57 protein-coding genes, 2 tRNA genes and 1 other RNA gene (2 of these 60 only partly in view) are annotated in these 55,291 nt (G+C 70.4%); 40 read left to right on the top strand and 20 right to left on the bottom strand.

All coding sequences use genetic code 11. The features are described from left to right. The 4 genes in view from miaB to dapF are tightly spaced (at most 34 nt apart) and all read left to right on the top strand, a layout consistent with a single transcriptional unit that may run on beyond the window. Nucleotides 1–1,051, top strand: the 3' portion of a protein-coding gene (gene miaB, locus BV453_RS15545; protein WP_060921069.1) for a tRNA (N6-isopentenyl adenosine(37)-C2)-methylthiotransferase MiaB. The gene continues 494 nt to the left of window position 1, outside the view; 1,051 of the gene's 1,545 nt are visible here — the last part of the coding sequence; its start codon lies beyond the left edge, outside the window; its stop codon occupies nt 1,049–1,051. Then, a complete protein-coding gene (miaA, locus tag BV453_RS15540; protein ID WP_249521997.1) occupies nt 1,048–1,959 on the top strand; it encodes a tRNA (adenosine(37)-N6)-dimethylallyltransferase MiaA in 912 nt (303 codons plus the stop codon). The genes miaB and miaA overlap by 4 nt, the downstream gene beginning before the upstream one ends. Before the next feature lie 34 nt (nt 1,960–1,993). Next, nucleotides 1,994–2,542, top strand: a complete 549-nt coding sequence (locus BV453_RS15535) for a dihydrofolate reductase family protein (RefSeq protein WP_249521996.1) — start codon at nt 1,994–1,996, stop codon at nt 2,540–2,542. 9 nt (nt 2,543–2,551) lie between these two features. Next, nucleotides 2,552–3,424, top strand: coding sequence for a diaminopimelate epimerase (gene dapF / locus BV453_RS15530; protein WP_085607334.1), 873 nt, complete (start codon nt 2,552–2,554; stop codon nt 3,422–3,424). Between the two features lie 18 nt (nt 3,425–3,442). Here the strand turns inward: dapF and BV453_RS15525 are convergent, their stop codons facing one another. Continuing rightward, nucleotides 3,443–4,084: a class I SAM-dependent methyltransferase gene (locus BV453_RS15525; protein ID WP_025103235.1), complete on the bottom strand. Its 642-nt coding sequence runs from the start codon at nt 4,082–4,084 to the stop codon at nt 3,443–3,445. 66 nt (nt 4,085–4,150) lie between these two features. Between BV453_RS15525 and hflX the strand changes: the two genes are divergently transcribed. Beyond that, the gene (gene hflX, locus BV453_RS15520; RefSeq protein WP_126893028.1) at nt 4,151–5,662 is read left to right on the top strand and encodes a GTPase HflX; all 1,512 of its coding nucleotides are present in this window, start codon (nt 4,151–4,153) and stop codon (nt 5,660–5,662) included. A 10-nt stretch (nt 5,663–5,672) separates the two neighbouring features. On the opposite strand, the gene BV453_RS15515 is transcribed toward hflX, so the two are convergent. Then, nucleotides 5,673–6,338 carry an SIMPL domain-containing protein gene (locus BV453_RS15515; protein WP_249521995.1) on the bottom strand — a complete coding sequence of 222 codons (666 nt, stop codon included), beginning with the start codon at nt 6,336–6,338 and terminating at the stop codon, nt 5,673–5,675. Between the two features lie 142 nt (nt 6,339–6,480). On the opposite strand from BV453_RS15515, the gene ssrA reads away from it, so the two are divergent. Together ssrA and BV453_RS15505 are read left to right on the top strand one after the other, a co-directional pair. Next, nucleotides 6,481–6,850: a transfer-messenger RNA gene (gene ssrA, locus BV453_RS15510) on the top strand. Nucleotides 6,851–6,979: 129 nt separating this feature from the next. Continuing rightward, complete coding sequence (locus BV453_RS15505; protein WP_249521994.1) at nt 6,980–7,486, top strand: hypothetical protein; 507 nt, start codon at nt 6,980–6,982, stop codon at nt 7,484–7,486. Between the two features lie 26 nt (nt 7,487–7,512). Here BV453_RS15505 and BV453_RS15500 read toward each other — a convergent pair whose 3' ends face one another. Continuing rightward, on the bottom strand, nt 7,513–7,857 hold the full coding sequence (locus tag BV453_RS15500; protein ID WP_249521993.1) for a hypothetical protein: 345 nt from the start codon (nt 7,855–7,857) through the stop codon (nt 7,513–7,515). Nucleotides 7,858–8,070: 213 nt separating this feature from the next. On the opposite strand from BV453_RS15500, the gene BV453_RS15495 reads away from it, so the two are divergent. Together BV453_RS15495 and BV453_RS15490 are read left to right on the top strand one after the other, a co-directional pair. Then, complete coding sequence (locus BV453_RS15495; RefSeq protein WP_062634870.1) at nt 8,071–8,298, top strand: DUF2188 domain-containing protein; 228 nt, start codon at nt 8,071–8,073, stop codon at nt 8,296–8,298. A gap of 67 nt (nt 8,299–8,365) precedes the next feature. Beyond that, complete coding sequence (locus BV453_RS15490; RefSeq protein ID WP_249522087.1) at nt 8,366–8,680, top strand: hypothetical protein; 315 nt, start codon at nt 8,366–8,368, stop codon at nt 8,678–8,680. Nucleotides 8,681–8,736: 56 nt separating this feature from the next. On the opposite strand, the gene BV453_RS15485 is transcribed toward BV453_RS15490, so the two are convergent. The 3 genes from BV453_RS15485 to BV453_RS15475 all read right to left on the bottom strand — a co-directional run bounded on the left by BV453_RS15485 (nt 8,737) and on the right by BV453_RS15475 (nt 10,370). Then, nucleotides 8,737–8,913, bottom strand: a complete 177-nt coding sequence (locus BV453_RS15485; protein ID WP_172400131.1) for a hypothetical protein — start codon at nt 8,911–8,913, stop codon at nt 8,737–8,739. A gap of 94 nt (nt 8,914–9,007) precedes the next feature. After that, the gene (locus BV453_RS15480) at nt 9,008–9,556 is read right to left on the bottom strand and encodes a hypothetical protein (protein ID WP_249521992.1); all 549 of its coding nucleotides are present in this window, start codon (nt 9,554–9,556) and stop codon (nt 9,008–9,010) included. 16 nt (nt 9,557–9,572) lie between these two features. Beyond that, the gene (locus tag BV453_RS15475) at nt 9,573–10,370 is read right to left on the bottom strand and encodes an inositol monophosphatase family protein (RefSeq protein WP_249521991.1); all 798 of its coding nucleotides are present in this window, start codon (nt 10,368–10,370) and stop codon (nt 9,573–9,575) included. 155 nt (nt 10,371–10,525) lie between these two features. Between BV453_RS15475 and BV453_RS15470 the strand changes: the two genes are divergently transcribed. Then, nucleotides 10,526–10,598, top strand: a tRNA-Lys gene (locus BV453_RS15470). 197 nt (nt 10,599–10,795) lie between these two features. Here the strand turns inward: BV453_RS15470 and BV453_RS15465 are convergent. The 8 genes from BV453_RS15465 to BV453_RS15430 all read right to left on the bottom strand — a co-directional run bounded on the left by BV453_RS15465 (nt 10,796) and on the right by BV453_RS15430 (nt 15,682). After that, on the bottom strand, nt 10,796–11,071 hold the full coding sequence (locus BV453_RS15465; protein ID WP_025103251.1) for a hypothetical protein: 276 nt from the start codon (nt 11,069–11,071) through the stop codon (nt 10,796–10,798). A 29-nt stretch (nt 11,072–11,100) separates the two neighbouring features. Beyond that, a complete protein-coding gene (locus tag BV453_RS15460) occupies nt 11,101–11,370 on the bottom strand; it encodes a hypothetical protein (protein ID WP_126893022.1) in 270 nt (89 codons plus the stop codon). A gap of 64 nt (nt 11,371–11,434) precedes the next feature. Next, nucleotides 11,435–11,776 carry a hypothetical protein gene (locus BV453_RS15455; RefSeq protein ID WP_025103253.1) on the bottom strand — a complete coding sequence of 114 codons (342 nt, stop codon included), beginning with the start codon at nt 11,774–11,776 and terminating at the stop codon, nt 11,435–11,437. Nucleotides 11,777–11,921: 145 nt separating this feature from the next. Further along, nucleotides 11,922–12,614 (bottom strand): SOS response-associated peptidase, encoded by a 693-nt coding sequence (locus BV453_RS15450; protein WP_085607360.1) that lies wholly within the window; start codon nt 12,612–12,614, stop codon nt 11,922–11,924. Between the two features lie 78 nt (nt 12,615–12,692). Next, nucleotides 12,693–13,175 (bottom strand): YbaK/EbsC family protein, encoded by a 483-nt coding sequence (locus tag BV453_RS15445; RefSeq protein WP_025103255.1) that lies wholly within the window; start codon nt 13,173–13,175, stop codon nt 12,693–12,695. Between the two features lie 22 nt (nt 13,176–13,197). Then, a complete protein-coding gene (locus tag BV453_RS15440; protein ID WP_025103256.1) occupies nt 13,198–14,436 on the bottom strand; it encodes an MFS transporter in 1,239 nt (412 codons plus the stop codon). Next, nucleotides 14,433–14,870, bottom strand: coding sequence for a MarR family winged helix-turn-helix transcriptional regulator (locus tag BV453_RS15435; protein ID WP_062634854.1), 438 nt, complete (start codon nt 14,868–14,870; stop codon nt 14,433–14,435). Before BV453_RS15435 ends, BV453_RS15440 begins: the two co-directional genes overlap by 4 nt. Before the next feature lie 35 nt (nt 14,871–14,905). Beyond that, a complete protein-coding gene (locus BV453_RS15430) occupies nt 14,906–15,682 on the bottom strand; it encodes an IclR family transcriptional regulator (RefSeq protein ID WP_249522086.1) in 777 nt (258 codons plus the stop codon). 115 nt (nt 15,683–15,797) lie between these two features. On the opposite strand from BV453_RS15430, the gene BV453_RS15425 reads away from it, so the two are divergent. From BV453_RS15425 to BV453_RS15415, 3 genes are read left to right on the top strand one after another with little or no spacing between them, the layout of a single operon-like run. After that, nucleotides 15,798–16,571: a CoA transferase subunit A gene (locus BV453_RS15425; protein WP_249521990.1), complete on the top strand. Its 774-nt coding sequence runs from the start codon at nt 15,798–15,800 to the stop codon at nt 16,569–16,571. Between the two features lies 1 nt (nt 16,572). Then, nucleotides 16,573–17,241: a CoA transferase subunit B gene (locus BV453_RS15420; RefSeq protein WP_249521989.1), complete on the top strand. Its 669-nt coding sequence runs from the start codon at nt 16,573–16,575 to the stop codon at nt 17,239–17,241. After that, the gene (locus BV453_RS15415) at nt 17,234–18,418 is read left to right on the top strand and encodes an acetyl-CoA C-acetyltransferase (RefSeq protein WP_025103261.1); all 1,185 of its coding nucleotides are present in this window, start codon (nt 17,234–17,236) and stop codon (nt 18,416–18,418) included. Before BV453_RS15420 ends, BV453_RS15415 begins: the two co-directional genes overlap by 8 nt. Before the next feature lie 21 nt (nt 18,419–18,439). Here the strand turns inward: BV453_RS15415 and BV453_RS15410 are convergent, their stop codons facing one another. Next, nucleotides 18,440–18,739, bottom strand: coding sequence for a hypothetical protein (locus BV453_RS15410; protein ID WP_025103262.1), 300 nt, complete (start codon nt 18,737–18,739; stop codon nt 18,440–18,442). Between the two features lie 207 nt (nt 18,740–18,946). Between BV453_RS15410 and BV453_RS15405 the strand changes: the two genes are divergently transcribed. The 8 genes from BV453_RS15405 (at nt 18,947) to BV453_RS15370 (ending at nt 29,083) form a co-directional block, all read left to right on the top strand. Next, nucleotides 18,947–20,203: an MFS transporter gene (locus tag BV453_RS15405; protein WP_249521988.1), complete on the top strand. Its 1,257-nt coding sequence runs from the start codon at nt 18,947–18,949 to the stop codon at nt 20,201–20,203. Between the two features lie 65 nt (nt 20,204–20,268). Beyond that, nucleotides 20,269–21,675 (top strand): trehalose-6-phosphate synthase, encoded by a 1,407-nt coding sequence (locus BV453_RS15400; RefSeq protein WP_249521987.1) that lies wholly within the window; start codon nt 20,269–20,271, stop codon nt 21,673–21,675. Between the two features lie 43 nt (nt 21,676–21,718). Continuing rightward, complete coding sequence (otsB, locus tag BV453_RS15395) at nt 21,719–22,516, top strand: trehalose-phosphatase (protein ID WP_025103265.1); 798 nt, start codon at nt 21,719–21,721, stop codon at nt 22,514–22,516. 9 nt (nt 22,517–22,525) lie between these two features. Beyond that, on the top strand, nt 22,526–24,244 hold the full coding sequence (gene ilvD, locus BV453_RS15390) for a dihydroxy-acid dehydratase (protein WP_060920981.1): 1,719 nt from the start codon (nt 22,526–22,528) through the stop codon (nt 24,242–24,244). 70 nt (nt 24,245–24,314) lie between these two features. Then, nucleotides 24,315–26,114: an acetolactate synthase large subunit gene (locus BV453_RS15385; protein ID WP_249521986.1), complete on the top strand. Its 1,800-nt coding sequence runs from the start codon at nt 24,315–24,317 to the stop codon at nt 26,112–26,114. A gap of 3 nt (nt 26,115–26,117) precedes the next feature. Next, nucleotides 26,118–26,627: an acetolactate synthase small subunit gene (gene ilvN, locus BV453_RS15380; RefSeq protein ID WP_025103268.1), complete on the top strand. Its 510-nt coding sequence runs from the start codon at nt 26,118–26,120 to the stop codon at nt 26,625–26,627. A gap of 59 nt (nt 26,628–26,686) precedes the next feature. After that, on the top strand, nt 26,687–27,715 hold the full coding sequence (gene ilvC / locus BV453_RS15375) for a ketol-acid reductoisomerase (RefSeq protein WP_025103269.1): 1,029 nt from the start codon (nt 26,687–26,689) through the stop codon (nt 27,713–27,715). A gap of 102 nt (nt 27,716–27,817) precedes the next feature. Further along, a complete protein-coding gene (locus BV453_RS15370; protein WP_249521984.1) occupies nt 27,818–29,083 on the top strand; it encodes an alpha-L-fucosidase in 1,266 nt (421 codons plus the stop codon). Between the two features lie 19 nt (nt 29,084–29,102). On the opposite strand, the gene BV453_RS15365 is transcribed toward BV453_RS15370, so the two are convergent. Next, nucleotides 29,103–30,254, bottom strand: a complete 1,152-nt coding sequence (locus BV453_RS15365; RefSeq protein WP_249521983.1) for an ROK family transcriptional regulator — start codon at nt 30,252–30,254, stop codon at nt 29,103–29,105. A 199-nt stretch (nt 30,255–30,453) separates the two neighbouring features. Between BV453_RS15365 and BV453_RS15360 the strand changes: the two genes are divergently transcribed. The 6 genes from BV453_RS15360 (at nt 30,454) to BV453_RS15335 (ending at nt 37,496) form a co-directional block, all read left to right on the top strand. Further along, the gene (locus BV453_RS15360; RefSeq protein ID WP_025103272.1) at nt 30,454–31,713 is read left to right on the top strand and encodes an ABC transporter substrate-binding protein; all 1,260 of its coding nucleotides are present in this window, start codon (nt 30,454–30,456) and stop codon (nt 31,711–31,713) included. A 43-nt stretch (nt 31,714–31,756) separates the two neighbouring features. Further along, nucleotides 31,757–32,662, top strand: coding sequence for a carbohydrate ABC transporter permease (locus BV453_RS15355; protein WP_025103273.1), 906 nt, complete (start codon nt 31,757–31,759; stop codon nt 32,660–32,662). Then, nucleotides 32,652–33,566 (top strand): carbohydrate ABC transporter permease, encoded by a 915-nt coding sequence (locus BV453_RS15350; protein ID WP_025103274.1) that lies wholly within the window; start codon nt 32,652–32,654, stop codon nt 33,564–33,566. The genes BV453_RS15355 and BV453_RS15350 overlap by 11 nt, the downstream gene beginning before the upstream one ends. Then, nucleotides 33,563–34,537 carry an ROK family protein gene (locus BV453_RS15345; protein WP_249521982.1) on the top strand — a complete coding sequence of 325 codons (975 nt, stop codon included), beginning with the start codon at nt 33,563–33,565 and terminating at the stop codon, nt 34,535–34,537. Before BV453_RS15350 ends, BV453_RS15345 begins: the two co-directional genes overlap by 4 nt. Nucleotides 34,538–34,602: 65 nt before the next feature. Then, complete coding sequence (locus tag BV453_RS15340; RefSeq protein WP_283399100.1) at nt 34,603–36,150, top strand: M81 family metallopeptidase; 1,548 nt, start codon at nt 34,603–34,605, stop codon at nt 36,148–36,150. After that, nucleotides 36,147–37,496, top strand: a complete 1,350-nt coding sequence (locus tag BV453_RS15335; protein ID WP_249521979.1) for an alpha-L-fucosidase — start codon at nt 36,147–36,149, stop codon at nt 37,494–37,496. The genes BV453_RS15340 and BV453_RS15335 overlap by 4 nt, the downstream gene beginning before the upstream one ends. A 58-nt stretch (nt 37,497–37,554) precedes the next feature. Here BV453_RS15335 and BV453_RS15330 read toward each other — a convergent pair whose 3' ends face one another. Continuing rightward, a complete protein-coding gene (locus BV453_RS15330; RefSeq protein ID WP_085607374.1) occupies nt 37,555–40,389 on the bottom strand; it encodes an FAD-binding and (Fe-S)-binding domain-containing protein in 2,835 nt (944 codons plus the stop codon). A gap of 74 nt (nt 40,390–40,463) precedes the next feature. Here BV453_RS15330 and BV453_RS15325 point away from each other — a divergent pair, with 74 nt between their 5' ends. Continuing rightward, entirely contained in the window at nt 40,464–41,126 is a 663-nt protein-coding gene (locus BV453_RS15325; RefSeq protein ID WP_062634822.1) for a GntR family transcriptional regulator, read from the top strand. 2 nt (nt 41,127–41,128) lie between these two features. Here the strand turns inward: BV453_RS15325 and BV453_RS15320 are convergent, their stop codons facing one another. Then, nucleotides 41,129–42,079, bottom strand: a complete 951-nt coding sequence (locus tag BV453_RS15320; protein WP_249521978.1) for a hypothetical protein — start codon at nt 42,077–42,079, stop codon at nt 41,129–41,131. Between the two features lie 83 nt (nt 42,080–42,162). On the opposite strand from BV453_RS15320, the gene BV453_RS15315 reads away from it, so the two are divergent. From BV453_RS15315 to serA, 3 genes are all read left to right on the top strand, one after another. Beyond that, on the top strand, nt 42,163–42,633 hold the full coding sequence (locus BV453_RS15315) for a hypothetical protein (protein ID WP_249521977.1): 471 nt from the start codon (nt 42,163–42,165) through the stop codon (nt 42,631–42,633). Beyond that, complete coding sequence (locus BV453_RS15310; RefSeq protein ID WP_085606921.1) at nt 42,630–42,965, top strand: hypothetical protein; 336 nt, start codon at nt 42,630–42,632, stop codon at nt 42,963–42,965. The genes BV453_RS15315 and BV453_RS15310 overlap by 4 nt, the downstream gene beginning before the upstream one ends. Before the next feature lie 131 nt (nt 42,966–43,096). Further along, nucleotides 43,097–44,701, top strand: a complete 1,605-nt coding sequence (serA, locus tag BV453_RS15305) for a phosphoglycerate dehydrogenase (protein WP_025103283.1) — start codon at nt 43,097–43,099, stop codon at nt 44,699–44,701. A gap of 73 nt (nt 44,702–44,774) precedes the next feature. Here serA and BV453_RS15300 read toward each other — a convergent pair whose 3' ends face one another. Next, a complete protein-coding gene (locus tag BV453_RS15300) occupies nt 44,775–45,317 on the bottom strand; it encodes a TetR/AcrR family transcriptional regulator (RefSeq protein WP_025103284.1) in 543 nt (180 codons plus the stop codon). 96 nt (nt 45,318–45,413) lie between these two features. On the opposite strand from BV453_RS15300, the gene BV453_RS15295 reads away from it, so the two are divergent. From BV453_RS15295 to BV453_RS15255, 9 genes are all read left to right on the top strand, one after another. Next, entirely contained in the window at nt 45,414–46,949 is a 1,536-nt protein-coding gene (locus BV453_RS15295; RefSeq protein ID WP_085606925.1) for an MFS transporter, read from the top strand. 82 nt (nt 46,950–47,031) lie between these two features. After that, on the top strand, nt 47,032–48,075 hold the full coding sequence (locus BV453_RS15290; RefSeq protein ID WP_249521976.1) for a 3-isopropylmalate dehydrogenase: 1,044 nt from the start codon (nt 47,032–47,034) through the stop codon (nt 48,073–48,075). 62 nt (nt 48,076–48,137) lie between these two features. Then, a complete protein-coding gene (locus BV453_RS15285; RefSeq protein ID WP_062634807.1) occupies nt 48,138–49,238 on the top strand; it encodes a branched-chain amino acid aminotransferase in 1,101 nt (366 codons plus the stop codon). A gap of 190 nt (nt 49,239–49,428) precedes the next feature. Continuing rightward, a complete protein-coding gene (locus tag BV453_RS15280; RefSeq protein WP_249521975.1) occupies nt 49,429–50,409 on the top strand; it encodes a hypothetical protein in 981 nt (326 codons plus the stop codon). Nucleotides 50,410–50,523: 114 nt separating this feature from the next. Further along, nucleotides 50,524–51,303, top strand: a complete 780-nt coding sequence (locus BV453_RS15275) for a fumarylacetoacetate hydrolase family protein (protein WP_249521974.1) — start codon at nt 50,524–50,526, stop codon at nt 51,301–51,303. Beyond that, on the top strand, nt 51,300–52,559 hold the full coding sequence (locus BV453_RS15270) for an MFS transporter (protein WP_249521973.1): 1,260 nt from the start codon (nt 51,300–51,302) through the stop codon (nt 52,557–52,559). Before BV453_RS15275 ends, BV453_RS15270 begins: the two co-directional genes overlap by 4 nt. Beyond that, nucleotides 52,556–53,320: a class I SAM-dependent methyltransferase gene (locus BV453_RS15265; protein WP_249521972.1), complete on the top strand. Its 765-nt coding sequence runs from the start codon at nt 52,556–52,558 to the stop codon at nt 53,318–53,320. Before BV453_RS15270 ends, BV453_RS15265 begins: the two co-directional genes overlap by 4 nt. A 29-nt stretch (nt 53,321–53,349) precedes the next feature. Then, the gene (gene gltX, locus BV453_RS15260) at nt 53,350–54,855 is read left to right on the top strand and encodes a glutamate--tRNA ligase (RefSeq protein WP_249521971.1); all 1,506 of its coding nucleotides are present in this window, start codon (nt 53,350–53,352) and stop codon (nt 54,853–54,855) included. A gap of 100 nt (nt 54,856–54,955) precedes the next feature. After that, nucleotides 54,956–55,027 (top strand) — tRNA-Gln (locus BV453_RS15255). Nucleotides 55,028–55,088: 61 nt separating this feature from the next. Here the strand turns inward: BV453_RS15255 and BV453_RS15250 are convergent. Then, a protein-coding gene (locus BV453_RS15250; protein ID WP_051582188.1) for a class II glutamine amidotransferase crosses the window boundary here: on the bottom strand, nt 55,089–55,291 show its 3' portion. Its footprint extends 649 nt past the window's final position; the window shows 203 of its 852 coding nt (coding positions 650–852); its start codon lies off the right edge, out of view; the stop codon is at nt 55,089–55,091.

Here is a 55,291-nt window from a genome sequence, read left to right as displayed (position 1 = left end):
CTCCGCACACAGCGGCTGGGTGTCGATCTCCGTCGGCTGCAACAACACCTGCACCTTCTGCATCGTCCCGAGCCTCCGGGGCAAGGAGAAGGACCGTCGCCCGGGCGACATCCTCAACGAGATCCGTCTGCTGGTGGAGGACGGCGCCATCGAGGTGACGCTCCTCGGGCAGAACGTGAACTCCTACGGGGTGGAGTTCGGGGATCGTCAGGCGTTCGGAAAGCTCCTCCGCGCCGCCGGCGAGATCGAGGGGCTCGAGCGCATCCGCTTCACGAGCCCGCATCCCGCCGCCTTCACGGACGACGTGATCGACGCGATGGCGGAGACGCCCGCCGTCATGCCGCAGCTCCACATGCCGCTGCAGTCGGGGAGCGACCGGATCCTCAAGGCGATGCGTCGCTCCTACCGCAGCGAGCGGTTCCTGGGCATCCTGGACCGCGTCCGCGAGCGCATCCCGCACGCGGCCATCACGACCGACATCATCGTCGGCTTCCCCGGCGAGACCGAGGAGGACTTCGAGGACACGATGCGCGTCGTCGAGCAGTCGCGCTTCTCCGGAGCCTTCACCTTCCAGTACTCGATCCGCGAAGGCACCCCTGCGGCCACGATGCCGGACCAGGTGCCCAAGGACGTCGTGCAGGCTCGCTACGACCGGCTGATCGCGCTCCAGGAGCGCATCTCGCTCGAGGAGAACCAGAAGCAGGTCGGCCGGGAGGTCGAGGTTCTCGTGTCCACGGGCGAAGGCAAGAAGGACACCGAGACGCGTCGCCTGACCGGGCGGGCGCAGGACAACCGGCTCGTGCACTTCGAGGTCACTCCCGGGTCCGAGCTGCCGCGCCCCGGTGATGTCGTCACGGTGACGGTGACGCACGCCGCGCCGTTCCACCTCCTCGCCGACGACCCGACCGGTGCCCCGCTCCGCATCCGCCGGACGCGTGGCGGGGACGCCTGGGATCGGGGACAGGCCGAGTCGTGCGCCGTGCCGGCACCGAGCGACGGCGCTCCGCGCGCCGTCTCCCTCGGCCTGCCGACCCTCCGCGTCGGAGTGTGACCGCGCCTCGGCTCTGGGCCGTCGTCGGCGCGACCGGCACGGGGAAGAGCGATCTGGCGCTCGATCTCGCCGAGGAGCTCCGGCGGCGCGGCAACCCGGCGGAGATCGTCAACGCCGACGCCATGCAGCTCTACCGCGGCATGGACATCGGCACCGCGAAGCTGTCGGTCGCCGAACGTCGCGGCATTCCGCACCACCTCTTCGACGCGCGAGAGGTGACGCAGGACGCTGCCGTGGCCTGGTATCAGCCGCTCGCACGAGAGGCGGTGCAGCAGATCCACGCGGCGGGAGGAGACGCGATCCTCGTCGGTGGATCGGGCCTCTACGTGTCGAGCGTCGTCTACGAGTTCCACTTCCCGCCCCGGGACCCCGCCATCCGCGAGCGTCTCGAACAGGAACTCGATCGCGAGGGCGTCGGGTCCCTGCTCCAGCGGTTGCGCGAGCGCGATCCGGAGGCCGCGGCCCGAGTGGACCCGCGCAACGGGAGACGCGTGATCCGCGCGCTCGAGATCATCGAGCAGGGGAGCGCGACGCATGGTGCCGTCCTCCCCGAGACGCCGACGCTCTGGTATCCGCACACGCGTCTGATCGGGCTGCACGTGGATCGGGGCGAACTCGTCGCCCGCCTCGATGCGCGCGTGCGTCGGATGTGGGAGCACGGCCTGGTGGCCGAGGTCGCCGGGCTGCGGGACCGCGGTCTGGAGCGGGGGACGACAGCCCCGCGGGCGATCGGATACGCGCAGGCGCTCGCACAGCTGGACGGACGCTCCACCGCCGAGGAGGCGATCGCCGAGACGCAGGCGCTCACGCGGCGCTACGCACGTCGGCAGGTGTCGTGGTTCAAGCGCTACCCGGAGCTGGAGTGGGTGACGCCACCCGTGGCCGTCGCCGACCTGCTGCGGGACTGACCGCGATGTCGGTGGCTCGTGCGAGCATGCGCGTATGGCCACTCACTACTTCACCGCGTCCAGCCTGGACGGCTTCATCGCCACTGCCGAGCACTCCCTGGACTGGCTGCTGAGCCAGGACATCGACCTGGAGGGTCCGATGGCGTACCCCGCTTTTGAGAAGAGCATCGGTGCGCTGGTGATGGGGGCATCCACGTTCGAGTGGGTCATGCGCCATGAGGAGGGCCGCTGGACGTACACGCAGCCCACGTGGGTGCTGTCGCATCGTGACCTTGCGGTGCCGGCCGGGGCCGATGTCCGGGTGACGAGTGCCGACATCCGCGACGTGCACAGCGCGATGCTCGACGCCGCGGGTGGCAAGGATCTTTGGGTGGTCGGCGGGGGAGACCTCGCCGGGCAGTTCGCCGACGCGGGGCTGCTGGACGAGGTCTGGGTGCAGTACGCACCGGTGACCCTCGGGAGCGGCGCCCCGCTGTTGCCGCGGCGGCTCGATCTGGAACTGATCGAGGTGGCTCGCAACCGCAGCTTCCTCTGCGGGCGCTATCGCGTCGCACGGCCGGGCGCAGGGTCGTCGGCTCCCTAGACTGGTCCCATGGTCGCATTCACCAAGGGGCACGGTACCGGCAACGACTTCATCATCATCGCCGACCCCGACGGGCAGCTGGAGTTGACGGCGGAGCAGGTCGCCGTGCTCTGCGATCGCCACTTCGGCATCGGCGCGGACGGCGTGCTGCGCGTCGTGCGCTCGTCCGCGATCCCGGAGGGTGCAGCCGCCCTGGCAGAAGAGCCGGATGCCGAATGGTTCATGGACTATCGCAACGCCGACGGCTCCGTCGCGGAGATGTGCGGGAACGGGATCCGGGTCTTCGCCCACTACCTCGTCCGCTCGGGTCTCGCGGCGATCGAGCCCGGCAGCACGCTCCCGATCGGCACCAGAGCCGGCGTCCGTGACGTCACCCGCAGCGTGAGCGGCTATCAGGTCGACCTCGGCGCGTGGAAGCTGTCGGGAGACGACCCGCTGGTGCGCGCGGACGGGCTGACCGTCACCCGTCCGGGACTGGGCATCGACGTCGGGAACCCGCACGTCGTGGTGGCACTGGCCTCGGACGCGGAACTCGGACTGCTGGAACTCACCCGCACGCCGGAGCTGGAGCCGGCTCCGCCCGCGGGAGCCAACGTCGAGTTCGTGGTGCCCGGTGAGCCCCTCGTGCGCGACGGCATCGGGCACGTGCGGATGCGTGTCTTCGAGCGCGGCGTCGGCGAGACACTGAGCTGCGGGACGGGTGTCGCCGCCACGGCTCTCGCTGTGCGCTACTGGGCCGGCGCACAGGCCCCCGACAACTGGCAGGTCGAGGTTCCCGGCGGCACGCTCGGAGTTCGCATGTTCCCCGCCGAAGACGGGGAGCACGTCGCCCTGTCCGGGCCCGCGCAGCTCGTCTATCAGGGTGAGGTCGACCTCGTCTGAGGTCGCGGGGCGGACCTCTCAGACGAGGTCGATGGGCTCCGTCGGCGGTGTTCCGTGCTTGCGCACCTTGAGGATGCGGTACCCCTTGCCGGTCGCCGTCCGGAAGACGCTGTAGCCGGGCTGGAAGGTCGCCGCGATCCAGCGCTGCAGGGAGTCGGCGCCGAGGTTCCGCTGGACGACGAGCCACGCATCGCTGCGCTCGTCGAGCCTCGGGATCCACTTCTCGAGCAGACCGTGCAGCTCGTTCTTCCCCACCCGGATCGGGGGATTGGATCGGATCGTGCGGAAGGTCACGTCGGCGGGAACATCTTGGGGCAGTGCGGCGTTGACATTGGTGAGGCCGAGGGCTGCGGCGTTGCGACGCACGAGGTCCAGAGCCCGCTCGTTCACATCGACCGCCCAGACGGTCGCGTGCGGAGCGGCCAGCGCCATCGACAGGGAGATCGGCCCCCACCCGCTGCCGAGGTCGAGAAGATGACCTCCCGGTGGAACCGGAGGCATGTTGGCGAGAAGCACTGCGGTGCCGGCGTCGAGTCGATCCGGGCTGAAGACGCCACCCGCGGTGGTCACTTCGAGCTCACGTCCTGCCAGGGATACGCGGATCTTGCGCAGGTTCTCGGGGCTAGCCGGGGCCGCAGTGAAGTAGTGGTCGGACCCCATACGGTGAGCGTACCGGACGGCGCGGGCTAAGGTTAAGGCTCGCGAGGAAACCAGAGACAGGAACGGATGACGGAGACGAAGACACCCTCCACCGACGACCAGACGGTCGACCGCGTGCTGGCGAACGCAGAGAAGCGCTCGGAGGTGCGGATGTTCGGCGCCGCGCAGGCGCTCCAGGACGAAGCGACGGCCGCGCACTCGACCGCGGACGGTGACCAGTGGGACCTCGAGGACCGGCATGCGCTGCGGCGTGTGGGCGGTCTGTCGACGGAGCTCGAAGACGTCACCGAGGTCGAGTATCGCCAGCTGCGGCTCGAGAACGTCGTGCTCGTCGGCGTGTATCCGCAGGGCGCCCAGGAGGACGCGGAGAACTCGTTGCGTGAGCTCGCCGCGCTCGCGGAGACGGCAGGCGCCGTCGTGCTCGACGGCGTGCTGCAGCGCCGTCCGCACCCGGACGCCGCCACCTACCTGGGACGCGGCAAAGCGCAGGAGTTGAAGGATATCGTCGCCGCCGTCGGCGCCGACACCGTGATCGCCGACACCGAGCTGGCCCCCAGCCAGCGACGTGCGCTCGAAGACGTCGTGAAGGTCAAGGTGATCGACCGGACCACCGTGATCCTCGACATCTTCAGCCAGCACGCCAAGAGCCGAGAGGGCAAGGCCCAGGTCGAGCTCGCGCAGCTCGAGTACCTGCTGCCGCGCCTGCGCGGCTGGGGTGAGTCGATGAGCCGCCAAGCCGGTGGACAGGTCGGTGCCGGAGGCGCGGGCATGGGCTCGCGCGGACCCGGTGAGACGAAGATCGAGCTCGACCGCCGACGCATCCGGACGAAGATGGCGCTCCTGCGCAAGCAGATCCGCGACTTCGCGCCCGCGCGCGAGGCGAAGCGGGCCGAACGCAAGCGCAACACAATCCCCTCCGTCGCCATCGCCGGGTACACGAACGCCGGGAAGTCGAGTCTGCTCAACGCGCTGACGAGCGCGGGCGTGCTCGTGGAGAACGCGCTGTTCGCGACCCTCGATGCGACCGTTCGTCGGTCCGAGACCGAAGACGGCCGGGTGTACACGCTCACCGACACGGTGGGATTCGTGCGCAACCTGCCGCACCAGCTCGTCGAAGCCTTCCGCTCCACGTTGGAGGAGGTCGGTGACGCGGACGTCGTGCTGCACGTGGTCGACGGCTCGCACCCCGACCCGGCCGGCCAGCTGCAGACCGTGCGCGACGTGATGGGCGATGTGGGCGTGCGCGACATGCCGGAGATCGTCGTCTTCAACAAGGCCGACCTCATCCCCGAGGACGAGCGGCTCGTGCTGCGCGGCCTGGAGCCGCAGGCGCACTTCGTCTCGTCACGGTCCGGCGAGGGCATCGTCGAACTCCGCGCGGCGATCGAGGAGGCGCTGCCGAAGCCGGCCGTCGAACTCCACGCCGTGATCCCGTACGACCGCGGTGACCTCGTCGCGGCGATCCATGAGACCGGGATGCTGCTGTCCGTCGAGCACCAGGAGGCAGGGACCGCGGTGCACGCGCACGTGTCCGAGCGTCTCGCCGCGGACCTCGCGGCCTACGTCGTCAGCGACTGACGGCGGAGGCTCAGCGAGCGAGGAAGCGCGCCTCGACGGTCGCCGTGAGGACGATGTCCTGCGGCTCGTACTCCATGGCCGGCGCGGTGTCGGCCGCGAAAGCGACGGCACCGCGCGCCTTCCCCAGCGGTGTGCCGGGCGTCGGCGCCGTGGCGGAGAGCAGGCCGGTATCAGCGATCTCCAGCGGAGCCACGTCGGCGAGGCCGAGCGCGGCGGCGTAGGCCTCGGCTCTCGTCAAGGCCACGTGGACGGCCTGCGTGGCCACCTCTCGCTCCACGCGAACGCGGGTCTCGGGGGTGAGGTGCCAGTCGACACCGCCGACCTCGACGCCATCCCAGGCGGAGATGTCGGAGATCCAGACCGACAGTTCCGACGCCTCGGCGAAGGTCGCGGTGACGTCGATGCTCGCGTAGTAGACCGGGGCGAGACGCTTCCCGTCGGCGTTCCACGGGCGCTCCGCACGGACCGAGAGGCGGGTGCTGCTCCAGTCGAGAGCGGAGCCGGCTTCCACGCGGCCCACGATGCTGGTCCGCACGGGCTCGGCCAGGCGCATCACATGGTCGACGACCGCGGCGCGGTCCGGACCTTCCGCGCGGACCGCGACGCGGACGGTGGCGCGCTCCGGAGCCAGACGGGCCTCGTGCTCGCCGCGGACGGTGACAGTCACATCGCTCATGGCGCCGACTCTACGCGACGTTCACCGGCGGCGTGGAATGGCGACGCGGGCGGGAACGTTGTATCCTGTGATGCTCGGGTGCTCGTCGTCCGAGGCTGACAATTCCACAGTGTGACAGCGGCTCCTTCGAGAGAAGGACCACGGGGCTGATCGGTTTCGACAGCGCCTGTGAATCCACGAGAAGCGGGCCGAGGATGCAGAGTTATCTCGTAAACGCTCTCTGCAAAACAATAGTTGCCGAATCCAAGCGCAACGACTTCGCCCTCGCTGCCTAAGCGAGCCCGATAGTCCGTCAGACCGTATGTGATTCCGATACGGATCCTGGCGTCATCTAGGAATCTTGCTGCGTGACGGCGTCTGGACGTCACGTGGGACTCTTCCCAGGCTGGGCTTGTCGACTTAGGTGTCTGTGACAAAGGTCGGAGCCGAGCAGAACGCTTCCACAGACTGCGCCCGGAGAAGGCGTGGAGACTCAGCGTTGGACGGGGGTTCGATTCCCCCCAGCTCCACCAGGTCGCTGTCACACAGAACGAGGCCCGCCTCCCTGGTCATGTATCCGGGGAGGCGGGCTTCTTCGTGTCGGGGAACGGGCCGCAGAGACCCCCGCGGGGTCGGAACGTCGAGCTGGCTACGATGGGAAGATGTCGTCCGAACCCCGCCCGCCCGTGCGGAGCCGGCGCCGCACCGGCTGGCTCGTCGCGGTGATCGCGGTGGTGGTGGCAGCCGTGCTCCTCGTCGCCGCAGCGTGGGTGCTGGGGCGGAGGGGGGACCTCGTCACGAACGTGACCATCGCGCTGAGCTATGTCGGCGACGACGGGCGGACGTACTCGTGTACCTACGACTACAGGACCCCGCACCGCGCGCCGATGCCCCCGGAGATCGCGGAAGAGATGAACGACCGCGATTGGTCTCAGACGGGCCAGCTCATCTACGAATGGGCGAAGACCCATCCGGCCGAGTCTTGGTCCACAGAGGACGAGCTTCCTGCCGACGACCCCGGATCGACCAGAGCAGACAGCTCGTGGGCACTCGCGCTCGACCGCTTCATCACCTTCCCACCGTGGACGATCGAGACCGCGGAGGGACCCGAGTACGCGCTCTGGTGGGAAGCCCGCCGGGGAAGCGACTGCGAAGACGGCCTGCGATAGGCTCCGCGGCTGGTGACCGCGGTCGACTATGCGGTCACCCAGCGGACGCCGTCGGCGTCGGGGGCGAAGCGGCGCCCGGCGTCCGTCTCCAGCTCCTCCATGAGCGGGATGATGACGCTCCACAGCGCCCAGTGCTCCGGCGTGCCTTCACCACCTTGTGCCCTCCCTTCCCACCGGGCGGCTGCCGGAAGCGGAACGCGGAAGCCGAACCGGGTCCCCGTCGAGTCGGTGACCTCTGCGCTCAGCGACCCCGCTCCGGCCGCCAACTGCGTCAGGGTGAAAACCCGGGGGACGATGAGTGTTCCCCGCCCACGGTCCCAGGCCTCGCGGACCGCCGTCAGGAACGGCCCCGCGATGATGTCGGTCGTCATCAGAAGTCTCCTTCCCCGATCGGCGGGACAGCGCCCGCCCGTTCGACTCCCTCATCGCGATGATCGCAGGCGGAGTGACCGGATGTCTGTCCCCTCTTCGGGGGACGCGACCGATGCGCGGTGCGCGTACGACCGAACCGGCGCGCGCGCAAGGGGGTCGGAGGCGACTGCGGTCGCGCGGTACCAAGGGGGTCCACGACGAAGGGAGACGCCATGCCGAAGGGCGATGTCGACACGTTCCACCAGGAAGGCGGCTGGTTCAATCGCGTCCAGGGCGAGGTGAACACGTTCAGCGGGCCGCATGACACGAAGGACGAGGCGGTCGCCGTCGGGCGGGAGACGGCTCGGGCGCGTCAGGTCGAGCACCTCATCCGACGGGAGGACGGCACGATCGGGGAGCGGAACAGCTACGGCAACGACCCGAGGGACGTCCGCGGCTGAGACGCGGGTGGGGAGGCGCGGCATGACGGCCCTGGTGGCGGAGTCGGGCGAGGCCTACCATTCGCACATGGGGTTCATCATGTACGACAGCACGAGCCAGCTCCACATCGAGGACCGCGCGCTCGCGCACCTCAAGGTCGTGATCGCGACGAAGCTCCGACGCAACGAGAGCCTCACGGTGTCGTGGACCCACCCCGAGGGCGATGCGTACGGACGCTCCACGATCTGGCTGCATCCGTCGATCCCGCTGCGCTTCACGTTCGAAGGGCGGGAGCCGCCCAAGCTGAACCCGAAGTGGATCGACGACCTCATGCAATCGGCGAACTCCACCGGAGGCACCACGCTCGTCGACGAGATCGTCCAGGGCTCCACGACCGAGTGACAGCGAAGGAGCCCCACCTCGTGCGAGGCGGGGCTCCTGGCATCCGGACGAGCGGCTCAGTGCGAGCGGTCCGGGTCGTCGGCGCGCACGTCGTCGCCGTCGTCGTCCGATCCGTCCGTGGGCGGAACGGTGCGCGGCTCGCCCTTGTTGTCCTCGGCGCCGAGGTTGTCGTTCTCCTCGGGGCCGGGGGAGGGCTCGGTGCTGATGTCGTTGCGGTCGCTGTCGTTACCCATGCGCATTCCTTTCCTCGACGGATGTCACCAGCCTCGTCCGTCTGCGGCCTCAGGCCCAGCGGCTTGACAACACCAGCCCGAGTGGTGTGCGGCGTCAGTGCTGTCCCTCGATGAGGAGGAGTCCCTGCTTCGTGTCGGCGACCTTCACCCAGCCGTCCCCGAAGAGATACGTCATGCCGTACCCGTCCTCGTCCGTGCTCATGGCGAACTGCGGGTCCTCGGTGACGTACGTGCCCTGAGCGTCTTCCTCGCTCCGCCACCCCTCCTCCTCGAGGCCCGCCTGTGCGCGCTCCGCCTCCTCGGCGGACAAGGGGGACCAGCCGTACATCTGACCGTGGTCCGAGGGCACGCTGAAGTCCGCCCAGAAGCAGAGGAGTCCCTGCGTCAGCTCGACGTCCCCGACGCGGAACTCGCGTGGCTCTGCCGTCCAGCCGGCGTCGGTGAGGGCCGCGACGGTGCCTTCGGAGATCATCGACTCGCACGTGAGCTCGTCCCCGCCCGGTGTCGCGCTCGCGCCGCCGTCTCCCGTGGGGGCAGCCGAGCCCGGCGCCGACGGCTCAGGGGGGCCGCCACCCGTGCACGCCGTCAGGGCGGCTCCCGCGAGCACGAGACCGGTCAGGATCGCGAGTCGTCGGGTGGTCATCGTGGCCTCGGGGTGGTCAGTCGTGCAGGAGACGGAGGAACTCGTCGTGAAGGGTGCCGTTGGTAGCGAGTGTCGAGCGGGCGGAGATCGTCTCGGAGCCGTCGAATGCCGTCATGCGCCCACCGGCCTCATTCACGATCGCCACAGCCGCTGCGATGTCGTACTCCTTCACATCGAACTCCGCGACCGCCTCCAGTCGCCCTTCGGCGAGGAGCATGTAGGCGTAGACGTCGCCGTACGCCCGATCGCGCCAGACGTGCGCGCTCAGGCGCAGCAGGGCATCCAGCTGCCCGGCGTCACGCCACTGCGCGATGCTCTGGAAGCTCACGCTGGCCTCGTCCAGCGAGGAGACGGTGGAGGTGGCGAGACGGCGCTCGGTGCGGTCGCTCACCGTCCAGGCACCGCGTCCTGCTGCGGCCCACCAGCGCCGCCCGAGGGCGGGCATGCTGACCACGCCGACACGGGGCACGCCATCGATCGCCAGGGCGATCATCGTCCCCCACAGAGGAACGCCGCGGAGGAAGTTCGCGGTGCCGTCGATCGGGTCGATGATCCACTGCCGAGCGGTGCCGCCCTGAGCCCCGAACTCTTCGCCGAAGATGCCGTCGGCGGGACGTTCCTCTTCCAAGATCCGGCGGATCGCGCGCTCCGTCGCCAGGTCGGCGTCCGTCACGTGCGAGCGGTCCGCCTTCGTGGAGATCTCCAGGTCGGCGGCGTCGAAACGCGGGAGCGACTGGGCATCCGCGGCGTCGGCGAGGCGAAGGGCGAGCTGGAGATCGGCGCGCAGGTCGGCGGCGTCGGGAGTGGCGGTCACGCTCTCAGGATAGTCGCCGTCCCGACGGCGCCCGCAGAGACCATCGGCCAGGATGAGGGGGCGAAACGCCCGAGCCACGCCCGGGCCGCGCTGGATTTCGTGTCGGCGCCAACCGCTGGTAATGTAATTCCTCGGTCGGGGTTATCCCGGGCCACGCACCTCTAGCTCAATCGGCAGAGCAACTGACTCTTAATCAGTGGGTTCAGGGTTCAAGTCCCTGGGGGTGCACGGAACAAGCCTCAGAGATCTCGCCATCTCCGGGGCTTTTTCTCTGCCTGTTTCGGGGCTGGATCGCTCAGGGCGGGATCGAAACCGTGCCTCTCGCGGCCGGGAGAGGCACCTTATCGAACCGGCATGGGGCGGGAGGGACGACCTGCCGACGCGGGGATCGGAAACGCGCGTTGCGGCGGCGGGCGGCGCGCGCGTCAGGCCCGGCGGACGGAGAGCAGCTGCCAGCCCTCCGGGACCTTCGCCTCGATGCCCGCCATGTCCTCGGCCTCAATCTGCTCGACGCCGTCGACGCGCTGGAACGTCCCCGTGGCCTCCATCTTCGCCTCACCCTTGAGCATGCGCACCGGGGCGGAAGTGAGCGCGTAGCCCGGCTCACGATGAGCATCGAGCTGGGCGTGGACGTCTTCGAGGGATGTCCCGGTGACGTCGACGGTCATGGATCCTCGGGGGCGGATGAGGGCGACGAGCATCCGTCCAGTCTACGAGCGGACCGTGCTGCTCAGAGATCCCAGTCGAGCGTGGAGCGCACGTCGATGGGGGCGTCGTGGCCGGCGTCCTCGCGGATCAGGTAGACGACGACACGCGACTGCGCGGTGATGAGCACGCTCGTCAGAGCGTCGCCGGTCGCCAAGTCGATGAACGTCGGTTGCGAGCGCGCCGCAGCTTCGATCCGAGACATGAGGTCCGCGACATCCGTGCTGCGAGGCAGGAGGAAGTCGTGCCCATCGATCTCGATGTGCGTCGTCGTCATTCCCGTCTGGTTCCCCATGCGCTCCACGGTACGAACCTCCTCGAAACCCGACAAGAGGGGTTGAACCCCGCCGAAGAGCGTGTTAGGACCGGGTGAGAGCGCTCTCGCTGCCGTCCGGCTGCTGCTGGTCCGCGGGCTCGGGGACGAGGTACAGACCGCTCGGGGCGTTGGCGGTGAATGCGAGGGCCTCGATCCAGGCGCGGTTGACGCTGGGCTGGCGACTGCCGTGGTACTTGTACACCAGCGAGCTTCCGGCATGGATCCAGACCGTCGTCCGGCCGCCGCCCATGCTGACGTCGTCCTTCCAGGTGAAGCCGAAGGGCTCGCCACGGCGGAGCTTCGCGGTCATGACCAGCTGGATGTGAGTGAGAGCGCGGTCTTCGATGTCGACCTTGACGCTGTTCTCGTAGATGAACTTGCCCATCGCAAGATTCCCTTCTCGCCACGGGAACCTGTGCTAAGAGGCGCGGACGCGATGACCGCTGGTGTGGGGTGTGCTCAGCGTTTCACACTTCTGCCCGTTCTCCTACCCGACCGGGGTGTCGTGCGTCGTCGCGTGTCTCCCTGTTTCAGGCCACCGGATCGAGAAGCGTGGGATCGGACGGGTCGACGGTGCGCGTGTTGCTCACCTTGCGGTCGACGACGTGTCCGCGGAGCGTCGCCGCGACGTCGGCGGAGGTGTGATCGAGCATCGCCAGCGTATCGAGCTTGGTCTGCCCGGTGAGCTTCTCCGGTGTGAGCCAGGCGTCCCAGGTGTCCGGAGTCAGGAAGGCGGGCATCCGGTCGTGCACCTCCCCACCGGCATCGCGTGCCTCCCGGGTGACGACGACGAAGCAGCGCACCTTCTCTCCCTCATGCTCCATCGACCAGGTGAGGCCGGCGGCGGCGAGCAGGCCGTCCCCGTGGAGGAAGTGCGGGGTCTTGTGGCCTTTCTCGCCCGTCCATTCGAAGTACCCGCGCATCGGCACGAGGCACCGCGCGGCGGAGAACGCCGGCGCCCAGAACCCGGCGGCGAGCTTCTCCATCCGTGCGTTGATCAGCGGGGCGCGCTGCGGACGGTTGGGAGGACTCTGCCAGTCCCACCGCACGAGTTCGAGGATGCGGCCCTCACCGCGGTCCCGGACGATCGGGGCGCTCTCGGTGGGCGCGATCGAGTAGGCGCCGTGCCAGGACTTCCACCAGTCCTCCGGGCGGCCGCCCTCGGCGACGAACTCCCTGATCAGCTCGTCCGTCGCCGCGTCGTTCGCGAATCGTCCGCACATGTCATCGCCTCCGTCTCGCCGGTCGCTCGCGCCGCGGCCGGCATCGCCTCCATCATGGGGCATGGCGCGGACATCGGGTCAGACGACCTCGATCACCGTGCCGGCGGTCAGATCCGACAGCTGGGCGAAGGTCAGCGGCATGACGGTGTGCGGGTGGCCCGCCGCCGCCCACACCACGTCGTACACCTGCAGCGCGCTGTCGATGAAGGTCGGGAGGGACGTGGGATGGCCGACGGGCGCCACTCCGCCGATCGCCTGTCCGGTGGCGTCGCGCACGGTGGCGGGCGGTGCCATGACGACCTCGCTCGCCCCCACGCTTCGCGCCAGGACGGCGAGGTTCGCCCGGTGCCCGCCGCTGGTCATGACGAGGACGGGGCGGCCGTCGGCGAGGAAGACGAGACTGTTGGCGATCGCGGCCACGTCGCAGCCTATGGCGGCGGCCGCCTCGGCGGCGGTGCGCGCCGAGTCCGGAAGAACCCGGATCTCGGTCTCGACACCGGCCGCGAGGAGGTGTTCCTGCACCCGTCGGCTGCGCTCGGGGAGGGGAGGAGCGTCGGTCATGCCCCCACGGTAGCCGAGCAGGTCAGCCGGCGTCACCGACGAGGATCGCCGCCGCGTCCTCGGCGGTCGCATCAGCCGGCTCGTCGTCGATGTGCGCGAGGACCTTCCGGCCGAGGAGGATCGTCAGCGCGGCCAGCAGGACGGCGGCGGCGGCGAAGAGGTACGGCACGGTGGCGCTGAACAGGTGCCACAGCAGGGCGGCGATCGGCGGGGCCATCGCGCCGCCGAGGAAGCGGACTGCGGAGTAGGCCGAAGAGGCGACGGAGCGGGGGAGGTCTGTCGCCTCCATGACGGCTTCGGTCAGCACGGTGTTCATGATGCCGAGGAGCAGACCGCCGACGATGATGCACACGACGAGAGCGGCCGGTTCGGCGACGACGAGTCCCGCGACCACGAGGTCGACGGCGAGCAGGGGCAGCACGGTGAGGATCACGTGCGTCCGCGGCATCCGGCGCATCAGCACCGGCGCGACCCACACGCTGGTGATCGCGAGGGCGACACCCCAGCCGAAGAAAGTCAGGCCGATGCCCATCGCGCCGAAGCCCAGGGGGAAGGGCGAGAACGCGAGCAGCACGAAGAAGCCGATGTTGTAGAACAGGGCGGCCACGGCGAGGATCGCGAGCGCGGGACGGCGCAGGGCCGTGAAGGGGGCGGAGAACTTCACCGGCGTGCGCTTCTCGCCCGGACCCCGCAGCAGCACGAGCACGGCGATGAAGGCGATGGCCATCAGGGCCACGACGCCGAAGAACGGGCCGCGCCAGCTCTGCTCGCCGAGGATGCCGCCGAGCAGGGGACCCACGGCGATGCCGAGGCCGAGTGCCGCCTCGTACAGCACGATGGCCGCGCTGCTGCCGCCGGATGCGGCGCCGACGATCGTGGCCAGCGCCGTCGAGATGAACAGCGCGTTGCCCAGCCCCCAGCCGGCGCGGAAGCCGATGACCGCGTCGACGCTGCCGCTGATCGCGCAGAGGAAGGCGAACACGACGATCAGGCCGAGACCGACGAGGAGGGTCGCCTTGGCGCCGATCCGGCTGGAGATCCAGCTGGTGACGAGCATCGCGAGGCCGGTGACGAGGAGGTAGCTGGTGAACAGCAGTTCCGTCTCGACCGGCGTGGCCTCGAGGGACTCCGCGATGGCCGGGAGGATCGGATCGACGAGGCCGATCCCCATGAAAGCGACGACGCACGCGAAGGCGACGGCCCATACCTGGGCCGGCTGCCGCCAGACCGAGGGGGCGGGTGTAGCGGGGGCGGTGTTCAACGGATGTCTCCTGTCCGGTCGGCAGAGGTGTGGGCGGCGAGGATCTCGGCCGCACGGGTGAGGGCATGCCAGTCGTCGTCGTCGAGGTCGGCGAACCGCGGTGCGATCGTCGCCCGGAACTCGGAGCGCCAGGCGGCCAGGGCCGCCGTGCCGTCGGGGGTCGCGGCGACGACGGTGGCACGGGAATCGTCGGGGTCGGGGGAGCGGCGGACGAGGCCCTCGCGTTCGAGGGTGCCGAGCAACCGGGTCATCCCGGGCTGTGTCGTGCGGGCCGCCGCGGCGAGCTCGCCGACGCGACGGGGACCCGACTGGTCGAGCAGGCTGAGCACCCGCCATTGCGCGGCGGGCGCCTCGTTCCCCGCGTCCTGGGCGGCGATGCGACCCAGCGCGTAGCCCGAGAGCACGAGCGACGGGATGACCTCAGAGCGATTCATACCAGAAAGTATATACCGGCTGGTATGTATTAAGGTCACCGTCGGGCGTGCGCGATCCTCGCCGAGAGCTGATGCGCGTGAGCGAGGAGGATCCGGCCCAGCTCGGCCTGACGCTCCGGGCCGAAGCGGAAGGCGACACCGGTGAGGCTGAGCGCCCACTCCGGGCGTCCGGCGCGGTCGAACACCGCCGCGCCGAGGCCCCAGCTCCCCTCGACGATCAGGCCGGGGTTGACGGCGAACCCGCGTTCCTTCGTCTCGGCGAGGCGCTTCCGCAACGGGCGCTCGCCATGAGCGCGTCCCCAGTTCTCGACGAGCTCCGGATGGCGCTCCAGGTAGGCATCCACATCGTGGTCGGGGAGGAAGGCGAGGATCGCGAGGCCGGCGCTCGCCACGCCGAGCGGAAAGCGCACCCCCTCGCTCAGCACGAACGAGCGGATGGGGAACGACCCCTCCTCGCGCAGCAGGCAGACCGTCTCGTCCGCGCGGCGGACGGAGAAGAAGGCGCTCTCCTCGGTCTTCACGGCGAGCGACCGCACGATGTCCCGGGCCAGGGCCGTCACGTCGTATCGTGCGGCGGCCACGGATCCCATGAGGAAGAGCTCGGGTCCCGGCATCCAGCGCGTGCTGTCGGCGTCGCGGTCGACGAGGCCCTCCGCGCGGAGGGCGCTGAGCAGGCGATGCGCAGTGGGCCGGGAGAGGCCGGCGCTGCCGGCCAGTTCTTGCAGGGTGGCGCCGTCAGTGCCGGCGGCCGTCACCAGTCGCAGGAGCCGCGCCGCCCGCGCGACGGCCTGAGTGCCGGGGACGGGGTTCATTGCAGTGTCCACATCGTGGACGCTAGTGGCGCGGGCGTCCACATCGCAAGAGGGCGCTGGTCATGACTCCGCCGGGACGGGAGGCTGGTGGGGACACGGAACCGAAGGAGCAGACGTGATCGACAAGCAATGGGAGTCCGCGGCGGCCGCGGTCGCCGACATCCCGGACGGCGCCTCGCTCGCGGTCGGAGGCTTCGGGCTCTCCGGGAACCCGATCGCCCTCATCGAGGCGCTCCTCGCCCAGGGCACGACCGACCTGAGCGTCGTCAGCAACAACTGCGGGGTGGACGACTGGGGCCTCGGCATCCTGCTCGCCGCGCAGCGCATCCGGAAGATGACGTCGTCGTACGTGGGGGAGAACAAGGAGTTCGAGCGGCAGTTCCTGTCCGGGGAGCTCGAGCTGGAGCTGACCCCGCAGGGCACGCTCGCCGAGAAGCTGCGGGCGGGAGGATCCGGAATCGCGGCGTTCTTCACCCAGACGGGCGTCGGCACCCAGGTGGCCGAGGGCGGTCTGCCTCGCCGGTACCACTCCGATGGCTCGATCGCGGTGGCCTCGCCACCCAAGGACGTGCGCACGTTCACGGTGCACGGCGTACCGCGCGAGTTCGTGCTGGAGGAGGCGATCACCACCGACTTCGCCCTGGTCCACGCGGTCCGTGGCGACCGGCACGGCAATCTCGTGTTCCGGAAGGCGGCGCGGAACTTCAACCCGCTCGCCGCGATGGCCGGGCGCGTGTGCATCGCGCAGGTGGAGCGGCTCGTCGAACCGGGAGAGCTCGACCCGGACGCGATCCACCTGCCCGGCGTCTTCGTGCATCGGATCGTCGAGGTCGGCGCGGACATCCCTAAGCGCATCGAGCGACGGACCGTCGCCGCGGAAGGAGCCTGACATGGCGCTCACGAGAGACCAGATGGCCGCGCGCGCGGCGGCCGAGCTGCCGGACGGCGCGTATGTGAACCTCGGCATCGGCCTGCCCACGCTCGTGCCGAACCACGTCCCGTCCGACGTGACCGTGGTGCTGCAGTCGGAGAACGGCATCCTCGGAGTCGGGCCCTACCCGCGGGAGGCCGAGGTCGACCCGGATCTCATCAACGCGGGGAAGGAGACGGTGACCACGCTGCCCGGGGCGGCGTTCTTCGACTCCGCCCTCAGCTTCGGCATGATCCGCGGCGGGAAGATCGATGCCGCGATCCTCGGGGCGATGCAGGTCTCCGCCTCGGGAGATCTCGCGAACTGGATGATCCCCGGCAAGATGGTCAAGGGCCCCGGGGGCGCGATGGACCTCGTGCACGGCGCCGGACGGGTGATCGTGCTGATGGAGCACGTCGCCAAGGACGGCTCGGCGAAGATCGTCGACGCCTGCACGCTGCCGTTGACCGGACGCGGCGTCGTGGACCGGATCATCACGGACCTCGCGGTGATCGACGTGACGCCGGATGGGCTCGTCCTGGTCGAGCTCGCGCCCGACGTGTCGGTGGAGCAGGTGCGGCGGGCCACGGAGCCGCCTCTCCGTCTCGCCCCGGAACTGGACAACGGAAGGACCGAGATCAATGAGTGAGAACGATGTCGTCATCGTCGCCGCGGCGCGCACCCCGCAGGGGCGGCTGAAAGGACAGCTCGCCGCCTTCACCGCGCCGCAGCTCGGATCATTCGCGATCCGCGGTGCGCTGGAGCAGGGCGGGGTGGACCCCGCAGACGTCGATGCGGTCATCGTGGGGCAGGTGCTCGCCGCGGGGTCGGGACAGAACGCCGCCCGTCAGGCCGCCATCGGCGCCGGGATCGGCTGGGACGTCCCCGCCCACTCCGTGAACAAGGTGTGCCTGTCCGGTCTCACGGCCGTGATCGACGCGGCGCGCATGATCCGGACCGGGGACGCCGAGGTCGTCGTCGCCGCCGGCATGGAGTCCATGACCCGCGCACCGCACCTGCTCATGGGATCGCGCGATGGCTGGACCTACGGCACCGTCGAGGTCCTCGACCACATGGCCTACGACGGGCTGACGGACGCCTACGACCGGGAGAGCATGGGCGCGTCCACGGAACGGCACAACGCGCGCTACGAACTCACCCGGGAGGCCCAGGACCAGGTCGCCGCGCTCTCGCATCAGCGGGCCGCCGCCGCGCAGGAGAGCGGGGTGCTCGACGCGGAGATCGTCGCCGTCGAGGTGCCGCAGCGTCGGGGCGAACCCGTGCGGGTGACCCGAGACGAGGGGGTGCGGCCCGAGACCACGGTGGAGACCCTCGCGGGACTGCGCGCCGCCTTCGCCGAGGGCGGCTCGATCACGGCGGGCAACTCGTCCCAGATCTCGGACGGCGCCTCCGCCGTCGTCGTCACAACGCGCGGGACGGCCGAGGCCAAGGGCTGGCCGGTGCTCGTGACCGTCGGGGCGAGCGGCCAAACCGCCGGCCCGGACAACTCGCTCCAGGCGCAGCCGGCGCGGGCGATCGAGCAGGCATGCCGGAAACAGGGCATCACGCCGCAGGACCTCGACCTCGTGGAGATCAACGAGGCGTTCGGGGCCGTCGTGGCCCGCTCGCAGACCGAGCTCGGGCTGGACGGTGAGATCGTCAACGTGCACGGCGGCGGCATCGCGATCGGTCATCCGATCGGTGCCTCCGGCAACCGTCTCGTGGTGCACGTCGCGCACGAGCTGGCCCGCCGGGGAGGCGGAACCGCGGCGGTCGGCCTGTGTGGCGGCGGCGGTCAGGGCGAGGCGCTCATCCTCACCCGGTGACGCGGAAGGCGCGCGGGCGCGTCAGGACCGCTTGTCCTGGGCGTGCCCCTGCGCGTCGGCGAGGGCCTTCTGCGAACGGAACTGCAGACGCTGCGCCTTCTTGGACTTCTTCACCGACTGCGGGGAGTCCGCGTCTACCGGCACGCCGTGGCGCTCACGGCGCATGTCGACGACCGCGCCGACCGCGAGCGCCATGGTGATGCCCCAGCTCACCCACGACAGGAGCGAGCGCCAGGTGATGGGTTCGTTGCGGGTGCCGCGCAGCAGCGAGATCCCAGCCGAGATCGCGGCGACGAGTCCGGTGCTGAAGAGGTAGCGCATGCCCCTACGGTACCCGCAGGGAGCGCACGCGGATCGGTGGCTTGACAAGGCGGGGGAGCGACTGGCAGGGCGTGCGTCCCGAGGCACCGGATATCATGGGAGGGTCGCGGTTCGCCCGCGGCCGCAGAAACCGTGTATCTACCGGCCGTCGGCATCTCCGGCGGACAGCGGCGGCACCCGACATCGCGTCGTCGACGCGCGAGAGTCATGACACACGCCAGCACCACGCCCGATATCGCCGAGCCGAGCCTCTTCCGCCTCGCCGGCCTGCCCTACTTCCTCATCGCGTTCATCGCGCGTCTGCCCTTCGCCATGATGGTGGTCGGTGTGCTGACCGTCGTCGTGTCGGCGCGGGAATCCCTGTCCCTCGGCGGGCTCACGTCCGCTGCGGTCGGTCTCGGCACCGCCTGCTTCGGTCCGCTCCTGGGCGCCGCCGCCGACCGCTTCGGTCAGCGCACGGTCCTTCTCGCGCTCGCCGTGGGCAACGCGGCGATGCTCCTGCTCTTCACCGCGGTGGTCTACGGTCCGGCCGCCGACGGCTTCGTGCTTCTCACCGCGATCGGCATCGGTGCGACGGCCCCGCAGGTGGCGCCGCTCTCGCGCTCCCGTCTGGTCACGATCATCGGCGAGCGGATGCCGGCGGAGCGCCGCGCCCGCACCGTCTCCGGCACGATGGCGTACGAGTCGGCCGCCGACGAGACCGTCTTCGTGTTCGGTCCTTTCCTCGTGGGCGTCCTCGCCTCGGCACTCGCACCCTGGGCCCCGCTGGTCGGCGCTGCCGTGCTGACCCTGGTGTTCGTCGGGGCCTTCGCGCTGCACCCGAGCGGACGGCATGTCTCGCAGGACCGCACCGAGGACGGTCGGGCGCCCTCCGCCGTGTCCGAGCTGTTCCGGCCGCAGCTCCTCATCGTCGTCCTCGGCATCCTCGGCGTCGGCATCTTCTTCGGAACCATGCTCACCTCGCTCACGTCGTTCATGGCCGACCTCGGTGCCCCGGAGCAGGCGGGCCTGCTGTACGGCGTGATGGGCGTCGGCTCCGCGCTGCTGGCCCTGGGTGTCGCGTGGCTCCCCGCGCGGTTCTCGCTCCGGGCGCGATGGCTCGTCTTCTCCGGAGTCCTCCTCGCCGGCTCGCTGCTGCTCGGCATCGTCGACTCGCCGGCGGGGATGATGCTCGCCCTGGCCATCATGGGCATCGGCATCGGCCCGACGCTCGTCACCCAGTACAGCTTCGGAGCGGCGCGGAGCCCCGGCGGCCGGTCGGCGACGGTGATGACGATGCTCGGCTCCGGCGTGATCGTCGGCCAGTCGATCGGCGCGGCGGTGGCGGGGGAGGTCGCGGAGAGCCTCGGCACGTCGGCCGCCCTCGTGCTTCCGATGATCGCGGCCGGCATCGCGTTCGCGGCAGGGCTCGCCAACTGGGCCCTCAGTGGTCTGCACCGCGGAACGTCCGCTGTCAAGGCCTGAGCGCGGACCAGCGGTCGGCGCTCATCCTCGGTAGGTTGGAAGCTCCTGGACCGAGGAGTGCCCCTGTGACCGCTGCTGATTTCGTCGTCGTCGCCAACCGCCTCCCGGTGGACCGGGTCGTGGGGCCCGACGGCGAGGAGACCTGGCGGACGTCGCCCGGCGGCCTCGTCGCCGCCCTCGAGCCGATGATGCGCCGCGTGCACGGCGCCTGGGTCGGCTGGCCCGGTCAGCCGGACGTGGAGCTCGAGGCCTTCGACGCCGACGGGATCCATCTCATCCCGGTGTCGCTGAGCTCCGAGGAGGTCGCGGACTACTACGAGGGCTTCGCCAACGACACGATCTGGCCGCTCTACCACGACGTCATCGCCCCGCCGCAGTACCACCGTGAGTGGTGGGAGGCGTATGTGCGGGTCAACCGCCGGTTCGCCGAGGCCGCCGCGGCCGCCGCCGCTGAGGACGGCACCGTCTGGGTCCACGACTACCAGCTCCAGCTGGTGCCCCAGATGGTCCGCGAGCTGCGCCCCGACGTCACGATCGGCTACTTCCACCACATCCCGTTCCCCGCGCACGGCCTCTACGCGCAGCTTCCGTGGCGCGACCAGGTCCTCCGCGGACTGCTCGGCGCCGACGTCATCGGCTTCCAGCGGGCGCAGGACGCGACCTACTTCCTCACCGCGGTGCGGCGCCGGCTGCGCTACGAGGTGAAGGGGTCGAACATCACGGTCCCGGAGCAGGGCGGCTCGCGGACGGCGATCGCCAAGGCGTTCCCGATCTCCATCGACACCGCCCCGTACCTCGAACTCGCCGCGCGGGAGGACGTCCGGGCGCGGGCCGCGGAGATCCGCGCGAGCCTCGGCAACCCCAAGCGCATCCTCCTCGGCGTCGACCGCCTGGACTACACCAAGGGCATCGGGCACCGGATCAAGGCCTACGGCGAGCTCCTCGAAGACGGCCGCCTCGATGTGGAGGACGTCACGCTCATCCAGGTGGCGAGTCCGAGCCGGGAGCGGGTGGACGCCTATGCGCACCTCCGGGACGAGATCGAGCTCGCGGTGGCCCGCATCAACGGCGACCATGACACGGTCGGCCACTCCGCCATCCGCTACCTGCATCAGGGATACCCGCGCGAGGAGATGGTCGCCCTGTACCTCGCGGCGGACGTCATGCTCGTGACGGCGCTGCGCGACGGTATGAACCTCGTCGCGAAGGAGTACATCGCCACGCGGACGGACAACCGCGGCGTGCTGGTGCTCAGCGAGTTCACCGGCGCGGCGGACGAGCTCCGTCAGGCCGTGCGCGTCAACCCGCACGACATCGCCGGGCTCAAGGACGCGATCATGGAGGCCGTGGAGATGTCGCCCGCCGAGCAGGGACGCCGCATGCGGTCCCTGCGTCGACGTGTGCTGGACAACGACGTGAACGCCTGGTCGTCGTCCTTCCTCGAGGCCCTCGCGGACGTCCGCAGCCGCTGACCGCCCTTCCTGCACCCCCTTCTTCCTCTCGATCGGAGACACCGTGACGCGCCCCTGGATCCCCGGAACCGCCGACGCCGACCTCACCGCCCTCGCGACGACGCCGCGCCTGGTGGTCGCCCTCGACTTCGACGGCACCGCCTCCCCGCTCGTCGTGGACCCCATGGCCGCGCGGGCGCTTCCCGAGGTGGCGGTGCAGATGAATCGCCTCGCTGCGATGCCCGACACCGTCGTCGCCTACGTCTCCGGGCGCAGCATGCACGACCTCCGGGAGATCACCGAGCACACCGACGACTCCGTCGTGGTGCTCGCCGGCTCCCACGGCGCGCAGTACTGGTTCCCCGGCGAGGGGGCCGCCGACGCGCCGGGCGATGCGACCGAGACCGGGGCGCGGGAGGAGCTGTGGGCGGCCGCGCAGCCGATCATCGACCGCTACGAGGGGGCGGAGCTGGAGCCCAAGACCTTCGGCATGGGCGTGCACACCCGCCGCGCGGACCGGGACACCGAGGAGAAGGTCTTCGCCGAGATCGACGCCCTCGTCGCCGAGCGCTTCCCGCACTGGCGGCGGCGCGCCGGTCACCGGGTCCTCGAGTTCTCGTCGCGGAACGAGGGCAAGGACGCCGCGATGATCGCCCTCCGGGAGCGCTTCGACGCGACGGGCATCCTCTTCGCCGGCGATGACGTGACCGACGAGGATGCGATGCGCGTGCTGCAGGAGGGCGACCTCGGCGTGCGCGTCGGGCCGGGGGAGAGCGCCGCGACCCTCCGTGTGGACTCCCCACAACAGATCGCCGCGCTTCTGGAGACGCTCGCGAACGAGAGGGCCGTCGCGCAGGAATAGACTCTCGTCATGTCCTCGCATGATCCCTCCGCCAGCGCGCCCATCGACATCAAGCCCCGCAGTCGCGTCGTCACCGACGGCATCGAGGCCACGACCTCCCGCGGCATGCTCCGCGCCGTCGGCATGGGGGATGCCGACTGGGACAAGCCGCAGATCGGCATCGCGTCCAGCTGGAACGAGATCACTCCCTGCAACCTGAGCCTCGACCGGCTCGCGCAGGGGGCGAAGGAGGGCGTGCACTCCGGCGGCGGGTACCCGCTGCAGTTCGGAACCATCTCCGTCTCGGACGGCATCTCGATGGGCCATGAGGGGATGCACTTCTCGCTCGTGTCCCGCGAGGTCATCGCCGACTCGGTCGAGACCGTGATGATGGCCGAGCGCCTCGACGGCTCCGTCCTCCTCGCCGGCTGCGACAAGTCCATCCCCGGCATGCTCATGGCCAGCGCGCGCCTCGACCTGTCGAGCGTCTTCCTCTACGCCGGGTCGATCGCACCGGGCTGGGTCAAGCTCTCCGACGGCACCGAGAAGGACGTCACGATCATCGACTCGTTCGAGGCGGTCGGCGCCTGCCGTGCCGGCCTCATGAGCGAGGAGGACCTCAAGCGCATCGAGTGCGCCATCGCCCCCGGTGAGGGCGCGTGTGGCGGCATGTACACGGCCAACACCATGGCCTCCGTCGCCGAGGCGCTCGGGCTCAGCCTCCCGGGCTCCGCCGCGCCGCCCGCGGCCGACCGTCGTCGCGACTACTTCGCGCACCGGTCGGGCGAGGCGGTCGTGAACCTGCTCCGCCAGGGGATCACCACGCGCGACATCCTCACCAAGGAGGCGTTCGAGAACGCGATCGCCCTCGCGATGGCCCTCGGCGGCTCGACCAACGTCGTCCTCCACCTCCTCGCCATCGCCCGCGAGGCCGAGGTCGAGCTGAGCCTGCACGACTTCAACCGCATCGGCGACAAGGTCCCGCACGTGGCCGACATGAAGCCGTTCGGCAAGTACGTCATGAACGACGTCGACCGTCACGGCGGCATCCCCGTGATCATGAAGGCGATGCTCGACGAAGGGCTGCTGCACGGCGACGCGCTCACCGTCACCGGCAAGACGCTCGCCGAGAACCTCGCCGAGCTCGACCCGCAGCCGATCGACGGCGAGGTCATCCACACGTTCGACAACCCCATCCACGCCACCGGCGGACTCACGATCCTGCACGGATCGCTCGCGCCGGAGGGTGCCGTCGTCAAGACCGCCGGCTTCGACGCTGCCGTCTTCGAGGGTCCCGCGCGGGTCTTCGAGCGGGAGCGCGCCGCCATGGACGCGGTCGCCGAGGGCAGCATCGAGCCGGGGACGGTCATCGTCATCCGGTACGAGGGCCCCAAGGGCGGACCGGGCATGCGCGAGATGCTCGCCATCACCGCGGCCATCAAGGGCGCGGGGCTCGGAAAAGATGTACTACTCTTGACGGACGGACGATTCTCAGGCGGCACAACCGGCCTGTGCATCGGCCACATAGCACCCGAAGCGGTGGACGCAGGTCCTATCGCCTTCGTGCGCGATGGTGATCTGATACGGGTCGATATCGCAGCTCGCTCTCTCGATCTACTCGTCGACGAGGCAGAGCTCGCCTCCCGCCGCTCTGGCTGGGAGCCGCTTCCCCCGCGCTACACCCGAGGCGTTCTTGCCAAGTACTCGCGCCTCGTGCGGTCCGCCGCCGAGGGCGCGACGACCGGCTGATCCATCGACCGGCTCAGCAACCGCTCGATCGGAGCGCCGGTGTCCCGCACAGTTCATCAGAAGGAAAGTCATGACTGCTGACTCCGTCTCGGCCGTGCCGAGGCCGCCCGCCCGCCCATCCGCTCCGGAGATCACCGGTGCGGAGGCCGTCGTCCGCTCGCTCGAGCTGCTCGGCGTCACGGACGTCTTCGGCCTTCCCGGCGGCGCGATCCTCCCGGTCTACGACCCGCTCATGGACGCCTCGCAGCTCCGCCACATCCTCGTGCGGCACGAGCAGGGCGCGGGCCACGCGGCCGAGGGCTACGCGTCCGCATCCGGCAAGGTCGGCGTGTGCATCGCCACCTCCGGTCCCGGAGCGACCAACCTCGTCACGGCGATCGCCGACGCCTACATGGACTCGGTGCCGCTGCTGGCGATCACCGGTCAGGTGTTCTCGACGCTGATGGGCACGGATGCGTTCCAGGAGGCCGACATCGTGGGGATCACGATGCCCATCACGAAGCACTCGTTCCTCGTGAAGGACGCCGCGGACATCCCCGGCGCCATCGCCGCGGCCTACGAGATCGCCGGCACCGGGCGCCCCGGTCCGGTGCTCGTGGACATCACCAAGGATGCGCAGCAGGCGACGGCCCCGTTCGTGTGGCCGCCGAAGATCGACCTCCCCGGGTACCGACCGGTGACCAAGGCGCACGGCAAGCAGATCCAGGCGGCCGCCGCCCTCCTCGCGGAGGCGAAGAAGCCGGTGCTGTACGTGGGCGGAGGCGTCGTCCGCGGCCGGGCCGCGGCCGAGCTGCTCGAGCTCGCCGAGTCGACCGGTGCGCCCGTCGTGACGACGCTGATGGCGCGCGGCGCGTTCCCGGACTCGCACCCGCTGCACCTGGGCATGCCCGGCATGCACGGCACCGTTCCCGCCGTGCTCGCGCTGCAGGAGGCCGACCTCCTCGTCTCGCTCGGCGCCCGGTTCGACGATCGCGTCACGGGCAAGGCCGCGCTGTTCGCGCCGCACGCGAAGGTCGTGCACGTCGACATCGATCCGGCGGAGATCTCCAAGATCCGCACGGCCGACGTGCCGATCGTGGGCGACGTGCGCGACGTGCTCACCGACCTCGACGCCGCCTTCCGTGGAGCGACGGCCGACGCGAAGCCCGACATCGAGGAGTGGTGGTCGTACCTCGACGGGCTCCGGAACGAGTTCCCGCTCGGGTACGCGCCGACGACCGACGGTCTGCTCGCCCCGCAGTACGTGATCCAGCGCATCGGCGAGCTCACCGGTCCGGAGGGGATCTTCGCCTCCGGTGTGGGGCAGCACCAGATGTGGGCCGCGCAGTTCATCAAGTACGAGCGTCCGAACGCCTGGCTGAACTCCGGCGGAGCGGGCACGATGGGCTACTCGGTGCCGGCGGCCATGGGCGCCAAGGTCGCGGAGCCGGAGCGCCAGGTCTGGGCGATCGACGGCGACGGCTGCTTCCAGATGACCAATCAGGAGCTCGCCACCTGTGCGATCAACAACATCCCGATCAAGGTCGCGATCATCAACAACTCGTCGCTGGGCATGGTCCGGCAGTGGCAGACGCTCTTCTACGACGGCCGTCATTCCAACACCGACCTGAACACCGGGCACGGCACGATCCGCATCCCCGACTTCGTGAAGCTCGCGGAGGCGTACGGCTGCCTCGCGATCCGCGTGGAGAAGGAGGAGGAGGTCGACGCCGCCATCCAGCTCGCGCTGGAGACGAACGACCGCCCCGTGGTGATCGACTTCGTCGTGAGTGCCGACTCCATGGTGTGGCCGATGGTGCCGCAGGGGGTCAGCAACAGCTATGTCCAGTACGCGCGCGACCACGCGCCCGCGTTCGACCAGGAGGACTGAGCCATGTCGACCCACGTCCTGAGCCTGCTGGTGGAGAACACCCCCGGCCTCCTGACCCGCGTCGCCGGCCTGTTCGCGCGCCGGGGCTTCAACATCGACTCCCTCGCCGTCGGCGTGACCGAGGTGCCGGGGATCTCCCGCATCACGGTCGTCGTCGACGTGGAGGAGCTGCCGCTCGAGCAGGTGACCAAGCAGCTCAACAAGCTGATCAACGTCATCAAGATCGTCGAGCTGGACCCGGCGTCGTCCGTGCAGCGCGAGCACATGCTCGTGAAGGTGCGCACGGACAACGCCAGCCGTTCGAACGTGATCGAGGTCGTCAACCTCTTCCGCGCCTCGGTCGTCGACTACGCCGCCGACGCCCTCGTGATCGAGGTCACCGGAGACAAGGGCAAGGTCGAGGCGCTGCTGCGCGCTCTGGAGCCCTTCGGCATCAAGGAGATCGCCCAGTCCGGCCTCCTCGCGATCGGCCGCGGCGGCAAGAGCATCACCGAGCGCGTCCTGCGCGGCTGACCCTTCGACAGACTCAGGGACCGCGCGTCCCGCACAACCACAACCAAGGAGAGAAACCAGTGAGCACCGAGATCTTCTACGACGACGACGCCGACCTGTCCCTGATCCAGGGCAAGAAGGTCGCCATCGTCGGCTACGGCTCGCAGGGCCACGCCCACGCCCAGAACCTGCGCGACTCGGGTGTCGAGGTCGCGATCGCCCTCAAGGAGGGCTCGAAGTCCGCCGCGAAGGCCGAGGAGGCCGGCTTCCCCGTGAAGACCGTCGCCGAGGCGACCGAGTGGGCCGACGTCATCATGATCCTCGCGCCGGACCAGCACCAGCGCACGATCTACAGCGAGTCGATCGCCCCGAACCTGACGGCGGGCAAGACCCTGGCGTTCGCGCACGGCTTCAACATCCGCTTCGGCTACATCGACGCTCCCGAGGGTGTCGACGTGATCCTCGTCGCGCCGAAGGCTCCCGGCCACACCGTGCGCCGCGAGTTCGTCGCCGGCCGAGGCATCCCGGACATCATCGCCGTCGAGCGCGACGCGTCCGGCCAGGCCTGGGACCTCGCGCTCTCGTACGCGAAGGCGATCGGCGGCACCCGCGCCGGCGTCATCAAGACGACCTTCACCGAGGAGACCGAGACCGACCTCTTCGGCGAGCAGGCCGTGCTCTGCGGTGGCATGAGCCACCTGGTGCAGGCCGGCTTCGAGACCCTCGTCGAGGCGGGCTACCAGCCGCAGATCGCCTACTTCGAGGTGCTGCACGAGCTCAAGCTCATCGTCGACCTCATGTGGGAGGGCGGCATCGCCAAGCAGCGCTGGTCGATCTCCGACACCGCCGAGTTCGGCGACTACGTGTCCGGCCCGCGCGTGATCGACGAGCGCGTCAAGGAGAGCATGAAGGGCGTCCTGTCCGACATCCAGTCCGGTGCGTTCGCGAAGCGCTTCATCGAGGACCAGGACAACGGGGCCGAGGAGTTCCTCGCCCTCCGCGCCAAGGAGGAGCAGCACCCCATCGAGGCGACCGGCAAGGAGCTGCGTTCGCTCTTCGCCTGGAAGCAGCAGGACGAGGACTACGTCGACGGCAGCGCCGCGCGCTGATTCGACTCGCGAACGAACGGGCGTCCCTCCGGGGGCGCCCGTTCGGCGTTCCGTACGGCATTCCCTGGCACAGACATCCGATGTCTGTGCCAGGATGGACGCATGCGACAGGAATGGTTTGATGACGCCCGCTTCGGCATGTTCGTCCACTTCGGCCTCTACAGCGGGGCCGCGCGGCACGAGTGGGTGCAGAACTACGAACGCCTCACCGACGAGGAGTACCGCCCCTACTTCGACAACTTCGACCCCGACCTCTTCGATGCCGCGGCCCTGGCGAAGACCGCCAAGGAGACGGGGATGGGCTACGTCGTGCTCACGACGAAGCACCACGACGGCTTCTGCCTCTGGGACTCGAAGCTGACCGACTTCACCTCCGTCACGGCGGTCGGACGGGACCTCGTGCGCGAGTACGTCGACGCTCTCCGTGCCGAGGGCATCCGCGTCGGCCTCTACCACTCGGTCATCGACTGGCATCACCCCGATTTCACGGTGGACTGGAACCACCCCCGACGTGACGACGAGAACGCGCACGCCTTGAACGAGGGTCGCGACATGGCCCGCTACCGGGAGTACCTGCACGGTCAGGTCCGCGAGCTGCTCACCGGGTACGGCGACATCGACTACCTGTTCTTCGACTTCACCTATCCCGAGTCCAAGGACGGCTGGGAGGGGAAGGGGCCGCAGGACTGGGACGCCGAAACGCTGCTCGCACTGTGCCGCGAGCTGCAGCCGGAAATGCTCGTCAACGACCGGCTCGGCATCCCCGCGGACTTCGTGACGCCAGAGCAGTACCAGCCGACGGCTCCGATCGTCCGCGACGGGGTGCCCCTCGTGTGGGAGGCGTGCCAGACGCTCAACGGCTCCTGGGGCTATCACCGGGACAACACCGACCAGAAGTCGCCGGTGCTGCTCGTGCAGATGCTCGTCGACTCGGTGTCGATGGGCGGCAACATGCTGCTCAACATCGGTCCGGACGGGCGCGGGGCGATCGCGCCCCGGGACGCGGCGACCCTCGCCGAGATCGGCGAGTGGATGCGGCTCCACGACCGCGCCGTGATCGGGGCCGGCCACGCGCCGTTCACGCCGCCTCGAGAGGGCGTGTACACGCTCCGCGGCGACCGGCTCTACCTGAGCCTGTTCAGCTGGCCGCTGGGCTTCGTGCATCTGCCCGGTCTTGCGGGCAAGGTCTCGTATGCGCGCCTGCTGAACGACGGGTCCTGGCTGCGTACGAGCGTCAGCGACCCGGACCAGCAGGCCGACCTGATGACTCCGGCGGGCGAGGCCGAGGGGACGCTCACGGTGCACCTCCCGGTACGGCGTCCCGACGTGCTGATGCCGGTCATCGAGCTGCGCCTGACGGGGGAGTGAGGCCGTCGGTGGCGGCGGCTCAGGCCGTCGCCACCGGGATCTCCATGCCCTCCAGCGCGAGGCGGGCGGCGCCGTGCAGGATCGCGTCCGCGCCGGTGGCCGCGGCCTCGATCCGCAGGCGCTGGGTCGCGAGCGGGTGGCAGGCCTCGTAGACCCGGCTGCGCACCGCGGCGATGAACGGCTCGGAGGCGCTCATGCTCCCGGTGAGGAAGAGGGCGTGCGGGTTGAAGAAGTTCACGACCCCGGAGAGCGCCTGACCCAGGTGGGTCCCGGCGGTGCGGACGAGCGTCGTCGCCAGCGGGTCCGCGTCCCGTGCCAGTGTCAGCACGTCGGCCGTGGTGCGGACGTCGGTGTTGCCGCGCTCGCGCATCTGGCGGACGAGGCTCGCGCCGCTGGCCACGGTCTCCAGGCAGCCGGTGTTGCCGCAGGAGCAGGGGATGTCCCCGCTGCCGTCGATCCGCGTGTGCGTGATGTCGCCGGCCGCAGCGGTGGCCCCGCGGTGGATGTGACCGTCCACGATGATCCCGCTGCCGATCGCGGTGCCCGCCTTGACGGTGATGCTGTGCTGGGTGTGCCCGAGCTGGCGACGGTGCTCGCCAAGGGCGGCGAGATTCGCGTCGTTGTCGACGACGACGGGGACGCCGTGGCGCTCCCCGAGGTGCTCGCCGACGCGGAATCCGGGCCACCCCGGCATCCGCGAGGGCTGATCCACGGAGCCGGTCGCGACGTCGACGGGGCCGGGCAGGCTCACGCCGATCGCGTGGACCCGCGTCTCGGCGAGCAGGCGCTCGAACACCTCCGACACTCTCTCCAGCGTGGCCTCCGGGCCGTCCGCGACGTCGATCGCGATGGTCTCCGAGTGGAGCAGGCCGCCGCTGAGGTCGTGCCGCCCGATGCGGGCATGACGCCCGCCGAGATCGGCGGACAGCACGATGCCGTCGCCGGCGATCCGGAGCACGCGCGGCCGTCGTCCGCCGCGGGAGGTGCCGGCCCCGGCCTCCTCCAGCACGCCCGCATCGAGAAGCGCCTGCACGCGCAGGCCGACGGTGGAGGCGGCCACGCCGAGAGCGGAGGCGAGCTCCGAGCGGGAGCGGGCCTGACCGCGCGCGACGAAGTCGAGGATGCGCCGGGTGTGCGGATCGTCGACGGGGGTGTCGGCGGGGTTCGTCATGGAGGCCCTTCGTCTCGGAGCATCGTCAGCGTAGCGGGGGTGTCGCATGTTTCCCGGGAGTGACGAATTATCACCACCCTATAAACATCGGATGTTCAGGTTGCGGCACCTTGCGAACTATGACAGCGTAACTTCATACGAAATCCTAATTGGTTAGTTCGAGTCTCGAAATAACCGTTCCCTTCTCAGGAGGCATTCAATGAAGAAGTTGCGTGTGGGGGCTGTCGCCGCTGTCGCGGGCGTGGCCGTGGCGATGACCGGCTGTGCGAGCAGCGGGGGATCCGGAGGCTCGGCCGACGGCGACACCATCGTCGTGGACATGTGGGCCGGCAGCGAGTCGGACGTCGACGCGCTGGAGGCGCAGATCGAGTTCGCGCAGAAGCAGAACCCGGACATCAAGATCAAGCTGCAGACTTCGCCGTGGAGCGACTTCTTCACGAAGCTCACCACCAACATGGCCAGCGGCAACATGGCCTGCATCACCGGCATGAGCGGTGCGCAGCTCGGCGGCTACACGGCGGGCTTCCGTCAGCTGAGCGACGAGGACCTCGAGACCGCCGGCATCGACTGGTCGGAGTTCAACCCGAGCGCGGACGGCATCCTCAGCTTCGAGGGCAAGGTCTACGGCGTGCCGTTCGACGTCGCCACCATGCTCGTCTACTACAACCAGGACATGCTGACGGCCACCGGCGCCGCGACTCCGGAGATCGGCTGGACGTTCGACGACTTCGCCACGATCGCGGCCGACGCCACGAAGGACGGCAAGTACGGCTTCGGCATGGGCATGGGCGGCTACCAGTGGATGTCGATGCCGATCGCCTACTCCGCCACGCAGCCCGCCTCCGAGGACGGCACACTGCACATCGACGACGAGGACTTCGTCGACGCGGCGTCCTGGTACGCCGGCCTGGTCACCGAGAAGAAGGTCGCGGCTCCGGTCGCCTCCGCGTCGGACACCGGCTGGGGCGAGAACCAGTACACGGGCGGCAACGCGGCGATGGCCGTCGACGGCACCTGGAACGCGGTCAGCTACCTCAACAACGAGTCCGGCTTCGCCGCCGGCATGGTGCCGCTGCCCGCCGGCGTGGACGGCAACCCCGGCCCGATCCTCGGCTCCGGCTACGGCATCGCCGAGAACTGCAAGAACCCGGAGGCCGCGCTGAAGGTGCTCGGCTCCCTCGTCGGCGAGGACGCGCAGGACTACATCGCCTCGTCCGGCCGCTCCTACCCGGCCCGCACCTCGTCGCAGCCGCTGTACTTCGAGTCGATCGACGAGCAGTACCGGGACCAGGTCCAGTCGGTGTTCGAGGCCGCGTTCGGCGACACGGTGCCGCTCTACATGACCAAGAACTGGCAGAAGCTCGACAGCTACATCCAGCCCAACCTCGTCAGCGTCTACAACGGCCAGATGACGATGGAGGAGCTGCTGTCGAACGCCCAGGCGCAGTTCGGCGAGTGAGCCGGATCCGGCCCGCACAGCAGTAACAGAGAGAGACGACGAGATGACGATCACGACGAGACGTCGAGGATCGCTCGCCAAGGTCGAGGGCCGCCAGGCGCTGGGTTTCGCAAGCCCGGCCCTGGTGGGCCTCGCCCTGTTCACGATCGTGCCCGTGGGGCTGTCGATCGTGATGAGCGTGTTCGACTGGCCGACCTTCGGCGAACGCACCTTCAACGGGGTGGACAACTACGTCAAGCTGTTCACCAGCAGCCCGGACTTCTGGCCCGCGCTGCGGAACTCGGCCGTGTACACGCTGCTGTACGTGCCGTTGAGCGTCGCTCTCTCGCTCGTGCTCGCCCTCGGACTCGGCCCCCGCATCCGCGGCCGCGGTGCCCTGCGCGTCCTCTTCTTCATCCCCGTCGTGACCCCGATGGTCGCGAACGTCCTGGTGTGGAAGATGATGCTGCAGCCCCAGGGGCTCTTCAACGGCCTCTCGGTCACCTGGTTCGGCATCGAGCTGCCGAACTTCCTCGCCGACCCCAACTGGGCGATGATCATGGTCGTCGTCATGAGCGTCTGGCAGGGTCTCGGCTACAACATGCTGATCTTCTCGGCAGCCCTCGAGCAGCTCCCGGAGAGCGTGCTGGAGGCCGCCAGCATCGATGGTGCGCAGGGGTTCCGGCGGGTCTGGAGCATCATCATCCCGATGATCTCGCCGTCGATCTTCTTCGCGACGATCATGACGATGATCACCTCGCTCCAGGTCTTCGTCCAGCCGCAGATGCTCACCGGAGGCGGCCCCGGCAACGCCACCAAGCCGCTCGTGATGTACATCTGGGAGCAGGGCTTCACGTTCGGCGACCTCGGGCTCGCCGCCGCCGCCGCATGGATCCTCTTCGCGATCATCATCGCGATCACGGGCATCCAGTTCGCCGCACAGAAGAAGTGGGTGCACTATGAGCACTGAGACCCTCGTCCGGCCCACCGGCACCGCCCCGCGGCGTCAGCGCGAGCGGGAGCGGGCCCGCGGAGCGGCGACAACGCCCGGCGCGCGTGCCCGGCTGATCCTCGCGCACGTCACCATCTACGTCGCGGCGCTCATCTTCATCGCGCCGCTCGTCTACGCGTTCTTCTCGGCCCTCAAGCCGAACTCGGAGATGTTCTCGATGCCGCCGACCCTGGTGGGCTCCGAGATCCGCTGGAGCAACTTCGTCGACGTCTTCGCCTACGGACCGTTCCTGACGTACATCATGAACTCGTTCATCGTGGCGATCGGCGGCACCCTGGTCGTGCTGGTGGTGTCGACCACGGCCGGATACGCGTTCGGGCGCCTGCGGTGGAAGGGCAGGGACGCGGTGTTCGTCCTCTTCCTCGCCACGCTGATGGTGCCCGCCGAGGTGCTCGTCATCCCCATGTTCCAGGTCATGCAGTGGTTCAACTGGGTCGACACCTATCAGGCGCTCATCCTGCCCTTCGCGTTCGGCGCCTTCGGCACGTTCCTGATGCGGCAGTTCTTCCGCGGCATCCCCTACGAACTGGAGGAGGCGGCCCGTGTCGACGGCGCAGGTCCCGTCCGGTCGTTCCTGCAGATCATCCTGCCGCTGTCGAAGTCCGCGGTCGCCGTGCTCGCGGTCTTCACGTTCCTCTCGTTCTGGAACAGCTACCTCTGGCCCCTCATCGTCACCGTCGACTACAACGCGCATGGCACGCTGCCCGTCGGTCTGGCGAGCTTCGCCGGCCTCACCGGCACCCGCTGGGACCTGCAGATGGCCGCCGCCATCATCTCGATGATCCCCACCACCCTGCTCGTCATCGTGCTGCAGAAGCACCTGGTCAAGGGCATCGCGATGGCCGGGCTGGGCGGACGATGAGCGCGGTCGGGCAGCAGACGGACGACCCTCGACGAACCACCACGGGCCTCGCGGCCGACCTGGCGCTGGCGGGGGTGGACATCGGGGGCACGAAGATCGCCGCCCTCGTCGTGGACGCCTTCGGAGCCGTCCTCGCACGCGGAAGCGTGCCGGCGCCCGCGAGCGTCGGCGGCGCGGCGATGGCGGATGCGGCGGCCGGTCTCGTCGCGCGGCTCGCGGCCGAGGCCGGTGTCACGGTCGCCGCGGTGGGGGTGGGTGCCGCGGGGGTCATCGACCACGAGAGCGGCACCATCCGCGCCGCGTCCGCCCTGTTCGCGGACTGGGCGGGTTTCCCGCTCGGCCCGGAGCTGGCGCAGCGCCTCGGCGTCCCGGTGCGGGTGGAGAACGACGTGAACGCCTTCCTCCTCGGTGAAGCCGCCGCGGCGGGTCCGAGCGTGCCCGATGTGCTCGGTGTGATGCTCGGCACGGGCGTCGGCGGCGCGCTGGTCATCGGCGGGGAGCTGCACCACGGCCCGCACGGCGCGGCCGGGGAGATCGGGCACACGCCCGGTTACAGCGATCTCGTCTGCACCTGCGGGCAGACCGGCCACCTGGAGACCCTGGCCTCCGGGACGTCGATCGCCCGGCGCTTCGCGGAGCGCACCGGACGTCCGGTGAATGACGCCAGGGAGGTCGCGGAGGCCGCCAGGGTCGGCGACGCCGACGCCCGCGCGGTGTTCGACGACGCCGGGCGTGCGCTCGCTCTCGCCTGCGCCAGTGCGGCGACGCTCCTCGACCTGCCGACCGCCATCGTCGGCGGCGGGGTCACGGCGGCCTGGGACCTCCTGGCGCCGTCGATCGAGCGAACCCTTCGCACCGACGCCCCGGTGTCCGGCATCGCGCTGCGCATCGTCCCCGCCGTCCTGGGCGCTGACGCCGTCGCGCTCGGCGCCGTCGAGAGCGCCCGGCGCGCCCTCGCCCCCGTTTCCTGACCACGACTGCGACCGCAGAGGAGAACAGCACCGTGACCGCACGCCCGGAAGCCCACGAGATCTGGATGGGTCCGCTGCCGCCGCTCGCCGAGGGCGGGCTCGCGCGGCCCCGGATCGGCATCGGCGGCATCTCCATCGAGTCGAGCACCTTCTCCCCGCACATCTCCGGGGACGAGGCCTTCACGATCCGGACCGGCGACGCGTTGCGGGCGTACTACCCGTTCCTCGATGCCGGGCGTGAGCTCGCCGAGGCCGCGGAGTGGGTCCCGCTCACCCACGGCCGGTCGCTGCCCGGCGGCGCCGTGGACCCGGACACCTATCAGCGGATGAAGGATGCGCTCGTCGAGGGGATCCGCGCGCAGGGGCCGTTCGACGGCTTCTTCTTCGACATCCACGGCGCGATGAGCGTCGTCGGGATGGACGATGCCGAGGGGGATCTGGCCCTCGCGGTGCGCGCGGCGTTGGGGCCGGACACCCTCGTCTCCACGTCGATGGACCTGCACGGGAACGTGTCGGAGACGCTGCGCGACGCGGTGGATCTGCTCACGTGCTACCGCATGGCCCCGCACGAGGACTGGCTGAACACGAAGGAGCGGGCGGTGTGGAACCTGCTCGACCGTCTCCGTGGCCCGCACGGCGGCGACGTGCAGGCGCGGCGACCCTTCACCGCCTGGGTGCCCGTTCCGGTGCTGCTACCGGGGGAGAAGACGAGTACGCGGCTGGAACCCGCGCAGAGCATCTATGCCGAGCTCCCCGGGATCGAGGCCCTGCCCGGTGTCGTCGACGCCTCGGTGTGGATCGGCTACGCGTGGGCGGACGAGCCGCGCTGCCAGGCCTACGTCGTGGTCACCGGCGACGACCGGGAGGTCATCGCCCGGGAGGCGGAGCGCGTGGCCCGGATGTTCTGGGAGGCGCGGGAGGACTTCGTCTTCGTCGCGAAGACCGGAAGCCTCGACGACGCACTGGAGGAGGCTCTGGCGTCCGGAGCCCCGCGTCCGTACGTGATCTCCGACTCCGGGGACAACCCGACGGCCGGGGGAGCGGGCGATGTGACCTGGACCCTCGCCCAGCTGCTCCAGCGACCCGAGCTCACCGACGGGACGCACACGACGCTGGTCGCCTCGATCTTCGATCCGCGGGCCGTCGCCGAAGCCGTGGAGGCGGGCGTCGGTGCGACGGTCACGCTGTCCGCCGGAGCTGCGGTCGACTCCGGGCCCCACGGACCGGTCGAGATCACCGGCACGGTGTTCTCCGTCACCGACGGCGACACGGACGCCGGCACCCAGGTGGTGATCGCTGTCGGCGGGCTGCACGCCATCGTGACCGCGCGCCGCAAGCCCTTCCACCATCTCTCCGACTTCCGGATGCTGGGGCTTGAGCCGACGACGGCCGACGTCGTGGTCGTGAAGATCGGCTATCTGGAGCCGGAGCTGTACGAGCTGGCGGCGGGATGGACGCTGGCGCTCACCCCGGGCGGGGTGGACCAGGACCTGCTCCGCCTCGGACACCATCGCTTGCGCCCCGGGGTGTTCCCGTTCGACACGACCGGCGACCCCGACCTGACCGCGGTGGTCGTGCGCCGCGGCGCCGACGAGGAGGACACCGCATCATGATGAACTTCGAGAAGCGCACCGGCCCCGACTTCGGTGCGGCGGCCCCGGTCTACCCGGCGAACGGCGTGCCGGACTGGTACCGCGACGCCAAGCTCGGCTTCTTCGTGCACTGGGGCCTGTACTCCGTGCCGGCGTGGGCCGTGCAGCACGGGGAGGGCGTGAACATCCCCACCGAGGACGCCTATGCGTGGCACCAGTACGCGGAGTGGTACGGCAACACGGTCCGCATCCCGGGCAGCCCGACGTGGGAGCGCCACCAGCGCACCTACGGACCCGGGACCTCCTACGAGGACCTCGCCGACCGATGGGACGCCGCCGCGTTCGATGCCGACGCCTTCGTCGGCGAGCTCGTCGCGGCCGGGGCCCGCTATGTCGTGCCCACGACCAAGCACCACGAGGGGTTCTGTCTGTGGGACACCGCCACGACGGGATTCAACGCCGTCGCGCGCGGCCCTCGTCGCGACCTCATCTCCGAGTTCCACGACGCCACGCGGCGGGCCGGAGCCAGGTTCGGTGTGTACTACTCCGGAGCGCTCGACTGGCACGTGAGCGACTTCCCGCCGATCGAGTCGGACACCGACCTGTTCCGGTTCCGTCGCAACGACGCCCCCTTCTCCCGGTACGCCGCCGCGCAGCTCGAGGAGCTCGTGGAGCGGTTCGCGCCCGACGTGCTCTGGAACGACATCGAGTGGCCGGACGGCGGCAAGGGCACGGAGGACTACGCCGTGGCCGCACTGCTGCGGCGTTACTTCGACGCCGTCCCGGACGGCGTCGTCAACGACCGGTGGGGCGTGCCGTACCACGGCTTCCTCACCCGCGAATACACGGACATCCCGGACATCATCCCCGAGCCCTGGGAGTCGACCCGCGGGCTCGGCTACTCGTTCGGGTTCAACCAGGCGGAGGACGAGCGGCACTCGCTCTCCGGGGCGGCCCTGATCCGGCTCCTCGTCGACGTCGTCGCGAAGAACGGCAACCTGCTCATCAACGTGGGCCCCGCGGCGGACGGGTCCATTCCGGCGCTGCAGCGGAAGGCGATGCAGGAGCTCGGCGGCTGGCTGGCCGTGAACGGCGCGGCGATCTACGGCACGCGGCCCTGGACGCGGATGGGGGAGCGGACGGGGGCTCCTCGTCGCTACACCACGTCGACGGATGCGGTGCACGTGCACGCGCTGGACCCGGCGGCAGGCGAGTTCGAGCTGCCGTCCGAGCTCGCGGGCGCTGGGCTGTCGTGGGCGGACGGGACTCCGGCCCAGACGTCCGCGGACGGCGGTTCGGCCCGCATCGTGATCCCGGCCGGACTCCGCGAGGCTCCGGTCGCCGTGCTCACCGCGCACGGCGCCTGACACAGGCGCCGCAGAAGGGCCCCCGTCGGTGATCCGACGGGGGCCCTTCGTCGCTGGACTAGGGGCGCGTGCGCTCCTCGAGCACCTCGATCACGTGGCGGTACGGGCGGCCGGTGGCGCGGGTCATGCCGATCTCGCAGGTGCGGTTGGCCGACACGAAGGCGTCGAAGCCGCCGCGGGCCGCATCGGCCGCGGAGACCTCGGCCGATTCCTGCGCCGTCGCGCTCGCGGTGAGCTCGGGGTGCAGCATTCCTCGGTCGCCGGCGAACGCGCAGCAGCCCCAGCCGTCGGGCACGAAGACCTCGTCGGCGACGGCGGCAGCGATCGTTGTCAGCGCGCCCGTCGCGCCGAGCGCGGTCGTCGAACAGGTCGGGTGCACGGCGATCGAGGGGAGCTTCGCATCGACGGAGAGGCGCGGCAGCACCTCCCGCGCGACGAACGTGGTGGCGTCCTCGATGCGCAGACCGGCGTACTCCGGATGGGCGGCGACGGCCTGGGTGAGCATCACGTCGAGGCCCTCGGTGCAGGAGGCGGCGTCGCAGACGACCGGGAGCTCCCCGTGGCGGCTGGCGTCCCAGAGCGAGGCCAGCACCCGGTCCGACATGAGGCGATAGCCGTTGAGGTGTCCCTTGGACTTCCACGGGGTCCCGCAGCAGAGCCCGCCGTTCTCCTCGGGGACCACGACGGCGATCCCGGCGCGGTCGAGCAGCGCGCGCAGGGCGTCGCGGGAGCCGGGGCCCTCGTCCTCCGGGCCGAACATCGTGCCGATGCAGGCGCCGAAGAAGACGGCCTGCGCATCGGGCGGGGACACCGGTCGCGCCGGAGCAGTGCCGCCGCGGGGGAGGCCGCCGTCATAGAGGGGCACGGTGTCGGCGCCGAGCACCGCCCGTCCGATCCGCGTCGCGCCGCGCACGAGCGGGACGGGAAGCGCGTCGGCGACCGTCAGGGCGACGCCCCCGGCGCGCGTGACGGTGCTCCAGTGCTTCGCCGCCGTTCCCCACGCGGCCCCCTCCACGGCGTTCTCCTGCTCGGCGCGGAGGCGGCGGACGAGGTCGCCGGTGTTGATGTCCACCGGACACGCGACGCCGCACATGCCGTCGACCGCGCAGGTCTGCACGCCGTCGTAGTCGTAGTCCGCGCGCAGGTCCCGCAGCAGCGTCGTGTCGCCCTGCTCCTCGGCCCAGGCCATGTCCCGGCGCAGCACGATGCGCTGCCGGGGTGTGAGCGTGATGCTCTTGCTCGGGCACGTGGGTTCGCAGTAGCCGCACTCGACGCAGCGGTCCACCTCCCGCTCGACCGTGGGCACGCGCTTCAGGTCCTGCAGATAGGAGTCCGGGTCGTCGGAGAGCACGACGCCGGGGTTGAGGACGCCGTCCGGATCGAACAGCCGCTTGATCTCCCACATCATGTCGGTGAGCTCGTCGCCGTACTGCCGCCGCACGAACGGCGCCATGATGCGGCCGGTGCCGTGCTCAGCCTTGAGGGATCCCTCCTGCGCGAGGACGAGCTCGACGAGGTCGTCCGTGAAGCGGCGGTACCGCGCCACGCTGTCGGGGTCGTCGAAGCGCTCGTTCAGCAGGAAGTGGACGTTGCCGTCCTTCGCGTGCCCGAAGATGACGGACCCCTCGTAGCCGTGCTCCGCGAAGAGCTCGATCAGGCGTTCGCAGGTGGCCAGCAGCCGGGGGACGGGGACGACGATGTCTTCGAGGAGGGCGGTCGTGCCGGACGGCCGCGCTCCGGCGACCGCCGTGTAGAGGCCCTTGCGGACGTGCCACAGCGCGGCGCGCTCTGCCGCATCCGTGGTCAGTCGCGGAGTGACGGCAAGGGGGAGGGCGTCGAAGTGCGCCTGCGCGGTCGCGCTCGCGACGGCGAGGGATTCGTCGTCGGCGGCGTGCACCTCGACGAGGAGCGCGGCGTGGCCCTGGACGTCGATCTCGGAGATCGCGGCGGGGACGTCGCTCAGGCCCTGGGCGACGCGCAGTGAGGCGGCGTCCAGGAGCTCGATCGTCGCGAGCCCGAGCTCCGTGAGAGCGGGGAGCGCGGTCATCGCCGCCGACAGCGTATCGAAGACGAGCAGACCGGTGGCGATCGCGGGGCGCACCTCGATGGTGCGGAAACGGGCCTCCGCGACGAAGCCGAGGGTCCCTTCCGATCCGATGAGGAGGTGTTCGAGGATCCGCACCGGGTCGTCGAAGTCGAGCAGGGCGTTCAGTCCGTAGCCCATGGTGTTCTTCATCGAGAACTGCTGTCGGAGGAAGGCGACATTCTCGGGCGAGGCGAGCAGCCGCTCCCGGAGCGACGAGAGTCCGGCGAACAGGGCGGGTTCCGCGGCGCGGAGCACGTCCGCGGCGTCCGCGCGTCCGGTGTCCAGAATCGTCCCGCTGGGGAGCACGACGACCATCGAGGTGATCGTCTGGTACGAGTTCTCCGTGATGCCGCAGGCCATGCCGCTGGAGTTGTTGGCGACGACACCGCCGATCGTGCAGGCGATCTCGCTGGCCGGATCCGGCCCGAGCTTGCGGCGGTACCGGGCCAGCCGGGTGTTCACCTGCCGGACGGTGGCTCCGGGGCCGACCCGCACCGCGGCGCCGTCGTCCTCGATGCGGATGTCACGGAAGTGGCTGCGCGTGTCGACGAGGATGTCGCCGCTGATGCCCTGTCCGGAGAGGCTGGTGCCGCCGGAGCGGAACGTGAGCGTGCGCCCGGCCGCCCGGACCGCCGTGAACGCGCGGGCGACGCCGTCCGCGTCCGCGGGGGAGAGCACCGCGTCCGGGACGAGCAGGTAATGCGAGGCGTCGTGGGCGCGGGCGAACCGGTCGATGGATCGGGCGTGGACCTGCGTCTCGGCTCCCAGCAGCGCCGGGTCGAGAGGGTGGTCGAGGGTGGTGGGCACGGTGCTCCTCTGCTCCGCTCAAAGATTGTCAGACAAGTGTACTGAACGACGGACGCCTCACTAGACTGTTCCGCATGACCTCGATCGCGGAGCGCCCCCTCGGCGTGGTCGGCGTGGTCGACGCCGTGACCGGACAGCTGCGCACCCGGATCCTCTCCGGCGAGATCCGCTCGGGGGAGCCGCTCACCGAGGCGGCGGTCTCCCAGGCCTACGGCGTCGCCCGCCCCAGCGCGAAAGCGGCCATCGAGCAGCTGGTGGCCAGCGGACTGCTCGTGCGGACGGCCCATCGCACGGCGCGTGTGGTCGGCATCGAAGCGGAGACCGTCCGCGACGTCTACCGCACGCGGATCCGGCTGGAGAGCGCGGCGCTGCGCGAACTGGCGGAGAGCGCCGCCGTGCCGGCGGCCGCTGTGGCGGCGAACGCCGAGCTGCAGGCGATGGCACCGGGCCCCGATCCCGCGACGGTCGATCCCGACCTCCGTTTCCACACGGCCCTCATCGACGGGCTGGGCAGCGAGCGCACCAGTCGCATGTACCGGAGCGTGCTGGACGAGGTGCGGCTGTGCATGGCGCAGGTGCAGGGGCGGCGTCTCCTCGACGCGGAACTCATCGCCGCGCAGCACGCGGAGATGCTCGAGGCCGTCGCCGCCGGGGACGCGGAGCGCGCGGCCGCGGTGCTGCGTGCCCACCTCGCCTCGGCGGAGGATCGTCTCGTCGAGGCCCTGGGCGCCTCCTGACGTCAGCCCGCGTCGGCGGGGGCGTCCTCGATCTGGATCGGCGCATCCGTCGGGTCGGCCCAGACCGGAGCAGGCAGAGGCGTGTCGACCTGGCCGGCCTGGATCGCGCGGAGGGCTTCGGTGATCTCGTCCGCGTTCTCGGGCACCGCCAGTCCGCAGGTGCGCAGCTCGGACGCGAACTGCAGGGTGAGCCGGATCTTCCCCGCCTCGATGGCCTCGGAGGTCGTGCCGGTGCGGATCTCGCTGCCGGTCTGGATCGCGGGCACCTCGTCGCAGACGTGATAGACCTTGCCGCCGTCGACCCACACGACCTCATCGGCCCCGAGGAGCTGGATCACGGCGGACTGGTCCGCGGTGTACTGCTCGACGGACGGCGGGGCGAAGCTCGTCCCGACGATCGCGGCGAGGACGGCGAGGACGATGCCGACGATGCCGGCGGTCGCCTTCTGTCCTTTGTCCATGTCCTTGTTCAGGAAGATGAGGATGACCAGGGGGAGGAAGGCGACGACCGCGATGATCGCGCCGAGCTGGTTCTGGACGAAGAACCGTGTCTTGTCCGCGCGCCGCGCCGGGTCAAGGGTGTTCGCCTTCTTCCACAGGAGCGAGCCGATGATCGACAGCGCGGCGATCACGACCAGCAGGACGAGCAGGGCGATGAACGCCCACTGCGGGAACTGCGCGGTCGCTCCCTGCTCTTCCAGGAGGCCGGTGTCCGGATCGCGGAGCAGCGCGCCGCCCTCGTCGACGAACTCGCGCTGGCGCAGGAGCCAGAAGATGCCGACAGCCTCGCCCGCGATCGCGAGCGCCCAGAGGACGGCGGCGATGATGCGGAAGCGCGTCGCGGAGGCCTTGGCCTCCGGGCTCGGCGTCCACCCAGCGGGCGGCTCTCCGGTCGTGGCGCCGGTCGTGGCACGACGCGGCGCGGCGGAAGACGTCTGCTCGTTCTCGGCCATGGTTGTCCTTTCCCCCGAAAGTGCCCGGCGACCCCGCCGAGGCATCCCCGAGCCTAGTGGCCGCGGTGTCCTACGCTGGAGAGATGACATCCGATTCGGACGACGCCCTGAGCTGGGAGGGCGACGACAGCGCGGAGCGACGCCCCCGGGACGCCGCACGGCGCACCACGCCGGCTCCGGAACCGACCCCGGCCGAGGCCGTCACGCCCGCGGCGTCCGCACCGGCGTCGGGGGACGAGGCGACCGCGGCGCCCTCCGGGCTCAGCAACGCGATGCTGGTCCTCGTCGGCGTCGTCGGCGGCGTCTACCTGCTCTACACCCTCGGCTGGATCGCGGGCGGTCTCCGGCTGCAGCCGCTCGCCTCGTTCCTCGTCGCGGATTTCATGTTCCTGCCCTGGTTCGTGCTGGCGATCGCCGCCCCCGCGCTGTGGTTCCTCGCGACATGGGTGCTGACGCGGGGCCGGGCCTCCTGGATCCGCGCCGCCTTGCTCCTGGCGGGCGTCGTGCTGCTCGTTCCGTGGCCGTTCGTGACCGTGGGGGTGATCGGCTCATGACTGCTCCGAAGTCCCCGTCCGCGGTGGCGACCGGCTCGCCGCGCTGGCTCGTATGGACCGTCGTCGCCCTCGCCGGGCTCTTCTACGCCTACGCGGTGTGGAACGCGGTCGCCCACCTCATCACCATGGCCCAGACCGGCCTCACCGGCACCGGATGGGCGACGCTCCTGTTCGGCGTGGTGTTCCCCGTCCTCGTGTTCGGGTTCGCCTTCGCGATCGGCCGGCGGCGCCGGGTGGGCGAGCTCGCCCTGACGTTCCTCGCCGGACTCGGGATCGTCGCGGTGTTCTGGATGAGCCTGCTCGCGCTGAGTCTGACGCTGCCCAGCGCCTGAGCAGGATCCGTCACGCCGTCACACGGCACGGAGCGGTCCCGGCGCTCCGGTAGAGTTGTCGCGATCGCGCCCCCGACGGTGTGCGGCGCATCGGCCCCTCCCGCCTGTCGCGCTGCCCCGAAGGATCCACTGTGCCGAAGCCTGTCGTGCTCATCGCCGAAGTACTCTCTCCCGCCACGATCGAGGCGCTCGGCCCCGACTTCGACGTCCGCCACGTCGATGGCACCGATCGCGAGGCGCTCTTCGCCGCCCTCGCGGAGTCGGACGCGGTGCTCATCCGCTCCGCGACCCGCATCGATGAGGAGGCGCTGTCGCACGCGCCGAAGCTCAAGGTCGTCGCGCGGGCCGGCGTCGGCCTCGACAACGTCGACATCAAGGCCGCGACCGCGGCCGGCGTCATGGTCGTCAACGCCCCGACGTCGAACATCGTCTCGGCCGCCGAGCTGACGGTCGGCCACATCCTCAGCCTCGCCCGCCGGATCCCGGCCGCGCACGCCTCGCTGTCCGCCGGGCAGTGGAAGCGCAGCTCCTTCACCGGCGCCGAGCTCTTCGAGAAGACCGTCGGCATCGTCGGACTCGGCCGGATCGGCGCTCTCGTCGCCGCTCGCCTCGCCGCCTTCGACATGCGCGTGGTCGCGTACGACCCCTACGTCACCTCGGCGCGCGCCCAGCAGCTCGGCGTGCAGCTCCTCTCGCTCGACGAGCTCGTCGCCGAGGCCGACTTCCTCACGATCCACATGCCGAAGACCCCGGAGACGACGGGCATGATCGGCGCCGAGCAGTTCGCCGCCATGAAGCCGACCGCCTTCGTCGTCAACGTCGCCCGCGGCGGGCTCATCGACGAGGAGGCGCTGCACGAGGCGCTCGTCGCCGGCGAGATCGCCGGCGCCGGCCTGGACGTCTTCACCTCCGAGCCCCCGGCCGAGGGCGGGAGCGCCCGCGCTCTGCTCGACCTCCCGAACGTCGTCGTGACCCCGCACCTCGGTGCGAGCACGGAAGAGGCGCAGGAGAAGGCCGGCGTCTCGGTCGCGCGCTCGGTGCGGCTCGCGCTCGGCGGCGACCTCGTCCCGGACGCGGTCAACGTCGCGGGCGGCGTCATCGACCCGTACGTGCGTCCCGGCATCTCGCTCGTGGAGAAGCTCGGCCAGATCTTCGCTGCGCTGGCCACGTCGCCGCTCACGAGCCTCGACGTCGAGGTGCACGGCGAGCTCAACGACTACGACGTGAGCGTGCTCAAGCTCGCCGCCCTCAAGGGTGTCTTCACGAACATCGTGAGCGAGACCGTGTCGTACGTGAACGCTCCGCTCCTGGCGGAGCAGCGCGGCATCACGGTGCGCCTGCTCAAGGACGACGTGAGCGAGGAGTACCGGAACGTCATCACCCTCACGGGGGCGCTGTCCGACGGATCGCAGCTCTCGGTGTCGGGCACGCTGACCGGACCGAAGCAGGCCGAGAAGCTCGTCGGCATCAACGACCACGCCCTGGAGCTGCCGATCGAGAAGCACCACGTCGTGATGCTCTACACCGACCGCCCGGGCATCGTGGCCGTCTACGGGCAGAAGTTCGGCGAGGCCGGGATCAACATCGCCGGAATGCAGATCTCGCGGCTCGCGGCGGGCGACCAGGCGCTCAGCGTGCTGACGCTCGACTCGCCCGTGTCCGAGGAGCTGCTGGACGACGTGCGCGGCGCCATCGACGCCGACCTCTTCCGTCAGATCGAGATCACCGAGGTCTGACACCGCAGAGCGGGGGAGAAGGGCGGGAGCGCGATGCTCCCGCCCTTCTCCGTATCTGCAGCCTTATCCGGCGTCAGGCGGTGGCGCGCAGCACGAGCGCGATGAGGTCTGCGAGCTCGTCGCTCCGCGGGACCAGGCGCTCAGGCCCGTGCACGTCGAGCGAGTTGTTGAAGTAGAGGCCGTCGCTCACGAGCATCACGAGGTCGAGGCTGGCGGTGTCACGGACGTGCGGACGGATCGTCTCCGCCCAGCGGCGCCGGGTATCCCGGAGCATGTCGGACGCGGCGGTCGAACCGCCCTGGGCCAGCCGGGTCGTGGCGATGAGCGCCCGATCGAGGGCGTCGTCCTCCATCACCGAGGTCCGGACGTAGTACGCGACGGGACCTTCGTCGGCGGTGCGCATGCGCTCCAGGTCGAGCGTGGTCAGGTGGTCGAGGCGCTCCAGGAGCCCGGCCTCGAGGTCGTCCTTGGAGCGGAAGTGGTAGAGCAGGCCGCCCTTCGACACGCCCGCGGCCTTCGCCGTGGCCTCGAGCGTCGCGGCGCGTTCGCCCTCGTCGATGAGGATCGCCTCGAAGGCGTCGAGGACCTTCTCGCGGGCGAGGGGAGGGCGGGGCATCGGTCATCCTCTGAGCGGAAACGGGAGGGCGGCATCTGTTACTATACCAGCCGGACGGTTTAGTAACGAGTCGTCCGCAGGAAGGAAGGGTGTTCCATGACCCGTACTGCGTCGATCCCGACGACAGAGACGGAAGCTCCCCGCGTCGGGGCTCGGGGGTGGGCGGCGCTCGTCGTCCTCATGCTCCCGGTGCTGCTGGTGTCGGTGGACAACACGGTGCTGAGCTTCGCGCTGCCCGAGATCTCGATCTCGCTCGCGCCGAGCGGGGCCGAGCAGCTCTGGATCATCGACGTCTATCCGCTCGTGCTCGCCGGACTCCTGGTGACCATGGGGACACTCGGCGACCGCTTCGGACGTCGCCGCCTGCTCCTCATCGGCGCCACCGGATTCGCCGTGGTCTCCGCGCTGGCCGCCTTCGCGCCGACCGCGGGCCTGCTGATCGCCGCCCGTGCCCTGCTCGGCTTCTTCGGCGCCATGCTGATGCCGTCGACGCTGTCGCTGCTGCGATCGATCTTCCAGAACCGCGACCAGCGCCGCATGGCCATCGCGGTCTGGGCGTCCGCGTTCTCCGCCGGATCCGCGCTCGGCCCGATCGTCGGGGGCTTCCTCCTCGAGCACTTCGCGTGGGGCTCGGTGTTCCTCATCGCCGTCCCCGTCCTCATCCCGCTGCTCATCGCCGCACCGCTGCTCGTGCCGGAGAGCCGTGACCCGAACCCGGGCCGCATCGACCCGCTCAGCATCGCCCTCTCGATGGCCGCGATGATCCCGGTCGTCTACGCGATCAAGTCGTTCGCGGTCGACGGTCCGTCGCTGTACGCCGGGGGATGGGCGCTGCTCGGTCTCGTGATGGGGACGCTGTTCGTGCGCCGTCAGCTCCGCGCCGACACCCCGATGCTCGACATGGCGCTGTTCCGCCGCGGGTCGTTCTCGGGCGCGATCCTGGTGAACCTGCTCAGCGTCGTGGCCCTCGTCGGGTTCCTCTACTTCGTCTCGCAGCACCTGCAGCTCGTGCTGGGGCTCTCGCCGATGGTCGCGGGCCTTGCTCTCGTGCCCGGGATGGCGGCCATGATCGTCGCCGGACTCACGGTGGTGCCGATCTCGCGGCGGGTGCCGCCGCACGTCCTCATCCCGGCGGCACTGGTGTTCTCCGTCGCGGGGTACCTCATCGTCGCCTTCACGACGCACGAGCACGGCGTGGCACCGCTCATCCTCGCCTTCGTCGTCCTCGGCATCGGCATCGGTGCGGCCGAGACCATCTCGAACGAGCTCATCCTCTCCAGCGCCCCCGCGGCGAAGGCGGGTGCCGCGAGCGCGGTGTCCGAGACGGCCTACGAGCTCGGCGCCGTGCTGGGTACCGCGATCCTCGGCGGCATCATCACCGCGTTCTACCGCGGCGCGCTGGTGCTGCCCGAGGGGCTTCCGGCCGAGGTGGCCCGCGCTGCGCAGGAGACGCTGGCCGGCGCGTACACCGCCGCCCACGAGCTCCCGGCCGCGCTCGGCGACGCCCTGTGGCAGGCCGCGGCCGATGCGTTCGGCTCGGGAGTCACGGTCACGTCGCTCATCGGTGCGGGCCTCGTCGTCGTCGCGGCGGTCATCGCGGCCGTCACACTGCGCAAGGCACCCACGCACTGACCACTACGCTGGGGGGACCGGCCCGTTCGACCCGCGGTCGCGCCGCGGCCGGTCCACCCCCGTGCAGTGCGCAAGGAGTCTCATGTCGCGTGTCGTGAAGCTGGCCGTCATCCCGGGTGACGGCATCGGTCCCGAGGTCATCGCCGAGGCGGAGAAGGTGCTCGACGCCGTCACCGCCGACAGCGCCGTGACGTTCGACAAGACCCGCTTCTCGCTCGGCGCCGGGCGGTACCTCGAGACCGGCGACACGCTCACCGACGACGACCTCGCCGCGATCTCCGCCCACGACGCGATCCTCCTCGGCGCGGTCGGCGGCACGCCGGGCGACCCGCGCCTGAAGGACGCGAACATCGAGCGCGGACTCCTGCTGAAGCTCCGGTTCACCCTCGACCACTATGTGAATCTGCGCCCCTCGAAGCTCTTCGCCGGAGCGCCCGGTCCGCTGTCCGACCCGGGCGAGGTCGACTTCGTCGTGGTCCGTGAAGGGACGGAGGGGCCCTACGTCGGCAACGGCGGAGCGATCCGGAAGGGGACGCCGCAGGAGGTCGCGAACGAGACCTCCGTGAACACGGCGTTCGGCGTCGAGCGGGTCGTCCGCTACGCCTTCGCGCTTGCCGAGCGCCGCCGTCAGAAGCTCACGCTCGTGCACAAGACCAACGTGCTCGTGCACGCCGGTGCGATCTGGCAGCGCATCGTGAACGAGGTCGCCACCGAGCATCCCGACGTCGCCGTCGACTACCTGCACGTCGACGCCGCCACCATCTTCCTCGTCACCGATCCCTCGCGTTTCGACGTGATCGTGACGGACAATCTCTTCGGTGACATCCTCACCGACCTCGCCGGCGCCGTCACGGGCGGCATCGGCCTCGCCGCCTCGGGGAACATCAACCCCGATGGCGCCTTCCCGTCGATGTTCGAGCCCGTGCACGGCTCGGCTCCGGACATCGCGGGTCAGCAGAAGGCCGACCCGACCGCCGCGATCCTCTCCATCGCGCTGCTGCTCGACCACCTCGGCCTGATGGCCGAGTCGGCGCGTGTGAGCGCCGCGGTCGAGGCGGACATCGCCGCCCGCAGCGGTGCCCGCACCACCGCGGAGATCGGCTCCGCGATCACTGCCCGTCTCTGAACGGCGGGCGTAGGCTGACAGGGCGCGAGGATGCGCCCACCCCACGAGGATTGGATGACGACATGACGACGATCGACGCCGAGACGAGCGTGGCTCCCCTGGAGTTCGCCGTGACGAAGAACCTGAACGCGGCCTCGCCGGCACGCGTCGCCGAAGTGCTGGAGAACCCCGGTTTCGGGGTCGTCTTCACCGACCACATGGTCGACATCTGCTGGTCGGCCAAGGGCGGCTGGCACCGTCCGCGCGTGCAGCCCTACGGCCCGATCCCGCTCGACCCGGCGGCGTCCGTGCTGCACTACGCGCAGGAGATCTTCGAGGGCATCAAGGCCTACCGGCACGCGGACGGTTCGATCCACACCTTCCGGCCCGACCGCAACGCCGCGCGCCTGCAGGCGAGCGCCCGCCGCCTGGCGCTGCCGGAGCTGCCGACGGAGTACTTCATCCAGTCGCTGCGCGAGCTCATCGCCGTCGACGGCCGCTGGGTACCCTCCGGCGCCGACCAGAGCCTGTACCTGCGGCCGTTCATGTTCGCCAAGGAGGCCTTCCTCGGCGTGCGCGCGGCGCAGAAGGTCGCCTACTACGTGATCGCGAGCCCCGCTGGTGCGTACTTCACGGGAGGCGTGAAGCCCGTGCGGATCTGGCTCTCCGAGGACTACGCCCGCGCGGGTCGCGGTGGCACCGGCAAGGCGAAGACGGGCGGCAACTACGCCTCCAGCCTCCTGCCGCAGGCCGAGGCCAGTGCGAAGGGCTGCGACCAGGTCGTGTTCCTCAACGAGAACCGCGATGTCGAGGAGCTCGGCGGCATGAACGTCGTGTTCGTGTTCAAGGACGGTCGTGTCGTCACGCCAGAGTCGGACAGCATCCTCGAGGGCATCACGCGCGACTCGCTGCTGCAGCTCGCCGAGGACCGCGGCTACACGGTCGAGAAGCGTCCGATCTCGATCGACGAGTGGCGTGAGGGCGTGGCCTCCGGGGACATCGTCGAGGTGTTCGCCTGTGGCACGGCCGCGGTCGTGACCCCGATCGGAGCGCTCGTGGGCGAGGGCTTCGACGAGCCGCAGCCGCTGGGCGAGCTCGCGCTGTCCCTCCGCGAGGAGCTCACCGACATCCAGTATGGGCGCCGCGAGGACAAGCACGGCTGGCTGCTCCGCCTCGACGCCTGATCCGATTCCCCGAGACCCCGTCTTCCCGCCGACACCCCGCCGTGTCGACGCGTGGAAGGCGGGGTCTCGGCGTGTACCGGGGGGCTCGCGCGCTGGGACTGTTCCTGCACAATGCGGGGGGAGTGGGGGAAGAGAGGTGGGTGGTGTGGAGAACGAGAGGTGAGGGGAGTAGGCGGGGGAGAGTGAGGGGATGTCGCGGCGCCTCTCGTTCTCCGAAGCCTGGGATCTTGTGCGATCGCGGGAGGAGGTCCTCGACACGGGGGTCACGGAACGAGAGCTGGGGGAGGCGGTCGCACACGGCAGGCTGCGGCGCGTGCACCGCGGGGCGTATGTCGACGGGGAGGTCTGGGACCAGCTGTGGCCCGAGGGAAGGCAGCTCGTGCGGGTGTGCGCCGTCCGTCGGGCCAGCCTCGGCGGAGGTCCGGTGTTCTCGCATCTCTCCGCGGCGGCGCTCTGGGGGCTGCCGCTCGTGGGGCCGATCCGGGACGACGTGCACACCGCGATCCGCAGCCGTCGGCACAGCAGGACCGAGGCCGGGGTCGTCCGACACCAGATGGCGCTCGACGAGGGCGACATCGTCCGGCGGCACGGGCTCCGGTGCACCTCGTTGATCCGTACCGTGGTCGACCTCGCCCGGCTGCTGCGTCCGGAGGCCGTCGTCGCGGCCGGAGACGCGGCTCTGCGGATGGTCTCGATCGACGGACACGAGGTCGACCACGGTGAGGTCGACGCCTGGCGGGCCGAGGTCGACCGGCTGTGCGTGGCGGGGCTCCGGGGCGTGCGTCGCGCGCGGTGGATCGGAGCCTTCGCCGACGGACGGGCGCAGCTTCCGGGCGAGAGCGTGAGCCGCCTGCAGCTCCACCGACTCGGCTTCCGGGACATCGATCTGCAGATCCCCGTCGTCGGCCCCGACGGCGCGCGGTACTTCGCCGACTTCGGGTTCCCGCGGTCGCAGGCCTTCGGGGAGTTCGACGGGGAGGACAAGTACCGGGACGCGGAGCTGCGGACGACGCCCACGGCGGCCGATGCGGTGATGGCGGAGAAGCACCGCGAGGACGAGATCCGCGGGGTCACGGGGTGGCGGGTGGTGCGCTGGGGCTCCCGACACATCCGCACCCCCGAGGATCTCGGGCGCCGGCTCGCCGCGTTCGGCATCCGTCCGCCCGGCTGAGGTCTGTCGAGCCCCGGGGTCGCGTCGAGACCCCACCCCGCCTCCGCACGTGAGCGGGGGTCTCGACGAGAGAGCGGGGTCTCGACGGGGGAGCAGGGGATCTAGGGTGGAGGGATGAAGATCGCTCGGTTCCGCCACGACGACGCCATCATGTACGGGATCATCGACGACCGCGAGCTCGTGGTCCTCGCCGGGGACCCGATGTTCTCCGGGTACGAGACGACCGGCGCGCGTATCCCGCTGACCGAGGCCACGCTGCTCGCGCCCGTGATCCCGCGCTCCAAGGTCGTGTGCGTCGGGAAGAACTACCACGACCACGCCGCCGAGATGGGCGGAGTGGCCCCCGAGGAGCCGCTGCTGTTCCTCAAGCCGAACACCGCCGTGATCGGCCCGGACGACGCGATCGTGCGTCCTGTCGCGCTGTCCGAGCGGACGGAGTACGAGGGCGAGCTCGTAGTCGTGATCGGGCGGATCGCCAAGAACGTGAAGGCGGAGAACGCCCTCGACCACGTGCTCGGCTACACGATCGGCAACGACGTCACGGCGCGCGACCTGCAGCGCAAGGACGGGCAGTGGTCGCGGGCGAAGGGCTTCGACACGTTCTGCCCGCTCGGCCCCGTGATCGAGACGGACTTCGACCCCGCACAGGCCACGATCGAGACGCGGGTGAACGGCGAGGTCCGCCAGCATGCGCCGCTCACCGACATGATCCACTCGGTCGCCGCGATCATCGAGTACGCCTCCGCGGTGTTCACGCTCCTTCCGGGCGACGTCATCATGACGGGGACCCCCGCCGGCGTGGGCACCTTCGAGGCGGGTGACACGGTCGAGGTCGAGATCTCCGGACTCGGCATCCTCCGCAATACCGCGCGCGACGCCGCTCCCGCGTCATGACCGAGGTCGCCCTCACGGCGACGCAGCATCAGGCGGTCCAGCGCCGCACCGTGCTCGTGCTGTCGCTGGGGCAGGTGCTCGGCGGCATCGCGTTCGGAGCCACCGTGTCCCTCGGTGCGCTGCTCGCCGCGGACATCTCCGGCAGCGACGCGCTCTCCGGACTCGCGACGGCGTCGGTGACCCTCGGAGCCGCGGTCTGCGCGATCCCGCTGGCCCGGATGGCCGCGCGCCTCGGACGGCGTCGCGCCCTCACCCTCGGCAACCTCTTCGCCCTCGTCGGCATCGCCGTGGTGATCCTCGCGGCATCCGTGCGCGTCTTCCCGCTCCTGCTCGTCGGCATCCTGCTGATCGGTGCGGGGAACGCGGGCAACCTGCAGTCCCGGTTCGCGGCGACGGACCTCGCGGCGCCGCAGCATCGCGGGCGCGACCTCTCGATCGTCGTGTGGTCCACGACGATCGGCGGCGTGGCGGGCCCGCTGCTGCTCGGTCCGGGGGAGATCGTCGGTCAGGCGATCGGCATGCCGCCGCAGACCGGCTCGTACGTCTTCTCGTTCGTCGCGCAGTGCGCGGCGCTCGCGCTCTACCTCGTCGCCCTCCGCCCGGATCCGCTGCTCGCCGCGCAGCGACTCGCGCAGGCGGCGGCCGCCGCGACGAGCGCCGCCGTGGCGGACCGCCCGCGCGTGGCCCGCTACGCGATCTTCGCGATTGCGGGCTCGCACGTGGTGATGGCGTCGGTCATGGCGATGACCCCCGTGCATCTGTCCCACATGGCGCACGGCGCCCACGGTGCGGCGGCGACCCCGGCCGACGTCTCGGCGCTCGTCGGGATCACCATCGCGCTGCACGTCGGTGGCATGTACGCGCTCTCGCCGGTGTTCGGCGTGCTGGCCGACCGCTGGGGGCGGCTGCGCGTGGTGCTGCTCGGGCAGGCTCTGCTCGGCGGTGCCCTGGCCTTCGCCGTCTTCGCGGGAACCGAGGCGTGGGGCGTCATGGTGGCGCTCATCCTCCTCGGCCTCGGGTGGAGCGCCGCCACGGTCGCCGGCGCCGCCCTGCTCACCGAGGCCTCGGCCCCCGACGTCCGCACGCGGCGGCAGGGACGCAGCGACTCGCTGATGAGCCTGTCGGCCGCCGCCGGGTCCGTCCTCGCCGGCGTCGTGCTGTCGAACTTCCAGTACGCCGGACTCGGCATCGCGGCCTCCGTACTCGTCCTCGCGATCGTCGCGCTGTCGCCGCTCGCCCGGAGCAGCGCGCGGTGAAAGCCTGGGACGGCGTCGGGGAGGCCTATGCCGCCTCGTACGCCGCCCTGTGCGCGGGCACGGTCGATGTCCTCGCCGCAGCCCTCGGACCAGCGGAGGGTCGCAGCCTCCTCGACGTCGGGGCGGGGGAGGGTGGCCTCGCGGCCCGCTTCGCCGGTCTGGGGTGGAACGTCACGGCCTGCGAGCCCGAGCCGACCATGCGCGCCGTCGCCCACCGGAGGCACCCGACGCTGCGCATCATCGACAGCGGCCTGCCGACGTTGCCCTTCGACGACCGTTCCGTCGACGCCGTCGTGGCGAACTTCGTGCTGAACCACGTCTCCTCCCCGCGGACCGCCGCCCGCGAGCTGGGTCGGGTCGCACGGGAAGCGGTCGCCGCGACGACCTGGACCCGTTCCCCGTCGTGGTTCTGGGCCGAGGTCGTCGAACGCGCGGGGCTGCGGCCGTCTGCGGGGGAGAGGCTTCCGGCCGAGGAGGACTTCGATCGCACCGCGGACGGCTTCGCGGCCATGCTCGTCGAGGCCGGACTCCCGGACGTGGCGGTCAGCGAGCACACCTGGACCTGGCCCGCCGACCCGGACGCCCTGTGGGTCTCGGTCGAGGGCGGTGTGGCCGGCGCCGGGGCGCAGTATGCCGGGCTCTCCTCCGCCGAGCGATCCCGGTTCCGCGCGGGGTTCGAGGAGACCGTCGCGGCGCATCGGGTGGGAACGGTGCTGCCCCTGGAGCACCGCGCGGCCGTGGCGGTCTCGCGCCGGGGCTGACCGGCCCGCACCCGTAGAATCGAAGGGCTATGGCTACTCCGCATCCCCTCACCACGACCGCCAGCGGCGCCGACGTCCGCGTCCGCTTCTGCCCCTCCCCGACGGGGCTGCCGCACGTCGGCATGGTCCGCACGGCTCTGTACAACTGGGCGTACGCCCGTCACAACGGCGGCAAGATGGTGTTCCGCATCGAGGACACCGACGCCGCCCGCGACAGCGAGGAGAGCTTCCGCCAGCTCGTCGACGCGCTCACGTGGCTGAAGATCGACTGGGACGAGGGCGTCGAGGTCGGCGGACCGCACGCCCCGTACCGCCAGTCCGAGCGGCACGACATCTACCGCGAGGTCATCGACAAGCTCCTCGCGACGGGCGCGCTCTACGAGAGCTACTCGACGGCCGAGGAGATCGACGCCCGCAACGAGGCCAACGGCCGCGCGAAGCAGCTCGGCTACGACAACTTCGACCGTGGCCTCACCGATGAGCAGAAGGCCGCCTTCCGCGCCGAGGGCCGGCAGCCCGCCCTCCGCCTGCGGGTGCCGGACGAAGACCTCACGTACGTCGACCTCATCCGCGGCGAGGTCACCTTCCCCGCCGGCTCCTTCCCGGACTTCGTCGTCGTGCGCCCCAACGGCGTGCCGCTATACACCTTCGTGAACCCCGTCGACGACGCGCTGATGGGCATCACCCACGTGCTCCGCGGCGAAGACCTCATGCCGTCCACTGCGCGACAGCTCTCGCTCTACGCGGCTCTCATCGACGCAGGTGTGACGACGTTCGTGCCGCGGTTCGCCCACATGCCGCTCGTGCTGGGGGAGACCGGAAACAAGAAGCTCTCCAAGCGCGACCCGCAGGCCGATCTGTTCCTGCACCGGGAGCGCGGCTTCATCCACGAGGGCCTGCTGAACTACCTCGCGCTGCTGGGCTGGTCGATCGGCCCGGACCGCGACGTCTTCTCGCTCGACGAGTTCATCGCCGCGTTCGACATCGAGAACGTGAACCCCAACCCGGCCCGCTTCGATCAGAAGAAGGCCGAGTCGATCAACGGCGACCACATCCGCATGCTCGACGTGAAGGACTTCGCCGAGCGCACGGTGCCGTACCTCGCCGCGGCCGGCCTGTTCGACGAGCCGACCCACGAGCAGCTCGTCCTGGCGTTCCGTGCGGCTCCGCTGGTGCAGGAGCGCGTGCAGCTGCTGGGCGAGGTGCCGGGCATGCTCGGCTTCCTGTTCCGCGACGAGGTGTCGTACGACGCGGATGCGCTCAAGGGGCTGCCGGCCAACGCCGCCGAGGTGCTCGACGCCTGCGTCACCGCGCTGGAGCCGGTCACGGACTTCACCCCGGAGAAGATCCAGGAGGCGCTGTCGACGGCGCTCGTGGAGAACCTCGAGCTGAAGCCGCGCGTGGCCTACGGGCCGCCGCGTGTGGCCATCACCGGACGCCGCGTCTCGCCGCCCTTGTTCGAGTCGATGGAGCTGCTGGGCAAGGACGAGTCGTTGCGGCGCCTGCGCGCGCTCTCGGCGTTCCTCGCGAACTGATCCGCGACGCGCCCGAGCGGCGACACGGCACCGGTGGTTTTGGTGATCGGTCGCCGCTCGGGTAAGCTTGACTCTCGGTGCGAGGCTCCGGTTTCGCCCTTGGGGTATGGTGTAATTGGCAACACGGCTGATTCTGGTTCAGTTGTTCTTGGTTCGAGTCCAGGTACCCCAGCACTTCGAAAACCCCCGCTCCGGCGGGGGTTTTTCGTTTCCGGCACGGTGGCCTCAGTTCTTCACGCGGCTTCGAGGAAGGGCTCGTACCGATAACCCGTCTCGTCGAGGATCGACACCGTCGATTCGGGGACCTCCAGGAATGCGCCCGGCAGATCGTTCAGCGGCTCGGAGACGATCACGTGCGCCCGGCGGCCGAAGACGCGCAGCCGTTCGGCATCGGGGTACATCCGGCGAAGAGTCTCGATGTCGGTGGAGTGGAAGA

This window comes from Microbacterium sp. ER1, assembly GCF_023383675.1.
Taxonomy (GTDB): Bacteria; Actinomycetota; Actinomycetes; order Actinomycetales; family Microbacteriaceae; genus Microbacterium.
Note: the sequence above shows the minus strand (reverse complement) of the source record. Positions and strands in the feature narration are given on the sequence as shown.

Excerpts from the sequence above, each read along its gene's own strand:
- BV453_RS15515 (WP_249521995.1), bottom strand. The coding sequence starts at position 6,338 with ATGAGCGATGTGACTGTCACCGTCCGCGGCGAGCACGAGGCCCGTCTG.
- BV453_RS15420 (WP_249521989.1), top strand. The coding sequence starts at position 16,573 with ATGGCGCTCACGAGAGACCAGATGGCCGCGCGCGCGGCGGCCGAGCTG.
- BV453_RS15405 (WP_249521988.1), top strand. The coding sequence starts at position 18,947 with ATGACACACGCCAGCACCACGCCCGATATCGCCGAGCCGAGCCTCTTC.
- BV453_RS15365 (WP_249521983.1), bottom strand. The coding sequence starts at position 30,254 with ATGACGAACCCCGCCGACACCCCCGTCGACGATCCGCACACCCGGCGC.
- BV453_RS15295 (WP_085606925.1), top strand. The coding sequence starts at position 45,414 with ATGACCCGTACTGCGTCGATCCCGACGACAGAGACGGAAGCTCCCCGC.
- BV453_RS15285 (WP_062634807.1), top strand. The coding sequence starts at position 48,138 with ATGACGACGATCGACGCCGAGACGAGCGTGGCTCCCCTGGAGTTCGCC.
- BV453_RS15345 (WP_249521982.1), top strand. The coding sequence starts at position 33,563 with ATGAGCGCGGTCGGGCAGCAGACGGACGACCCTCGACGAACCACCACG.
- BV453_RS15325 (WP_062634822.1), top strand. The coding sequence starts at position 40,464 with ATGACCTCGATCGCGGAGCGCCCCCTCGGCGTGGTCGGCGTGGTCGAC.
- BV453_RS15270 (WP_249521973.1), top strand. The coding sequence starts at position 51,300 with ATGACCGAGGTCGCCCTCACGGCGACGCAGCATCAGGCGGTCCAGCGC.
- BV453_RS15275 (WP_249521974.1), top strand. The coding sequence starts at position 50,524 with ATGAAGATCGCTCGGTTCCGCCACGACGACGCCATCATGTACGGGATC.
- BV453_RS15360 (WP_025103272.1), top strand. The coding sequence starts at position 30,454 with ATGAAGAAGTTGCGTGTGGGGGCTGTCGCCGCTGTCGCGGGCGTGGCC.
- BV453_RS15315 (WP_249521977.1), top strand. The coding sequence starts at position 42,163 with ATGACATCCGATTCGGACGACGCCCTGAGCTGGGAGGGCGACGACAGC.
- BV453_RS15460 (WP_126893022.1), bottom strand. The coding sequence starts at position 11,370 with ATGGGGAACCAGACGGGAATGACGACGACGCACATCGAGATCGATGGG.
- ilvD (WP_060920981.1), top strand. The coding sequence starts at position 22,526 with ATGTCCTCGCATGATCCCTCCGCCAGCGCGCCCATCGACATCAAGCCC.
- BV453_RS15485 (WP_172400131.1), bottom strand. The coding sequence starts at position 8,913 with ATGGGTAACGACAGCGACCGCAACGACATCAGCACCGAGCCCTCCCCC.
- BV453_RS15415 (WP_025103261.1), top strand. The coding sequence starts at position 17,234 with ATGAGTGAGAACGATGTCGTCATCGTCGCCGCGGCGCGCACCCCGCAG.
- BV453_RS15435 (WP_062634854.1), bottom strand. The coding sequence starts at position 14,870 with ATGAATCGCTCTGAGGTCATCCCGTCGCTCGTGCTCTCGGGCTACGCG.
- BV453_RS15490 (WP_249522087.1), top strand. The coding sequence starts at position 8,366 with ATGGGGTTCATCATGTACGACAGCACGAGCCAGCTCCACATCGAGGAC.
- BV453_RS15455 (WP_025103253.1), bottom strand. The coding sequence starts at position 11,776 with ATGGGCAAGTTCATCTACGAGAACAGCGTCAAGGTCGACATCGAAGAC.
- BV453_RS15310 (WP_085606921.1), top strand. The coding sequence starts at position 42,630 with ATGACTGCTCCGAAGTCCCCGTCCGCGGTGGCGACCGGCTCGCCGCGC.
- BV453_RS15320 (WP_249521978.1), bottom strand. The coding sequence starts at position 42,079 with ATGGCCGAGAACGAGCAGACGTCTTCCGCCGCGCCGCGTCGTGCCACG.
- BV453_RS15500 (WP_249521993.1), bottom strand. The coding sequence starts at position 7,857 with ATGACGACCGACATCATCGCGGGGCCGTTCCTGACGGCGGTCCGCGAG.
- BV453_RS15480 (WP_249521992.1), bottom strand. The coding sequence starts at position 9,556 with ATGACCACCCGACGACTCGCGATCCTGACCGGTCTCGTGCTCGCGGGA.
- BV453_RS15505 (WP_249521994.1), top strand. The coding sequence starts at position 6,980 with ATGTCGTCCGAACCCCGCCCGCCCGTGCGGAGCCGGCGCCGCACCGGC.
- hflX (WP_126893028.1), top strand. The coding sequence starts at position 4,151 with ATGACGGAGACGAAGACACCCTCCACCGACGACCAGACGGTCGACCGC.
- BV453_RS15465 (WP_025103251.1), bottom strand. The coding sequence starts at position 11,071 with ATGCTCGTCGCCCTCATCCGCCCCCGAGGATCCATGACCGTCGACGTC.
- ilvN (WP_025103268.1), top strand. The coding sequence starts at position 26,118 with ATGTCGACCCACGTCCTGAGCCTGCTGGTGGAGAACACCCCCGGCCTC.
- BV453_RS15290 (WP_249521976.1), top strand. The coding sequence starts at position 47,032 with ATGTCGCGTGTCGTGAAGCTGGCCGTCATCCCGGGTGACGGCATCGGT.
- BV453_RS15525 (WP_025103235.1), bottom strand. The coding sequence starts at position 4,084 with ATGGGGTCCGACCACTACTTCACTGCGGCCCCGGCTAGCCCCGAGAAC.
- BV453_RS15300 (WP_025103284.1), bottom strand. The coding sequence starts at position 45,317 with ATGCCCCGCCCTCCCCTCGCCCGCGAGAAGGTCCTCGACGCCTTCGAG.
- BV453_RS15280 (WP_249521975.1), top strand. The coding sequence starts at position 49,429 with ATGTCGCGGCGCCTCTCGTTCTCCGAAGCCTGGGATCTTGTGCGATCG.
- BV453_RS15535 (WP_249521996.1), top strand. The coding sequence starts at position 1,994 with ATGGCCACTCACTACTTCACCGCGTCCAGCCTGGACGGCTTCATCGCC.
- BV453_RS15350 (WP_025103274.1), top strand. The coding sequence starts at position 32,652 with ATGAGCACTGAGACCCTCGTCCGGCCCACCGGCACCGCCCCGCGGCGT.
- BV453_RS15410 (WP_025103262.1), bottom strand. The coding sequence starts at position 18,739 with ATGCGCTACCTCTTCAGCACCGGACTCGTCGCCGCGATCTCGGCTGGG.
- BV453_RS15385 (WP_249521986.1), top strand. The coding sequence starts at position 24,315 with ATGACTGCTGACTCCGTCTCGGCCGTGCCGAGGCCGCCCGCCCGCCCA.
- BV453_RS15335 (WP_249521979.1), top strand. The coding sequence starts at position 36,147 with ATGATGAACTTCGAGAAGCGCACCGGCCCCGACTTCGGTGCGGCGGCC.
- BV453_RS15370 (WP_249521984.1), top strand. The coding sequence starts at position 27,818 with ATGCGACAGGAATGGTTTGATGACGCCCGCTTCGGCATGTTCGTCCAC.
- dapF (WP_085607334.1), top strand. The coding sequence starts at position 2,552 with ATGGTCGCATTCACCAAGGGGCACGGTACCGGCAACGACTTCATCATC.
- BV453_RS15430 (WP_249522086.1), bottom strand. The coding sequence starts at position 15,682 with ATGAACCCCGTCCCCGGCACTCAGGCCGTCGCGCGGGCGGCGCGGCTC.
- gltX (WP_249521971.1), top strand. The coding sequence starts at position 53,350 with ATGGCTACTCCGCATCCCCTCACCACGACCGCCAGCGGCGCCGACGTC.
- BV453_RS15355 (WP_025103273.1), top strand. The coding sequence starts at position 31,757 with ATGACGATCACGACGAGACGTCGAGGATCGCTCGCCAAGGTCGAGGGC.
- BV453_RS15450 (WP_085607360.1), bottom strand. The coding sequence starts at position 12,614 with ATGTGCGGACGATTCGCGAACGACGCGGCGACGGACGAGCTGATCAGG.
- BV453_RS15340 (WP_283399100.1), top strand. The coding sequence starts at position 34,603 with ATGGGTCCGCTGCCGCCGCTCGCCGAGGGCGGGCTCGCGCGGCCCCGG.
- BV453_RS15495 (WP_062634870.1), top strand. The coding sequence starts at position 8,071 with ATGCCGAAGGGCGATGTCGACACGTTCCACCAGGAAGGCGGCTGGTTC.
- BV453_RS15445 (WP_025103255.1), bottom strand. The coding sequence starts at position 13,175 with ATGACCGACGCTCCTCCCCTCCCCGAGCGCAGCCGACGGGTGCAGGAA.